The 48,810-nt window shown below is 64.4% G+C and carries 48 protein-coding genes and 1 riboswitch; of the genes, 30 read left to right on the top strand and 18 right to left on the bottom strand.

The window, feature by feature from the left end; genetic code table 11:
- The 3 genes from AWB68_RS48295 to aroQ form a co-directional block, all read left to right on the top strand.
- Window positions 1-365 (top strand): hypothetical protein (locus AWB68_RS48295; protein WP_200828771.1); only part of this gene is annotated, 365 nt, incomplete at its 5' end.
- 775 nt (window positions 366-1,140) lie between these two features.
- Window positions 1,141-2,571, top strand: coding sequence for an MFS transporter (locus AWB68_RS23335; protein ID WP_087646715.1), 1,431 nt, complete (start codon window positions 1,141-1,143; stop codon window positions 2,569-2,571).
- 205 nt (window positions 2,572-2,776) lie between these two features.
- A complete protein-coding gene (gene aroQ, locus AWB68_RS23330) occupies window positions 2,777-3,211 on the top strand; it encodes a type II 3-dehydroquinate dehydratase (protein WP_087646714.1) in 435 nt (144 codons plus the stop codon).
- 71 nt (window positions 3,212-3,282) lie between these two features.
- Here the strand turns inward: aroQ and AWB68_RS46750 are convergent, their stop codons facing one another.
- The 3 genes from AWB68_RS46750 to AWB68_RS23320 all read right to left on the bottom strand — a co-directional run bounded on the left by AWB68_RS46750 (window position 3,283) and on the right by AWB68_RS23320 (window position 4,465).
- Complete coding sequence (locus tag AWB68_RS46750) at window positions 3,283-3,462, bottom strand: hypothetical protein (RefSeq protein WP_125483010.1); 180 nt, start codon at window positions 3,460-3,462, stop codon at window positions 3,283-3,285.
- Window positions 3,463-3,525: 63 nt separating this feature from the next.
- Window positions 3,526-3,858 carry a hypothetical protein gene (locus AWB68_RS23325; RefSeq protein WP_087646713.1) on the bottom strand — a complete coding sequence of 111 codons (333 nt, stop codon included), beginning with the start codon at window positions 3,856-3,858 and terminating at the stop codon, window positions 3,526-3,528.
- A 133-nt stretch (window positions 3,859-3,991) separates the two neighbouring features.
- Window positions 3,992-4,465, bottom strand: coding sequence for an Lrp/AsnC family transcriptional regulator (locus tag AWB68_RS23320; RefSeq protein WP_087646712.1), 474 nt, complete (start codon window positions 4,463-4,465; stop codon window positions 3,992-3,994).
- 322 nt (window positions 4,466-4,787) lie between these two features.
- On the opposite strand from AWB68_RS23320, the gene AWB68_RS23315 reads away from it, so the two are divergent.
- The 3 genes from AWB68_RS23315 (at window position 4,788) to AWB68_RS23305 (ending at window position 7,826) form a co-directional block, all read left to right on the top strand.
- Entirely contained in the window at window positions 4,788-6,197 is a 1,410-nt protein-coding gene (locus tag AWB68_RS23315) for an amino acid permease (RefSeq protein WP_087646711.1), read from the top strand.
- Window positions 6,198-6,310: 113 nt separating this feature from the next.
- Window positions 6,311-7,522 carry an amino acid aminotransferase gene (locus AWB68_RS23310; protein ID WP_087646710.1) on the top strand — a complete coding sequence of 404 codons (1,212 nt, stop codon included), beginning with the start codon at window positions 6,311-6,313 and terminating at the stop codon, window positions 7,520-7,522.
- Window positions 7,523-7,562: 40 nt separating this feature from the next.
- Complete coding sequence (locus AWB68_RS23305) at window positions 7,563-7,826, top strand: hypothetical protein (RefSeq protein WP_087646709.1); 264 nt, start codon at window positions 7,563-7,565, stop codon at window positions 7,824-7,826.
- 70 nt (window positions 7,827-7,896) lie between these two features.
- On the opposite strand, the gene AWB68_RS23300 is transcribed toward AWB68_RS23305, so the two are convergent.
- Window positions 7,897-8,295 carry a hypothetical protein gene (locus AWB68_RS23300; protein ID WP_087646708.1) on the bottom strand — a complete coding sequence of 133 codons (399 nt, stop codon included), beginning with the start codon at window positions 8,293-8,295 and terminating at the stop codon, window positions 7,897-7,899.
- 140 nt (window positions 8,296-8,435) lie between these two features.
- On the opposite strand from AWB68_RS23300, the gene AWB68_RS23295 reads away from it, so the two are divergent.
- The 3 genes from AWB68_RS23295 to AWB68_RS23285 all read left to right on the top strand — a co-directional run bounded on the left by AWB68_RS23295 (window position 8,436) and on the right by AWB68_RS23285 (window position 13,689).
- Entirely contained in the window at window positions 8,436-8,684 is a 249-nt protein-coding gene (locus tag AWB68_RS23295; RefSeq protein ID WP_087646707.1) for a hypothetical protein, read from the top strand.
- 134 nt (window positions 8,685-8,818) lie between these two features.
- Entirely contained in the window at window positions 8,819-9,121 is a 303-nt protein-coding gene (locus AWB68_RS23290) for a hypothetical protein (RefSeq protein WP_087646706.1), read from the top strand.
- A 413-nt stretch (window positions 9,122-9,534) separates the two neighbouring features.
- Window positions 9,535-13,689 carry a CheR family methyltransferase gene (locus AWB68_RS23285; RefSeq protein ID WP_087646705.1) on the top strand — a complete coding sequence of 1,385 codons (4,155 nt, stop codon included), beginning with the start codon at window positions 9,535-9,537 and terminating at the stop codon, window positions 13,687-13,689.
- Window positions 13,690-13,730: 41 nt separating this feature from the next.
- Here the strand turns inward: AWB68_RS23285 and AWB68_RS23280 are convergent, their stop codons facing one another.
- From AWB68_RS23280 to AWB68_RS23270, 3 genes are all read right to left on the bottom strand, one after another.
- Window positions 13,731-14,111 carry a copper resistance CopC family protein gene (locus AWB68_RS23280; protein WP_087646704.1) on the bottom strand — a complete coding sequence of 127 codons (381 nt, stop codon included), beginning with the start codon at window positions 14,109-14,111 and terminating at the stop codon, window positions 13,731-13,733.
- An 11-nt stretch (window positions 14,112-14,122) separates the two neighbouring features.
- Window positions 14,123-15,019 (bottom strand): hypothetical protein, encoded by an 897-nt coding sequence (locus AWB68_RS23275; protein ID WP_200828770.1) that lies wholly within the window; start codon window positions 15,017-15,019, stop codon window positions 14,123-14,125.
- Window positions 15,020-15,122: 103 nt separating this feature from the next.
- Entirely contained in the window at window positions 15,123-15,500 is a 378-nt protein-coding gene (locus AWB68_RS23270) for a DUF2946 domain-containing protein (protein WP_087646703.1), read from the bottom strand.
- A gap of 221 nt (window positions 15,501-15,721) precedes the next feature.
- Window positions 15,722-15,861: riboswitch (cobalamin riboswitch) on the top strand.
- Window positions 15,862-15,899: 38 nt separating this feature from the next.
- Between AWB68_RS23270 and AWB68_RS23265 the strand changes: the two genes are divergently transcribed.
- Window positions 15,900-16,955, top strand: a complete 1,056-nt coding sequence (locus AWB68_RS23265; protein WP_087646702.1) for a HoxN/HupN/NixA family nickel/cobalt transporter — start codon at window positions 15,900-15,902, stop codon at window positions 16,953-16,955.
- 72 nt (window positions 16,956-17,027) lie between these two features.
- Here AWB68_RS23265 and AWB68_RS23260 read toward each other — a convergent pair whose 3' ends face one another.
- The gene (locus AWB68_RS23260; protein ID WP_087646701.1) at window positions 17,028-17,498 is read right to left on the bottom strand and encodes a ribonuclease; all 471 of its coding nucleotides are present in this window, start codon (window positions 17,496-17,498) and stop codon (window positions 17,028-17,030) included.
- A 630-nt stretch (window positions 17,499-18,128) separates the two neighbouring features.
- On the opposite strand from AWB68_RS23260, the gene AWB68_RS23255 reads away from it, so the two are divergent.
- Window positions 18,129-18,857, top strand: coding sequence for a hypothetical protein (locus AWB68_RS23255; protein WP_125483009.1), 729 nt, complete (start codon window positions 18,129-18,131; stop codon window positions 18,855-18,857).
- Between the two features lie 284 nt (window positions 18,858-19,141).
- Here the strand turns inward: AWB68_RS23255 and AWB68_RS23250 are convergent, their stop codons facing one another.
- Entirely contained in the window at window positions 19,142-19,753 is a 612-nt protein-coding gene (locus AWB68_RS23250; RefSeq protein WP_087646699.1) for a histidine phosphatase family protein, read from the bottom strand.
- A 306-nt stretch (window positions 19,754-20,059) separates the two neighbouring features.
- Between AWB68_RS23250 and AWB68_RS23245 the strand changes: the two genes are divergently transcribed.
- Complete coding sequence (locus AWB68_RS23245; protein ID WP_087646718.1) at window positions 20,060-21,955, top strand: PQQ-binding-like beta-propeller repeat protein; 1,896 nt, start codon at window positions 20,060-20,062, stop codon at window positions 21,953-21,955.
- 10 nt (window positions 21,956-21,965) lie between these two features.
- On the opposite strand, the gene AWB68_RS23240 is transcribed toward AWB68_RS23245, so the two are convergent.
- The gene (locus AWB68_RS23240) at window positions 21,966-22,958 is read right to left on the bottom strand and encodes a zinc-dependent alcohol dehydrogenase family protein (protein ID WP_087646698.1); all 993 of its coding nucleotides are present in this window, start codon (window positions 22,956-22,958) and stop codon (window positions 21,966-21,968) included.
- A gap of 111 nt (window positions 22,959-23,069) precedes the next feature.
- Here AWB68_RS23240 and AWB68_RS23235 point away from each other — a divergent pair, with 111 nt between their 5' ends.
- Together AWB68_RS23235 and AWB68_RS23230 are read left to right on the top strand one after the other, a co-directional pair.
- Window positions 23,070-23,939, top strand: coding sequence for a LysR family transcriptional regulator (locus tag AWB68_RS23235; protein WP_087646697.1), 870 nt, complete (start codon window positions 23,070-23,072; stop codon window positions 23,937-23,939).
- 110 nt (window positions 23,940-24,049) lie between these two features.
- Window positions 24,050-24,916, top strand: a complete 867-nt coding sequence (locus tag AWB68_RS23230; protein WP_087646696.1) for an intradiol ring-cleavage dioxygenase — start codon at window positions 24,050-24,052, stop codon at window positions 24,914-24,916.
- A gap of 54 nt (window positions 24,917-24,970) precedes the next feature.
- Here AWB68_RS23230 and AWB68_RS23225 read toward each other — a convergent pair whose 3' ends face one another.
- Window positions 24,971-25,909 (bottom strand): aldose 1-epimerase, encoded by a 939-nt coding sequence (locus tag AWB68_RS23225; protein WP_087646695.1) that lies wholly within the window; start codon window positions 25,907-25,909, stop codon window positions 24,971-24,973.
- Entirely contained in the window at window positions 25,906-26,691 is a 786-nt protein-coding gene (locus AWB68_RS23220) for a phytanoyl-CoA dioxygenase family protein (RefSeq protein WP_087646694.1), read from the bottom strand. Before AWB68_RS23220 ends, AWB68_RS23225 begins: the two co-directional genes overlap by 4 nt.
- A gap of 256 nt (window positions 26,692-26,947) precedes the next feature.
- Here AWB68_RS23220 and AWB68_RS23215 point away from each other — a divergent pair, with 256 nt between their 5' ends.
- The 8 genes from AWB68_RS23215 to AWB68_RS23180 all read left to right on the top strand — a co-directional run bounded on the left by AWB68_RS23215 (window position 26,948) and on the right by AWB68_RS23180 (window position 35,357).
- Entirely contained in the window at window positions 26,948-27,982 is a 1,035-nt protein-coding gene (locus AWB68_RS23215; protein ID WP_087646717.1) for a LacI family DNA-binding transcriptional regulator, read from the top strand.
- Between the two features lie 155 nt (window positions 27,983-28,137).
- The gene (locus AWB68_RS23210; protein ID WP_087646693.1) at window positions 28,138-29,163 is read left to right on the top strand and encodes an ABC transporter substrate-binding protein; all 1,026 of its coding nucleotides are present in this window, start codon (window positions 28,138-28,140) and stop codon (window positions 29,161-29,163) included.
- Between the two features lie 771 nt (window positions 29,164-29,934).
- Window positions 29,935-31,536, top strand: coding sequence for a sugar ABC transporter ATP-binding protein (locus AWB68_RS23205; RefSeq protein ID WP_087646692.1), 1,602 nt, complete (start codon window positions 29,935-29,937; stop codon window positions 31,534-31,536).
- Window positions 31,533-32,516: an ABC transporter permease gene (locus AWB68_RS23200; RefSeq protein WP_087646691.1), complete on the top strand. Its 984-nt coding sequence runs from the start codon at window positions 31,533-31,535 to the stop codon at window positions 32,514-32,516. The genes AWB68_RS23205 and AWB68_RS23200 overlap by 4 nt, the downstream gene beginning before the upstream one ends.
- Window positions 32,517-32,535: 19 nt before the next feature.
- Entirely contained in the window at window positions 32,536-33,492 is a 957-nt protein-coding gene (locus tag AWB68_RS23195) for an ABC transporter permease (protein WP_087646690.1), read from the top strand.
- Between the two features lie 319 nt (window positions 33,493-33,811).
- The gene (locus tag AWB68_RS23190; protein ID WP_087646689.1) at window positions 33,812-34,285 is read left to right on the top strand and encodes a low affinity iron permease family protein; all 474 of its coding nucleotides are present in this window, start codon (window positions 33,812-33,814) and stop codon (window positions 34,283-34,285) included.
- A gap of 30 nt (window positions 34,286-34,315) precedes the next feature.
- Window positions 34,316-34,921 carry a LolA family protein gene (locus tag AWB68_RS23185; protein WP_087646688.1) on the top strand — a complete coding sequence of 202 codons (606 nt, stop codon included), beginning with the start codon at window positions 34,316-34,318 and terminating at the stop codon, window positions 34,919-34,921.
- Window positions 34,922-35,096: 175 nt separating this feature from the next.
- A complete protein-coding gene (locus tag AWB68_RS23180; protein WP_087646687.1) occupies window positions 35,097-35,357 on the top strand; it encodes a hypothetical protein in 261 nt (86 codons plus the stop codon).
- Window positions 35,358-35,373: 16 nt separating this feature from the next.
- Here the strand turns inward: AWB68_RS23180 and AWB68_RS23175 are convergent, their stop codons facing one another.
- Complete coding sequence (locus AWB68_RS23175; protein WP_087646686.1) at window positions 35,374-36,330, bottom strand: LysR family transcriptional regulator; 957 nt, start codon at window positions 36,328-36,330, stop codon at window positions 35,374-35,376.
- A 94-nt stretch (window positions 36,331-36,424) separates the two neighbouring features.
- On the opposite strand from AWB68_RS23175, the gene AWB68_RS23170 reads away from it, so the two are divergent.
- Both AWB68_RS23170 and AWB68_RS23165 read left to right on the top strand, forming a co-directional pair.
- Window positions 36,425-37,477 carry a Gfo/Idh/MocA family protein gene (locus AWB68_RS23170; RefSeq protein WP_087646685.1) on the top strand — a complete coding sequence of 351 codons (1,053 nt, stop codon included), beginning with the start codon at window positions 36,425-36,427 and terminating at the stop codon, window positions 37,475-37,477.
- A gap of 102 nt (window positions 37,478-37,579) precedes the next feature.
- A complete protein-coding gene (locus tag AWB68_RS23165; RefSeq protein WP_087646684.1) occupies window positions 37,580-38,698 on the top strand; it encodes a 3-deoxy-7-phosphoheptulonate synthase in 1,119 nt (372 codons plus the stop codon).
- Between the two features lie 129 nt (window positions 38,699-38,827).
- On the opposite strand, the gene AWB68_RS23155 is transcribed toward AWB68_RS23165, so the two are convergent.
- From AWB68_RS23155 to AWB68_RS48290, 3 genes are all read right to left on the bottom strand, one after another.
- Window positions 38,828-39,118 carry a nucleotidyltransferase family protein gene (locus tag AWB68_RS23155; RefSeq protein WP_087646683.1) on the bottom strand — a complete coding sequence of 97 codons (291 nt, stop codon included), beginning with the start codon at window positions 39,116-39,118 and terminating at the stop codon, window positions 38,828-38,830.
- A gap of 175 nt (window positions 39,119-39,293) precedes the next feature.
- Window positions 39,294-40,748: an NAD-dependent succinate-semialdehyde dehydrogenase gene (locus AWB68_RS23150; RefSeq protein WP_087646682.1), complete on the bottom strand. Its 1,455-nt coding sequence runs from the start codon at window positions 40,746-40,748 to the stop codon at window positions 39,294-39,296.
- A gap of 147 nt (window positions 40,749-40,895) precedes the next feature.
- A complete protein-coding gene (locus tag AWB68_RS48290) occupies window positions 40,896-41,063 on the bottom strand; it encodes a hypothetical protein (RefSeq protein ID WP_160110047.1) in 168 nt (55 codons plus the stop codon).
- A 60-nt stretch (window positions 41,064-41,123) separates the two neighbouring features.
- On the opposite strand from AWB68_RS48290, the gene AWB68_RS23145 reads away from it, so the two are divergent.
- Both AWB68_RS23145 and AWB68_RS23140 read left to right on the top strand, forming a co-directional pair.
- Window positions 41,124-41,507 carry a tautomerase family protein gene (locus tag AWB68_RS23145; RefSeq protein WP_087646681.1) on the top strand — a complete coding sequence of 128 codons (384 nt, stop codon included), beginning with the start codon at window positions 41,124-41,126 and terminating at the stop codon, window positions 41,505-41,507.
- A gap of 17 nt (window positions 41,508-41,524) precedes the next feature.
- Window positions 41,525-42,115 (top strand): TetR/AcrR family transcriptional regulator, encoded by a 591-nt coding sequence (locus tag AWB68_RS23140; protein WP_087646680.1) that lies wholly within the window; start codon window positions 41,525-41,527, stop codon window positions 42,113-42,115.
- A 147-nt stretch (window positions 42,116-42,262) separates the two neighbouring features.
- Here AWB68_RS23140 and AWB68_RS23135 read toward each other — a convergent pair whose 3' ends face one another.
- Entirely contained in the window at window positions 42,263-43,231 is a 969-nt protein-coding gene (locus tag AWB68_RS23135) for a LysR family transcriptional regulator (RefSeq protein WP_235028458.1), read from the bottom strand.
- 263 nt (window positions 43,232-43,494) lie between these two features.
- Here AWB68_RS23135 and AWB68_RS23130 point away from each other — a divergent pair, with 263 nt between their 5' ends.
- The 3 genes from AWB68_RS23130 (at window position 43,495) to AWB68_RS23120 (ending at window position 47,280) form a co-directional block, all read left to right on the top strand.
- Entirely contained in the window at window positions 43,495-44,622 is a 1,128-nt protein-coding gene (locus AWB68_RS23130; protein WP_087646679.1) for an NADH:flavin oxidoreductase/NADH oxidase, read from the top strand.
- Window positions 44,623-44,698: 76 nt separating this feature from the next.
- Window positions 44,699-46,051, top strand: a complete 1,353-nt coding sequence (locus AWB68_RS23125; protein WP_087646678.1) for an MFS transporter — start codon at window positions 44,699-44,701, stop codon at window positions 46,049-46,051.
- 422 nt (window positions 46,052-46,473) lie between these two features.
- Window positions 46,474-47,280 carry an SDR family oxidoreductase gene (locus AWB68_RS23120; RefSeq protein WP_087646677.1) on the top strand — a complete coding sequence of 269 codons (807 nt, stop codon included), beginning with the start codon at window positions 46,474-46,476 and terminating at the stop codon, window positions 47,278-47,280.
- Between the two features lie 262 nt (window positions 47,281-47,542).
- On the opposite strand, the gene AWB68_RS23115 is transcribed toward AWB68_RS23120, so the two are convergent.
- A complete protein-coding gene (locus tag AWB68_RS23115; RefSeq protein ID WP_087646676.1) occupies window positions 47,543-48,436 on the bottom strand; it encodes a LysR family transcriptional regulator in 894 nt (297 codons plus the stop codon).
- 63 nt (window positions 48,437-48,499) lie between these two features.
- Between AWB68_RS23115 and AWB68_RS46745 the strand changes: the two genes are divergently transcribed.
- On the top strand, window positions 48,500-48,724 hold the full coding sequence (locus AWB68_RS46745) for a hypothetical protein (protein WP_125483008.1): 225 nt from the start codon (window positions 48,500-48,502) through the stop codon (window positions 48,722-48,724).
- Window positions 48,725-48,810: the final 86 nt, after the last annotated feature.

The following is a 48,810-nucleotide window of genomic DNA, read 5'->3' as shown; positions in this document are numbered from 1 at the left end:
GTGGCCAAGGCGGCGGTTCCTCCGGTGGTGGATCGAACGGCGGCGGCAGCAACGGTGGCCACGGTGGTGGATCGAACGGCGGCGGCAGCAACGGCGGCCACGGCGGCGGATCGAACGGCGGCGCCAACGGTGGCCAAGGCGGCGGTTCATCCGGTGGCGGAGCGAGCGGCGGCGGCAGCAACGGTGGCCACGGCGGCGGATCGAACGGCGGGGGCGCCAACGGCGGCCAAGGTGGCGGCTCGTCCGGTGGTGGATCGAACGGCGGTGGCAGCAACGGCGGCCACGGCGGCCACGGCGGCCACGGCGGTGGATCGGGCGGTGGATCGGGCGGCGGCAACGGCGGTGGCAACGGCGGTGGTCACTGACGTAGATAGCGCTCTAACGAGCGAGAAGGACACGGCGGCACCTACCGCCGTGTCCTTCCGAACCACCTTGCATTGCAACCCTGCGGACTTTCGCCGACCACGCGCTGGAATGAGCGGCCAGGCGAAAGTCCGCTATACCTCTACCTTGAAAGCTGCCGTCGATGTCATGCCCGGGCGCAGCTCGAAGGCCTCTGATCGACGTCATTGGAACGCTCGGCAACAGACCTCAAGCACCGAATCACATCAAGATTCACGAGCAACCAGGCAAGCGGTTTCCCTCCTCATTTGCCAAGACACCGTTCTGTCTGACACCCCATCCGCACGACGCTCTCTGAGTGACCCCCGCCCCATTGTGCGCTCCACGCGCATTCTGATTTTCCCGTCGGCCGCATTATGTTTGCCGGCTCGCATAGTAATTTACCCACGAGTTGCACCGCACCAAAAAGCCTCGCATCGTCGGCTTGTTCGAGCGGGCCTGAAACGTGCGGCACGCCGCTCCGTATCGAAACAAGACGACCGGACGACCCAAGCTCGCGCTCATCGGGTTTAGCCCCATCGTAAGGTAACGATGCAAGCGAGATGATCGAACGGCGGCGCGTGTTCCGCTCGTTTTCATATCGTTCATTCCACCAACCCGTTTGCCCGGAAGCAATGCAGAATAGGCACGGCATCGAAGCGGACGAGGATCGCCCGCGACGGGTGTCCGATCCAGTGCAGTCAGTGTGTCAAGAAGCGGCCCTAGAAGCTGTTCCAACGATTCAAATCAGGAGACAACATGGAAACGAACCCGCGGTCACACGGCTCGCCCGACTCGCAAGACGACCACCATCGCAATCAGACCAAGAAGGCGACCGCGAGCGGCTGGATCGGCTCGGCGCTGGAGTACTACGACTTCTTCATCTACGCGCAGGCCGCTGCGCTGATCTTCCCGCAACTCTTCTTCCCGTCGGGCAATCCGAAGGTGGCGATCGTCGCGTCGCTGGCGACGTATGGCGTTGGTTACGTGGCGCGTCCGATTGGCGCGTTCGTCCTCGGGCACTGGGGCGACACCCACGGTCGTAAAACCGTGCTGCTGATCTGCATGTTCCTGATGGGCGGCTCGACGATGGCCGTCGGCTTGCTGCCAACGTATCACTCGGTCGGCATGCTCGCCCCGACGCTGCTCGTCTTGCTGCGCCTGGTCCAGGGCTTCGCGGTGGCGGGTGAAATCTCCGGCGCGAGTTCGATGATTCTGGAGCACGCGCCGTTCGGACGTCGCGGCTATTACGCGAGCTTCACGCTGCAAGGCGTGCAGGCCGGCCAGATCCTCGCCGCGGCGATCTTCCTGCCGCTTGCGTACTTCATGCCGGAAGACGCGTTCAACTCCTGGGGCTGGCGCATTCCGTTCCTGCTCTCGGCAGGCGTGCTGTTCGCGGGCTACATCATCCGTCGCGAAGTCGACGAAACCCCGGCCTTCGCACACGAAGCCGACGAAGCCGCCGTGCCGAAGTCGCCGATCAAGGAAGCGTTCAAGCACAGCTTGCCGGACATGATCCGCGTGATCTGCATGGCGCTGATGAACGTGATCCCGGTCGTCGCGACGATTTTCGGTGCGGCCTACGCGGTGCAGGCTTCGTACGGCATCGGCTTTCACAAGAGCGTGTACTTGTGGATTCCGGTCGTCGGGAACATCGTCGCGGTGGTGGTGATTCCGTATGTCGGCGATCTGTCGGACCGCATCGGCCGCAGGATACCGGTGATCGTCGGCGCGATCGGTTCGGGGCTGCTGTCGTACGGTTACCTCTACGCGATCAGCATCCATAGCGTGTCGCTGGCGTTCGTCATGTCGCTCCTGATGTGGGGCATCGTCTATCAGGGCTACAACGGGATTTTTTCGAGCTTCTACCCGGAACTGTTCCCGACGCGCTCACGCGTCTCGGCGATGGCGATTGCGCAGAACATCGGCACGCTCATCACCGCGCTGCTGCCGGCGCTCTTCGCGACCGTGGCACCGCCGGGATCGACCAACATCCCGCTCACCATCGGCTCGATCACGCTGGGCGTGACGATAATCGCGGCAATCGCGGCATGGAGTGCTCGCGAGACCTACCGCATCCCGATGAGCCAGCTCGGCGAACCCGACGCGGTTCCGATGGACAAGGCCGAGTACGACCGGCTGCGCGCGCAGACGGTCGCCGATGAAAAGCTGGTGAAGGCGTCAGCCTGACGATCTGAGCATTCGCGTCCGCGCCTCGCATGTTGCGAGGCGCAGACAACCAGCGAACGGCAATCCGTTCCCGCAACTCGAATGCAATCCCGACGCCGCATTCGACCGCACGCCATTCAGCGCATTAAAATGCGCGCGATCGTCGCCAGGGCTTCCGCCTCAGGCCAATCACCCCATCCCATCCTGTTCAACCGAAGGAACACTCATGAAAAAGATCGTGATGCTGCACGGCATCAACCACAACATGTTCGGCAAGCGTGATCCGAAGCAGTACGGCACGACCACGCTCGACGAAATCGACGGCAAGCTGCAGGCGCTCGGCAAGGAACTTGGCGTGGAGGTGGAGAGCTATCAGACGAACTGCGAAGGCGACATGTGCGATCGCATCCACAAGGCGTACGCGGACAACGCCGACGCCGTGCTGATCAACGCCGGCGCGTGGACGCACTACAGCTACGGCATCCGCGATGCGCTCGCGATCCTGACCGTGCCGGTGGTGGAAATCCACATGTCGAACATCCACGCGCGCGAGGAATTTCGCCACAAGTCGGTGTTCGCGGAGATCGTGAAGGGGCAGATTTGCGGATTCGGCGTCGAGAGCTATTTGCTCGGGCTGCGAGCCGCTCTTTCGGCGATGTGAGGGAGATGGGGCGCGCCGCTTTGTCTTCGACGGGCGGTGTCTGGCGACGCCGCCCTCGCGCCAGATCGATGTCAGTCGGGGCTGGACGAGCGGGCGCGGCCGAGGGCGAACGCGTCGCGGTCGCCGTTTGCTGCCGGCGCTTTCGCGTGGCGGTCGGGCGCCGTTTCACGCACTGTTGCGCCACGGATGAACAATACGACGCAAAACGCGAACATCATCCAGACTGCCAGAAAGATCATCCAATGGTTCATGGCTTTTCCCCGAAACGAAACGTGACTTGATATGAGCGGCCGAGCGCGCTCGATTCGCTGAATTCAGTGCTGGACGGTCGAAGCGGGCATCGTCAGCAACCGGCAGATGAGCGCGTGCGCGAGTGCGCGCTGCTGCTCGATCGATTGCTCGTCCGCGCGGGCGTCGTGCTCGTCGCCCGAGATCGAGCGCAGCTTGCCGGCGAGACGCATGATGCTGGCCGTCGCCTTGTCGAGCGCGCGCAGCAAGTCGGCTTCGGTCATCGGGAGTTCGGGGAAGGACGCCTGCGGGCCGGCGACGGATGCCTGAGTCGTGAGCGCACCGTGCGGCGTGACGCCGTGCACAGCGGCGTGGGCGTGGGTATCGATTTCGGCGAATCCTTCGAAGCTTTGCGACATGTCGGCGTCCCTCTTGAGTGGATGATTCAAGTCTGAGGGATTGGCCCAAAATCCAATCGGCCGAACAACGCGGGTTTTGCGGCTCAATTCTCCGCTATTCCTCTTATGGTCATGCCAGACGCCCGGCAGACGCTCACGCGTCGAGTGGCATCGCGCTCGTGCCCTTTATTTCGTCGAGACAGACGATCGACTGCACGCGGCTCACGCCGGGAATGCGCATCAGCGTGTCGAGCAGGAATTCCGACAGTCCTTTCAGATCCCGCGCGACGACTTTCAGCACGTAATCGATATCGCCGGTCACGGAGAAGCACTCCTGGATCTGCGCGAGCTTCGCGACGAGTTCCTTGAACTTCAGCAAGTCGCGGATATGGCCGCGCTCCATCGTCACCTGGATGAACGCGACGACGCCAAAGCCCAGGCTTTCGGCATCAAGCCGGGTTTCGTAGCGCTTGATGACGCCCATTTCCTCCAGCCGCCGATGACGCCTGAGCGTCTGCGCTGGAGAGAGCTTGATCGACTGCGCGAGTTCGAGGTTGGACATCCTGCCGTGCTCCTGCAGGACGGCGAGAAGGCGAAGGTCGATGCGGTCGAGCGACACGTTATGCACTTTTGTTTCCTTCTGCGGTCGATTGGAGAAATTTAAGTGCACGAATCAGGGTTTGCCAGCGTGCTTTATGAAATCCTATTTTGCTATCTCAAATATACACTGGAGCGGCGAAAGGCGATGTGGGCTGCGCTAAAATCGCGTGCTCCAGGTACCGGCGACCCACGTTGGCGCAGAAATTTAATTTCGCGTCGAGCGGCAGCGATGCGTCGACCAGCACGCCCGCTACGCCACACCGCGGCGCCACGAACGCCAGCGGTTCGCAACTCGCGTCGCATGACGACGCGCGAGCCCGACCAAATCGAAAACACGGAGACAGGCACAGATGGTTTCAGGCAAGCAGGGCAACCCCGGCGACGAACTCAAGCGCGGACTGAAAAACCGCCATATCCAGTTGATCGCGCTTGGCGGCGCGATCGGCACCGGACTTTTCCTCGGCATCGCGCAGACGATCAAGATGGCCGGCCCATCGGTGCTGCTCGGCTACGCGATCGCCGGCGCCATCGCATTCCTGATCATGCGGCAACTGGGCGAGATGGTCGTCGACGAACCCGTCGCCGGCTCGTTCAGCCACTTCGCCAACAAGTATTTCGGCCACTTCGCCGGCTTCATGTCGGGATGGAACTACTGGGTGCTGTATATCCTCGTGAGCATGGCGGAGTTGTCGGCGGTCGGCATCTACGTGCAGTACTGGTGGCCCGGCGTCCCCACCTGGATCTCGGCACTCGTGTTCTTCGCGGTCATCAACGCGATCAACCTGACGAGCGTGAAGTCATACGGCGAGATGGAATTCTGGTTCGCGATCGTCAAGGTGCTCGCGATCGTCGGCATGATCGGGTTCGGCGGCTATCTGCTGTTCTCGGGCACGGCCGGTCCCGAGGCGAGCGTCACCAACCTGTGGCAGCGCGGCGGCTTCTTTCCGAACGGACTCGGCGGGCTCGTCATGGCGATGGCCGTGATCATGTTCTCGTTCGGCGGGCTGGAACTCGTCGGCATCACGGCGGCGGAAGCCGACGATCCGTCAAAGAGCATTCCGCGCGCGACCAACCAGGTGATCTACCGGATCCTGATTTTCTACGTGGGCGCGCTCGGTGTGCTGCTGTCGCTCTATCCGTGGGAAAAGGTCGTGGCCGGCGGCAGCCCGTTCGTGCTGATCTTCCACGCGATGAACAGCAACCTCGTCGCGCACGTGCTCAACCTCGTCGTGCTGACGGCGGCGCTCTCCGTGTACAACAGCGGCGTCTACTGCAACAGCCGGATGCTCTTCGGCCTCGCGAAACAGGGCAATGCGCCGCGCGCACTGCTGAAGGTGAACCGGCGCGGCATTCCGCTCGCGGCGCTCGGCGTATCGGCGTTCGCGACGGGCGCGTGCGTCGTGATCAACTATTTCATGCCCGGCAAGGCGTTCGAACTGCTGATGGGGCTGGTCGTGTCGGCGCTGATCATCAACTGGGCGATGATCAGCATCATCCATCTGAAGTTTCGCAGCGACAAGCGCAAGGCCGGCCAGTCGACGGTGTTCCGCAGCCTCGGCTACCCGTTCACGAACTACCTGTGCCTCGCGTTTCTCGCCGGCATTCTGGTCGTCATGTACGCGACGCCGGACCTGCGGCTCTCCGTGTACCTGATTCCGGTGTGGCTGCTGGTGCTCGGCGTGAGCTACCGGTTCCGTCCGCGTGACGAGGCGATGAGCGGCGTCGCGGCAGGAAAGCCGTTCGTGGCCGATAATCATTGACCTGCGGTTGATCCACGCTTGATCGATACTTCGCGCCGCGCGCGGCGCTTTTTTCGGGCGGCTGTCCCGCATGACGGCCGCTTTCCGCCTCTCCGATTCGGTTGATAAACACCATGTTCGAACATATCGATGCCTATCCCGGTGACCCGATCCTCAGCCTGAACGAGGATTTCCAGAAGGACCCGCGAAGCAATAAGGTCAATCTGAGCATCGGCATTTATTTCGACGACGACGGCCGCCTGCCCGTCATGCGTGCCGTGCATGAAGCGGAGGCCGCGATCCTGAACGAGCCGGGCCCTAAGCCCTACTTGCCGATGGCCGGTTTCGCCCACTATCGCGACGCCGTGCAGGCACTCGTGTTCGGCGAGGCGACGCCGGCGCGCGCCGAAGGGCGCATCGCGACCGTGCAGACGATCGGCGGCTCGGGCGCGCTGAAAGTCGGCGCCGACTTCATCAAGCGCTATTTCCCGCAGTCGCAGGTCTGGGTCAGCGATCCGACCTGGGAAAACCATCGCTTTATCTTCGAGCGCGCGGGTTTCGAGGTGAACACCTATCCGTACTACGACGAAGCCACGGGCGGCCTCAAGTTCGACGCGATGCTCGCCGCGATCGACGCGTTGCCCGCGCGCAGCATCGTCCTGCTGCACGCGTGCTGCCATAACCCCACGGGCGTCGACCTCGACCGCGCGCAGTGGGAGCGGCTGATCGACGTGCTTCAGGCGCGCGACTTGCTGCCATTCGTGGACATGGCGTACCAGGGTTTCGGCGCGGGCCTCGACGACGATGCGTTCGCCGTGCGCGAACTGGCTCGCCGCGGCGTGCCGGCATTGGTCGCCAATTCGTTTTCGAAGAACTTTTCGCTGTATGGCGAGCGTTGCGGCGGTTTGCATGTGATCTGCGAGAGCGCGGCGGCGGCGTCACGCGTCGTCGGCCAGTTGACCGGTTCGGTGCGCTCGAACTACAGCAATCCGCCGACGCATGGTGCGAAGATCGTCACGCGGGTCTTGAATACGCCCGCGCTCCGGGAGTCCTGGCAGCGCGAACTGGCGGCGATGTGCGAGCGCATCGCGAGAATGCGCGTCGCGATTCACGACGGCCTGAAAGACCACGTTCGCGGCGAGGCCCTGTCGCGGTATGTGAAGCAGCGCGGCATGTTCACATACACGGGGCTGTCGGCGGAACAGGTCGACCGGTTGCGCGAGGAGTTCGGCGTGTACATCCTGCGCTCTGGCCGGATGTGCGTGGCCGGACTCAACGAGACGAACGTCGGGCCGGTCGCCGGGGCAATCGCTAAGGTGCTCGCTGGGCAGGAAAACGGTCGTTAAGGGCGTCGTGCGTTGTGCGGCGCCCGCAGGGGAGGCGTCGATGGGCAAGATGATAGTGGTGGGTTTCGTAATGGGCGCGTGCTGCGTCGCCAGCGTGGCCAACGCGGAGTTGAACGACCGCACGAAGAAGCTGCTTCAGGCGCAGGCGTTGAGCCGCCCGCAACAGCAAACCACGTTCGGCGGCGCCAGCGGATCGAGCGCCGCTAACGCGCCGCGCCAGGGGCAGGGCACGACGTCGGGCGGCGCCGGGTCGGCGGCGCCGGCGCGTGGTGCTGGCGGCAATGTGCCGGCGGCCAAGCCCTAGGTGTCGTTGCCAAATGTCGTTGTATCGGGTGTAAATGGCCCCCCGAGCGCCAGCAACTGAAGACCGCGCCTCAGAGCGCCGGACACGACAATACCTGCTGCGAAGGCAGCATCCCCGGCCCGTCCGCGACAGGCGACCCACGCGGCGGCGTTGCGACGAGCCGCACGCTGTTCGTCCCCGCCGTCGCCAGCACATATCGCTCGGGGCTCCCCGCCGGCTGCCAGTAGATCCGATAAACCGCGTCGTCGCGAAACACGTGCAGCGTGCCGTGCACCCGCTTGCCCGCGCTGACCAGATCGACGGCTTCCCCTTCACGCAATGCAAACCCGCCGGACGCCGCGTCCGCCGTGTCCGCCGCGCCAGCGCCAACGAGCGTGCCGCACGCGGGTTCGTCGGCACCGGCTCGCGCGGCGAACAACGCGATGAAAGCAAAAAGAACCCCGGATGCCATCGACAGTCTGCGTTTCATGTCCGCTCGCTCGTGATTGACCAACGCACATGGTATACGCGCCGCGTCCCGACCCACGCACGCCACCACGCTTCGCCCGGCAGCGTCTCGATCCATGTGCTAATTTGAAATGGTCGAGCATTGGAATTGAGGAGGCGCAAATGTCAGTCATCGCACCGGACGAAAAAGCGGACTTCGTCACTATCCTGCATCGTCACCGCCTGTCCGAGGACGACTTCATGCTCCAGGAAACCGACACGACCGATCTCGTCGACGATGTCTATCCGCTGCGAGGTCATCTCACGATCGTTCGCAAGTCGACGCTCAAGGAGAAGGCCTATCCGATCGGACACGACACGCATTGGACGACCGATTTCGAGAAGGATCTGAACAAAGGCGCGTTTGGTTGAGTGCGGTACGCGGATGATTCCGAGGTTCGGCTCCCTGCAAGCGTCCGAGCGAGGCGCCGCAAATTGACGCTCCCCGACAGCGGGTGCATCCTTTAGTGACTCGTTTCCAAGTTTTCAAGAGAGTGGAGCTGCCGATGGCCTCATACGAATTCGCGTCCTTCAGGGCACAACTCGCGATGCTGCTCCGCGACCTGCCGGCCGGCACGACCGCCGACCTGACCGACGTCGCGGTCGCCTACTGGAACGGAACGCGCCTGGTCGGCGCATATTTGCGCGACGGCGGGCGGATCGACGAGGAATTCGATCTCGATGAAAACGCCTGGGGCAACTGGCAGGATGAATTCATCTGCTGGCTCGGCGCGCCAAGCTTCAGTGAACGCAGCGACCTGAAGGCCTCGCTTCAGGGCAAGGCACCGCGTGTCGCGCGTGCGCTGTAAACGTTCCAGCGCGCGCACGAAGGCAACGGATACCAACGAAGCCCGATCGGTTGCGCGGCAGCGCAGCACTGCCGGCGATGGCACCGGGCGAGCATCCCTGCGGCATTCGCACGCGACGTGACGAAGGCCGCTTCTCCGGCGCGAACCCATCCCTCGTAACGGCTCGAATCTTGCGCGACCCTATCCGTAGCCTGCGGGCATCACAGGGCGCGGAACGCCCGTTGCTATCAACTTTGTAAGCGGCGCGTGAAATTGCCCACGCGGCCGCCGCAGGCGCAGCGGGCTGGCGCGCCTTCCGCCGGGAAACCCAGGAACGACGCACGCCACGAGTTTTCAGCTTCCCGCACGAATCGACCGCAAGAATTGACGCGAGTGCAGCCAAAGCACGCGAACCCGGATCACCGGATCCAATCATGAACACCGAGAAGCTGGAGACTGCCGGAACGGATCAAGCGGGAAGCCCGCCGGGGAAGCCGGGCTCTGGCCTCAACTTTCCGGTCATCGGCATTGGCGCGTCGGCCGGCGGCATCCCGGCGCTGCTGCGCTTTTTCGAGCATATGCCGGGCGACAGCGGCATGGCATTCGTGATTGTCCTGCACCTTTCTCCGAAGTACGAGAGCCGCGCCGACCAGATCCTGCAGCGCATAACGAACATGCCCGTGCTTCAGGTGGTCAAGCCCACGCCGATCGAGGCAAACACCGTCTATCTGATCTCGCCGTCGAACGAGCTTTCGATGATCGACGGTTTTCTCAACGTTACGAAGGCGAACCGGCCGCGCGGCCGGCCGGTCGCGATCGACCTGTTCTTTCGCAGCCTCGCCGACCACCACCGGGAACGCGCGATCAGCATCGTCATGTCGGGCTCGGGCAGCGACGGCGCGCTCGGCATCGGCAGGATCAAGGAGCAGGCGGGCGTCACGATCGTCCAGTCCCCCGACGACGCCGAATACGACGAAATGCCGAAGAGCGCGATCGCGACGGGACAGGCCGACCTCGTGCTCCCGGTCGCGGCCATGCCGCAAAAGCTGATCGAGTTGTGGAACAACGCGCGCTTCATCCGTCTGCCCGACCTCGCCGACGCGAGCCCTGTGCTCCCCACCGCGAGCGGCGCCGCCCAAGACCCCGAGCAATTGCTGCGCGCCATCCTCGCCACGCTGCGCGCCCGCACCGGCCACGACTTCCATCACTACAAGCGCGCGACGGTGCTGCGGCGCATCGAGCGGCGCATGCAGGTCAACTCACTCGCGGACCTGAGCGGATACCGGCACTTCATCGACGAACACGCCGAGGAAACGACGCATCTGCTGTGCGACATGCTGATCGGCGTGACGAATTTCTTTCGCGACCGAGACGCGTTCGAAGCGGTCCGGCGCGACGTCGTGCCGTCGATCCTCGCAGGCAAGCAGCATGACGAGCAGGTTCGCGTATGGGTGCCCGGCTGCTCGACGGGCGAAGAGGCGTATTCGCACGCGATGCTCTTCGCCGAAGCGCTCGGCGGCCCCGACGCGTTGCCGGTGCTGCAAATCTTCGCCACCGACATCGACGAGCGCGCGATCAACCTCGCGCGCGCGGCCGCCTATCCCGAGTCGATCGTGGCCGACGTGCCGCTCGCGCGTTTGCGCCGCTTCTTCACGAAGACGGAAGGCCGCTACGTGCTCGACAAGCCATTGCGCGAAAAGGTGCTGTTCGCGACGCACAACATCCTGCGCGATCCGCCGTTTTCGCGGCTCGACATGGTGTCGTGCCGCAACCTGCTCATCTACATGGACCGCGCGATCCAGCGGCAGGTGCTGCAGACGTTTCACTTCGCGCTCCAGCCCGACGGCTATCTCTTCCTCGGCGGTTCGGAATCGGCGGAGGTCGCCGAAGAACTCTTCACGCCGGTCGACAAGAAAAACCGCATCTATCGGGCGCGGAGCGCATTGACGCATGGGCGCACCGCACCCATGCCGCCTGTAACGGTGCAGCGCGCCGTGAGCGCGCAACCGGCAGCGGCGGCCGAACGCGGGCGCCATCCGGGCAGCCTGTCGCTTGCCGCGCTGCATCAGCGCGCGCTCGAACATCATTCACCGCCGAGCGTCATCATCGACGGCGCAGGCGAGATCCTGCACACGACCGACGACGTGGGGCGCTTCCTGCGCTATGTGGGCGGCGAGCCGTCGCACAACCTGCTCAAGCTCGTGCATCCGGACCTGCGGCTCGAACTGCGCGCGGCGCTCGCCAAGGCGGCGCTCACGAGCGGCAATGCCGACGCCCGACGCGTGCATTTCAAGCGCGGCGACACCGCGTATCTCGTCGACATTTCCGTGTGCCCGTTTCGCGACAAGTCATCGGGCACCGATGTCGTGCTCGTCTTGTTCGACGAAACGGAGGACGACACGCCGCCGGGCGCGGTGCGAGGCGAAAGCGCATCCGGCGCCGAGCGCGATGCGATGCTCGTCCAGCTCGAAGAGGAACTGCATCGCACGAAGGACCAGTTGCGCACGACGGTCGAGCAGTCGAACGTATCGAACGAGGAACTGAAGGCGTCGAACGAGGAATTGCAGTCGATCAACGAGGAACTGCGTTCCGCGACCGAGGAACTCGAGACCGGCAAGGAAGAGCTTCAGTCGGTCAACGAGGAACTGATCGCGGTCAACAGCGAGCTTCAGGACAAGGTCGAGGAAACCGACAAGGCCAACGACGACTTGCGCAACCTGATCGCGTCCACCGGCATCGCGACCGTGTTCGTCGATCGCGCGATGCGCATCAAGCGATACACGAACGCGGCGGTGGGCCTCTTCAACATCATCGCCTCGGATGTCGGCCGGCCGCTCCTCGACCTCACGCATCGCCTGAATTATCCGGAGCTGGAACAGGACGTCACCGCCGCGTTCGAAGACCTGAAGCCGACGCTGCGCGAAGTGAGCAGCGTCGACGGCGACTGGTTCGTGTCGCGCGTCCAGCCCTACCGCACCGGCGACGACCGCATCGAGGGCGCCGTGCTGACGCTCGTCGACATCAGCGCGCGGCGCGCAGCCGAACAGGCCGCGCACGAGAGCGAGGAGCGGCTCAAGCTCGCGGCGCAAAGCACGAACGACTACGCGATCGTCGTGCAGAACCTCGACGGTGTGGTCGTCAGCTGGAACAAAGGCGCCGAGCGCGTGTTCGGTTATCGCGAGGGCGAAGTGATCGGCAAGCCCGCCGATGTGATCTTCACGGCGGAAGACCGGGCCGAAGGCGTGCCCGCTGCCGAACGGCGCCGCGCGAGCGACGCGGGCCGCTCCGAGGACGAGCGCTGGCACGCGCGCCGCGACGGCCGCAGAATCTATTGCAGCGGCGTGACGACCTTCATCGAAAGCGACGGCTTCAAGGGCTATGCCAAGATCGCCCGCGACCTGACCGACAAGAAGAGCGCCGAGGGCATGCAGCAGGCGCAACTCACCTTCGAGCGCTCGGTGCGCGCGCAGGCGGAAGCCGCGAACCGGCTCAAGGACGAATTCTTCGCGGTGCTCTCGCACGAGCTGAAAAATCCGCTGAACCTGATCCACGTGAAGGCCGAACTGCTGATGCGCGCCTACGAGTGCCGCGGCATCCCGATCGTGCAGAGCGCCGCCGAGGCGATCCGCCGCTCGGTGATCGGACAGTCGAAGATCATCGACGACCTGCTCGACCTGTCGCGGGTGCGCACCGGCAAGCTCGCGCTCAAGCTCGCACCGGTCGATGTCGCGGACGTGCTGCATACGGTGGTCGAGGCGAGCGCGATCGACGCGCGTGCCAACGACATCACGCTCGCCGTGTCGGGCGCGGATGCTCCCGTCATCATCGAGGCCGATGCGATCCGCGTCGAGCAGATCCTCTGGAACCTCGTGCGCAACGCGATCAAGTTCAGCTACCGGGGCGGCAAGGTGAGCGTCGCGCTGACGGGCGACGGGCGCTTCGCGTGCGTCGACGTGATCGACCAGGGGCAGGGCATCGCAGCCGACTTCCTGCCGAAGATCTTCGACATGTTCAGCCAGGCCGAGGGCGCGGGCCGGCGCGACCAGGGCGGACTGGGGATCGGGCTGTCGCTCGTCAAGCAACTGACGGAGATGCACGGCGGACGGATCGAGGCGCATTCCGACGGCGTCGGGCACGGTGCGCATTTCCGGCTGTGCATGCCGGAGCGGGCGTCGATGGCACACGCGCCGGCCGCTGCTGCCGTCTCCGATCCGGCGATTTTGAGCGACTTGAGGGTGCTGCTCGTCGACGATTCGCCGGATGCGCTCGATGCGTTCCGGACGTTGCTGGAACTGGAAGGCGCGAAGGTCTGCGCGGTGACGCGGGCGCGGGCGGCGCTGGCGGCGTCACTGGAACAAGAGTTCGATTTGGTGCTCTCCGACATTGGGATGCCGGAGATGAGCGGCTATGAATTGATCGAGGCGCTGCGCCAGACGCCGCGCACGGCGCGGATTCCTGCGATCGCGTTGACGGGGTTCGGGCGGTCGCAGGACGTGGCGCAGGCGCTGAGGGCGGGGTTTAGCGCGCATCTGGCGAAACCGGTGTCGCTTGATGCGCTGATCGCGGCGGTGAGGAGGGTGATGGGGTGAGGCGGGACGCTCCACTGAGCGGATCAACCGCCTGCTGCAGGCTATTTCACATCGAAAGCGTAGTCGCCATGCGTGCGATGCCCGTCGGACGCCACGGCAACCCAATGCACGGTGTAGTGTCCGGCTGAAAGAGCGGGTAACGGAACGGTCATGACCGCAGGGTCATGTGCATCGACCGCTGCCTTCGCCGTGTTCATCTGCTTGCCGGCCGCATCGGTGACCGTGAGCGAACTGAACGCGGGTTCGAGCGGCCCGTCGAACGTGATCTTCACGGCGGCGGGCGAGGCCACCGTCGCGCCTGCACCGGGCTCCTGCTTTTGCGGAAATACGTGCGCAACAGCAGCGCCAGCGAAAACGAGGCCCGCGAGCAAAAGCGTTGCGCTCGCCTTTGCCTGCCGCCGGATCAATGATTGCCAGTTCATGGTCGACTCCTTTACTGGAACAGAGGCTTGCCGATCGTCGTCGGTGCGACATCGTCGAAGAAAATGTGGGCCTGAACCAGAATCCCCACATGCGAACCGCTGGCCCGGTTGATCGGGATTTGCGCCTCGATGCCGAACTGCCCATAGCGGTTGATCCAGATGAAGCCGGGGTTGACGGTCCCCGTGGTCTGCCCCTGGCTTCTCGACAGCGGAATTTCGACAAGCGGGATCACGTTCGCGAGCGGCTGCGGTAACCCGATGTCGTGGACGTGCTGCTGAAGATAAGGGAGGCTGTACTGCACGGTGAAGCCGTAGTTGAACGCGTTGGGCTGTCCGGCGCCGGTCGTCAACGCGGGGCCCGCCTCGCCGGTGATCGCGATCGGACGCAGGTACGCGAGCGAATCGGGCAAGTCGCCGAATCCCTTGCCGGCGAAGAGGGTCGGCGAGATCGTGGAGTGACTGTCAGCAATCGCCCGGCTTCCGGTTCCGCCGAGTTCCGCATCGATGCCGACAGACGTCATGAATTCATGCGCCTCGTTGACGTACAACAGGTACTTCACGCCGACTTCGAAGTTATCGAAGCCGTGGGCCGTCGGGTTGTTCTGCATCGCATAAGTGCCGCCGACCGAAACAGCCAGCCGCGACGTGATCAGCTTGTCGTATTCGAAGTCGAAGGTATTGATGCTCTGGTCGCCGTTGTCTCCGGGAACGCGAACATGCCCGAACTGGAGATTTGCCTCATCGCCCACGCCGGGATCGTCCACTGCCATCGTGGAGGGAAAGACACGGTCGCCGGCGATTGCATGAGCGCTGGCGAGCGATGGCGTCAAGAGAGAAACAGTGTAGAGGGCCGAAACGATCGTGCTTGAGAGCAGAGCGATTCTTCGGCGCGTTGAAATAACGTGCATGGCTTGTCCTGTGAACGGATCGTGAAGAGTCCGCGCGCGTCCTTGGGGCGGACGTGCGCCGGCCGCGCGATACAGTCATTGAATCGCGCAGGCGGTATTCGAATCAGGACAGGACGGGAGGGGCGCGGGGCTGGGCGAAGGTAAGCGGTTCAACGCGGCGAACGCTCTCGAAGCGCGTGGCGACGCGATGCTGGATGACCCCGACCGTGATCGCGAACAGCGCCGGCACGCTGGGCACCGTGGGCATATGCGCAAGCAAACCACAATAGCCGCAATCCTGGCCGTCGGACATCAACGGATGCTGCGCGGCCTTCTCGCCCTGCGGCTCGCCTTGCATCGAGGGCATGTCGCAATGCCCCGGCGACATCGCGGTACGCTCGAGACTCGCGGCAAGCGTGTGAGAAATTGTCGGGGCGAGCGTAGCCATCAGGATCGCGAGCAATCCCAGCAGACTGCCGATCTTCCGGTAGAAGCGCCCCAAGGTGGCCCGTCGATCTGGTGAGAGTAACGCTGCGGATTATGCCACGCGATGCAGCATGATTTGTCGGGCTCCTGCGTGCCGCCGCACCGCGTTTGACGCCTGGCGGCTACGCTGATTTATCGGTGCAAGCACGGCGGTGTCCTTGTTCTTCGGGCTGGGTACGTTCAAGCGCCGCGTACCTGAGCGTGATGAAAAAACGATCGTCGACATGATTTTATCGACGGTGTATAAGCCCGATTGGTCACGCAACGCCACGACGATGAGGGAAGCCGGTAAAACTCCGGCGCGGTCGCGCCACTTTATCTGGTACGCAAGTTCAAGCTTGATGAGCCAGGAGTCAGACCTCTCTTCGTTGTTCTTCGAACTCGACCGGGACGCGCGATCCCAAGGAACTGTCCAATGATTTTCCGACTTGCCCAGATTTTCAGTGATTCCAACACACAGGTGCGCGGCAAGCTGTTTGGCATCTATGGCTTGCTGATCGGCATGAACGTGCTGGCGTGGCTCTGGGCGTTGACGGCATTTCGTCAGCACCCGGTGTTACTCGGCACGGCCCTGCTGGCATACGGCTTCGGGCTTCGTCACGCCGTGGACGCCGACCACATTGCCGCGATCGACAATGCCACCCGCAAACTGATGCACGAGAAAAAGCGTCCGGTCAGCGTCGGCTTTTTCTTTTCCCTCGGTCATTCGACCGTCGTCGTGCTGGCCTCGGTCGGCGTCGCGGTCGCTACGTCGGCCATGCAAAGACGCTTTGACTACTTCAGGGAAGTCGGTGGAGTAATCGGGACGTGCGTGTCGGCGCTGTTTCTGTTGGCCATCGCGCTCATGAACCTCATTATCTTGAGGTCGATTTACAAGGCGTGGCGTAACGTGAAGGATGGCGGAGTCTATGTCGACGACGACTTCGACCTGTTGCTGGCGGATCGTGGTTTCTTCGCCCGTCTGTTCCGGCCGCTGTTCCGCCTGATCACGCGTAGCTGGCACATGTTCCCGCTAGGTTTCCTGTTTGGTCTCGGCTTCGATACGGCAACGGAAATTGCGTTGCTCGGGATCGCCGCGACCCAGGCGTCGCAGGGTTTGTCTCCCTGGTCCATCATGGTGTTTCCGGTCCTGTTCAGTGCCGGCATGTCTCTGGTCGATACGCTCGACGGTCATTTGATGCTGGGCGCCTATGGATGGGCCTACCTCAAGCCCATTCGCAAGATCTACTACAACATGACGATTACGCTCGTGTCGGTTCTTGTCGCGATTGTCATTGGCGCCATCGAGGCGCTCGGTCTTCTGTCAGACCAGTTGAAATTGCAGGGGCCCGTGTGGGATGCCATTGGTACCTTGAACGATAACTTCGGCGTGCTCGGGTACGTCATCATCGGGATCTTCGTGCTGAGCTGGGCCGCTTCGGTGATGATCTATCGCGCAAAGGGGTTCGACGCGTTGGAAGTTCGGCGCTAGAACGCTTCCTTGCTGCGCTTCGTTGGCGATCGCATCTTGAGGAAAACCCGGGGCGCTTTTAATTGGCCCAAGTCAGTCTGCAATGCGTTTGAAACTGACGTAGTAATCGTCGGTGTAGTAGCAATCGCGGGTCAGCTTGCGCGGTCCACCACATACGATGCGGCGCTGCCCGCGATCCGCCGCGCCAGGCGTGCGAACCGTGTATGCGTGGTAGTAGCCGCGCGGATGCTGCGGCAGCAAACCCGCGCTGTTGCGGAACAAGACTCCATCCTCGCCAAAAGGGAAAGGGCCGCCCGCTTTGATCAGACGCAGTGTTTCGGCTGCTTCCCCTGGCAACTGCGCCTTGGTGACGGTGGCCGGTGCGCTCTGCTCCTGCGCGCCCGATGCGGCGAGTGCGGCGCTCGCGGCCTGCCCAGGCTGCACCGGCGCCTGACTCGCGGATGCACCCGCCTCCGGAGTAGCGTTTTGCGTTCCCTCCTTGCCGCATCCGCCGAGGATCGCGTTCAAGGCCAGGATGCAAGAGAAAGCCCACGCTCGTTTCACGAAACGGTTGTCTCCGGGTTGACCAGCATTCGACGGCCATGAACGATTTGAGGGTATCGCTAATGGCAGACTGAATCAATGTGCGGCGGGAGATAGTTTTCTTTTTGCTCGTCAAGCGGGCCGATCCACGGTTCGCGGCGTTCGAAAAGCAGGCGAATCAGGCAGATTGCAGCGAGGCTCGGTTTATCGTCGAGTTGCTTCGAGAAACGTATGCGATGAAGCCTCAAGATCCATTGCCCCCTTGGCCGCGCCTGGAGGAGCAATCACCCGTTGCAGCCGGTCGGCCAACGCCGGCGACAGTCCGTCCCGTGTCTTGAAGGAGACGTTTCGCGTCCAATAGACCGCTTGGCGCTCGAATCGTTTATTGACCATATATCATTCAGAAACCTGACGATGCCGCCGATAGCGGTGATCCTACGTGGGCATGGTGAGCCGGCCACAATCGTCCGTTATATGTTGGCGACCGAACAGATTGCGGGCGCGCCAGCGATGTAATGCCTCGAATCCGCAGTCGAAGATGAGTATGCCTGCGGACGTCGCTTGCCGCTTACGTCGGCGAAAAGGAGGCGAATTGTGCAAACAGGCAGTCGCAGCGCAGACGCGCCCCTGCAATCGGTCTCGCGAGAAGATGTGGATGAACTCAGCTCGGCTATGAACGGCAACGGCGTAGGCGTCCTTCGCGACGTGATTTCCGACTCGATGCTTGAACAGGCCAGAAGCTACGTGAAGCAGCAACTCGAGAAACACAATGGCCGGTATTTCAGCCTTCGTGGACTCGAATGGATAGCGGAAAGTCCGCTCGATGCGGTGTTCCGCTCGGAAGGGTTTCATGCGGTAATGGAGGGACTCTATGAAATGGCGATGGGCGGACCACCGCCGAGCGATCGCATCACGCCTGTCATCAGGGTACTGTCGGGCACGCTGGGTCTCAGGCATTCGAATCTCTTCCACTACGACTCTTACGTCGTGACCGCGCTCATCCCTATCCTGATTCCAACGCGGCCGGACGAACCGGCTGGTCACCTCGTGATGTTTCCGAACCTGCGAAACGTGCGAAGCCGCGCGGTAGTCAACATCATCGAAAAGGCGCTGGTCGAGAGCGGCGCCGGCCGTCGCCTGTGGCGCTCGCACTGGGTGCAGCGTGTGCTGGGGGCGCGGGTCGTATCGCTCGAACCGGGCAACATCTACTTTTTCTGGGGCATGCGATCGCTGCATGCCAACCAGCCGTGTTTGCCGGAGAGCGTACGCAGCACTGCGCTGTTTCACTTCGGCGATCCTCACGAAAAATCGATCTTCAAGCAGTTCAGTCGACGCCGGGCTGAGGCGGCCGAGCGACGAATCGAGGCCCGGACCCGGTGAACCGCGCGGACGTTTATGGGTGGACGGCAAACCGCGCATCCCCAGCTTCGTTGCCTAAAGACGCCAATCCGATTTCGCGATTCCGAAATGCGAACCCGCTGCTGCGGGCCAGACACGAGGTGCAGTGATGGGCAGCGCTGCGCCACGCACCCTGGAATTCTCACTCGGGCGCCGCGTCCCGACTTGTCAGGTCAAGGTCGGAAATTCGTGGTTAAGCGGCGGCCAACTAAACCTGCACTGCCACGCTCTCTTCATGGCCGAAGGACTCACGTCGAACGCGCGCCTCACGCGACATCCGGATGCCTCACGTTCCACTGCCGTATCGCCCTATTCTCGCGCTCGAAGCCGAGAATACTGACAGTCGCCGTATCAAGCAGCAGATGCGCCCCCAGCGCCGCCGAGTCGCCGATCCAGCAACCTGCGAAGACGCGCAAAAAGTGCGCATGTGAAAACAGCGCGGTGCGCCCCGGCAACGCAGCGAGCCGCTGAACCAGGTTGCGCGCACGCGCCTCGATCTCGCCGATACTCTCGCCTTCCGGCATCGGCGAATCCCACACCGACCAGCCGGGCGCGCTTTCGCGGATTTCGTCCGTCGTGCGGCCCTCGTAGATGCCGTAGTCCCATTCGCGCAGTTCCGGCTCCTCCTCTGCATGATCGCCAAGCCCGGCGAGCCGGCACGTTTCGATCGCCCGCGACATCGGGCTCGTCAGCACGCGGTCGAAGTGCTCCTGCGCGAGGATCGGCGCCAGCATGCGGGCCTGTTCGCGGCCGCGCTCGGTCAGCGGGACATCGGTGCGGCCGGTGTGCTGGCGAGACAGGCTCCACGGCGTTTCGCCGTGGCGGATCAGCCAGAGTTCGGCGTGGCCGTTGGGTTCGTCGGAGGCGGTGGCGTTCATCGGCGGGTCTCTGAAAGGCAAGCGTAGGAAGAGTCGGGCGATTCGGCTTCGGGGCGTTGAATCCAGTCGATCGAAGCATTCGATTCTACGACTGCATCCGCAGCGGCGCCGGGAAGCGCCTGCGGTTTGACGGCGGCGCATGGACCGTCGATTCGGCATGCGGACCGATCGGCCGTCTTCTCACGCTTTTACGCCAAAACGAGCGTACGAAAAGGACCATGCGGCATTGTATTTGCTGCGACCGTACGATAATCGACGTAGCGCGCGGGAATCGACTGCAACACCGGGTCGGGAGGGGAAATGCTCATGAACTGCTTGACGCTCTCGGGTCGCCTTTCGGTGCTGCTGCTCGCGGCAGCGTTCGCAGCTTGCAGCGGCGGAAGCAGTTCGAGCCCGGCCACGACCACCACGGGTGCCAGCAGCCCGGCAAGCGGCGCCGGCGCGGCGTCAGGCACAACTCCGGCGACGGGTGGCGGCACCAATACAGGCAGTACCGGCAGCGGCACAAGCACGGGCGCCGGCACGAGCAGCGGTTCGGGCACGGGCTCCGGTACCGGCAGCATGGGATCGAACACGGGCACGGGCACTGGCACTGGCACGGGCACCGGCACTGGCACTGGCACTGGCAACGGCACAAACACCAACACAGGCACAAACACCGCCACCGGCCCGGCCAGCAGCACCGCAGTCGCCAACTCGCCCGACGTCGCGACCTATCACAACGACATCGGACGCACCGGCCAGCACCTGAACGAAACCGCGCTGACCCCCGCGACCGTCAACGCGACGAACTTCGGCAAACTCGCCGTGTTCCCGGTCGATGGCGCCGTCGATGCCGAGCCGCTCTACCTCGCCGCCGTGAACATCGCGGGCGGCACGCACAACGTGCTGTACGTCGCGACCGAGAACGCGAGCGTCTACGCGCTCGACGCCAACACCGGCGCGACCCTCTGGCAGACCACGACGCTCGGCGCCGGCGAAACGCCGAGCGACGACCACGGCTGCCCGCAGATCACGCCGAAGATCGGCATTACCGCGACGCCCGTCATCGACCGCACGCGCGGGCCGCATGGCGCGATGTATGTCGTCGGAATGTCGAAGGATGGCTCGGGCGGTTATCACCAGCGGATTCACGCGCTCGACGTCACGACCGGTGCCGAACTGTTCGGCGGCCCGACCGAGATCGCCGCGTCCTATCCGGGCAGCGGCGCGAACAGTTCGAACGGCAACGTCATATTCGACCCGGCGCAATACGCCGAGCGCCAGTCGTTGCTGCTGTTGAACGGCGTGATCTACACCGGCTGGACTTCGCACTGCGACATCCAGCCCTATACCGGCTGGGTGATCGCCTACAGCGCCGACACGCTCAAGCAGGCTGGCGTGCTGAACCTCACGCCGAACGGCTCGGGCGGCGCGATCTGGATGAGCGGCGCGGGCATGGCGTCGGACGGCGCGTCGATCTATTTCCTCGACGCAAACGGCACCTTCGATCCCACGCTCAACGCCGCCGACCAACCCGTGCTCGGCGACTACGGCAATGGTTTCCTGAAACTCAGCCCGGCGCCGGCGCTCGCGGTGGCCGATTATTTCGAGGCCTCGAATACCGTGGGGGAATCGAACGCGGACGAGGACCTCGGCTCGGGCGGCGCGCTCGTCCTGCCCGACCTCGCCGATGCCGGCGGCGCGATCCACCATCTGGCGCTCGGCGCCGGCAAGGACTCGATCATCTACGTGGTGAACCGCGATTCGATGGGCAACTTCGATTCGAACGCCGACCACATCTACCAGGAGTTGAGCGGCCAGATCACCGGCCCGGAATTCGGCATGCCCGCCTACTTCAACAACACGGTGTACTTCGGCTCGATCGGCGATCACATCAAGGCGTTCGGCATCAGCAACGCGCGCCTGTCGGCGACGCCCACCAGCCAGACGCCGACCTCGTTCGGCTCGCCGGGCGCCACGCCGAGCGTGTCGGCGAACGGCAGCACGAACGGCATCGTGTGGGCGGCCGAGAACGGCGTGATCGCGGTGCTGCATGCCTATGACGCGACCAACCTCGCGAACGAGCTCTACAACAGCAACCAGTCCGGCTCGCGCGACCAGTTCGGGCCGGGCAACAAGTTCATCACGCCGATGATCGCCAACGGCAAGGTGTATGTGGGCACGTCGGTCAGCGTGGCGGTGTTCGGGCTGCTGAAATAGCCAGCGCGTCTCACGCCACGTCGACGACGATCTTGCCGCGCGCGCTGCCGTCGGACAACGCCTCGTAGGCGAGTTCGGCCGACGCCAGATCGAAGCGGCGCGGATCGACGCGCGGCGCAAGGTGGCCGGCCTCGGCGAGACGGGTCGCCGCGCTCAGCATCTCGCCGTGATGCGAGCGATAGAGGCCCGTCAGCAGCGGATACAGCGTGAACACGCCCGAGTAGGTCGCTTCCCGGAACGACAGCGGCGCGAGCGCATGCGTGCCCCAGCCGAGCGCGCTCACCACGTGGCCGAAGTGCTTCACCGCGGCGAACGAGGCGTCGAGCGTCGCGCCGCCCACGGTATCCACGACCAGATCGAACCCCGCGCCCCGCGTGTGCGACTCGACGTACTGTTCGACCGTTTGCGCGCGGTAGTCGATCGGCGTGGCGCCGAGCCGCGCGACGGTATCGAGATCGCGCGTGCTCGCCGTGGCCGAGACCGTCGCGCCGAGCGCGAGCGCCAGTTGCACGGCGACGTATCCCACGCCGCCCGCGCCGCCCTGCACGAGCACCGTCTGTCCCGCTTGCAGACGGGCGCGATCGACGATCCCCGAATACGCCGTGACGAACGCGAGCGGCAGCGCGGCCGCCTCGCGCATCGAGAGATTCGCGGGCTTCCTGGCGAGGAGGCTCGCGTCGACCGCCGCGTACTGCGCGAGCGATCCCTGGATGCCGCCGACGCCGCCCGTCATTCCATAGACTTCGTCGCCAACCTTGAACGCGGTGACGCCCGCGCCGACCGCTTCGACGACACCCGCCATGTCGATGCCCAGCACGAGCGGCAACGGATGCTTCGCATGCTCGGCGCTGCCGGCGCGAATCTTGGCGTCGAGCGGATTGAGACCGCTTGCCGCGATGCGAACCAGCACCTGCCCGGCCGAAGGCGCGGGGCGCGAGAGATCGGTGAGTTCGAGCGGGCCGTTGTAGCGGTTGAGAACGAGGGCTTGCATGGACGTGGACATGACGAGTTCCTTTTGGGATCGATTGGAGCGCTAAGAACGATTCGATGGGTTCATAATCGTCCATGCGAAACGGCATGTAAATCGACGTTCGTGCACGGCATCCAAACGAAAATGAACGACATGAATCTGGACTGGAGCGACGTCCGCGTATTCCTCGCGATCGCGCGAGCGGGCACGCTGGGCGCTGCGGCAAAGCTCGTCGGACAGACCCAGCCGACCATGGGACGGCGCCTGCGGGCGCTCGAGGAAGCGGTCGGCCAGACGCTCTTCCAGCGCACCAACGATGGTTTCGTCCTGACCGACGAAGGCACGGCCGTGCTCGGCTTCGCGGAGCGCATGGAGGAGGAAGCGCTCGGCTTCACGCGCTCGCTCGCCGGCCGCGAAGAGCAGTTGACGGGCTTGCTGCGGGTGTCGTCGTCGGACTGGTTCGGCGAGCATGTGCTGACGCCCGTATTCGCGCGCTTCCTGGCGCGGCAGCGGGGCGTGTCGGTGGAACTCGTCACCGATTCGCGGCGCTACAACCTCGCGCGGCGCGAGGCCGACCTCGTGTTTCGCATCACGCCTTTCGACGAACCCGACGTCATCCAGCGCAAGCTGATGCACATGGACTATGCGCTCTACGGACGCATCGACCTCGTCGCACCGGTCGCGGGCGCGGGCGACGGCCACGCGCTCATCAGTATGGACAGCGCGTTCGGCGCGCTGCCCGATGTCGAGTGGGTGAAGCGGATGTTGCCGCAGGCGCGCATCGCGTTCACGAGCAACAACCGCGGCGCACAGGCGCGCATGTGCGCGCAAGGCGGCGGCTTCGCCGTGCTGCCGTGTCCGCTCGGCGACGCGACGCCGGGCCTGCGCCGGATCGATCTCGGGCAAGCGCCGCCGGGCCGCGACGTATGGCTCGGTTATCACCGCGACCTGCGGCGTCTCGCGCGGCTGCGGGCGCTGCTCGACGTGGTGCTGGAAACGCTCGCGGCCGCCTGATTTTTCCTTCCAGCGGAAAAGTCATTTCCCGGCGAGGCATTCCCTTTCGCGAGTCGAGCGATTACCGTAGCGACAAACGCGCTTTTGACGCGCTACAGGAGACAGACACGATGCGCAATATCAACGAAGACACCATCACCCAGGCGGTTCTCGCCTCGATGTCCCAATGCGCAGACGAACGGCTGCGCACGATCATGACGTCACTCGTGCAGCACCTGCACTCGTTCGCGCGGGAGGTGAAGCTCACCGAAGACGAGTGGTTCAAGGCGATCCAGTTCCTGACCGACGTCGGGCACATCACCGACGACAAGCGCCAGGAGTTCATCCTTCTATCCGATACGCTCGGGCTGTCGATGCTGGTCACGTCGCAGAACAACCGGAAGCCCGCGGCTTGCACGGAGTCGACGGTTTTCGGGCCGTTTTTCGTGGAGGACGCGCCGGAGTACGACTGCGGCGACGACATCGCGAACGGCGCCAAAGGCGAATCGTGCTTCGTGCGGGGCCGGGTGGTGGGGATCGACGGCGAGCCTGTCGCGGGTGCGTTGCTGGACGTGTGGCAGTCGGACGAGGACGGCTTCTACGACGTGCAGCAAAAGGGCGGCGGTGGGCATGAGCATCGCGCGCGGGGCAAGCTGCGCACCGGGGCGGACGGGAGCTTTCATTTCCGCTCGATCCTGGCGGAAGCGTATCCGATTCCGCACGACGGGCCGGTCGGCAAGATGCTCGCGGCGACGGGGCGGCATCCCTGGCGGCCTGCGCATCTGCATTTCATGATTCAGGCGCCGGGGTATGAGACGCTGATCACGCACGTCTTTCGCAATGGCGACCAGTATCTCGATTCGGACGTCGTGTTTGGCGTGCGCTCGACGCTGATCGGCGACTGGATTGAACATGCGCCGGGCGTTGCGCCGGATGGTTCCTGGATGGAGCGGCCGTTTTATACGCTCGATTATGATTTCGTGCTCAATCGGGAGTGATCGCTGGCGCGTGGAGTTGGGGGCTGTTTGCGCCAAGCAAGCACCTGGCGATCATCAGCGCAAAGGCATCCACGCAAACGACGCACGGATCGATTCCCCCGGCCCCAGCACGCAGCCGCCCCCGCCCCCACCATCGAGATTGATCCAGTCGACGGTATTGGTCACCGGTTCGACGCATAGCAAAGAAGGCTCGTCCGCCGGCGCATAAAGCACCATATGGTCGAACGGCGCCTCGGCGCACAGCGTGACCGAACGCTGCTCATCGGGCCACGCGATCGTCGCCCTCCGTGACCAGCCGGCGAAGTTATTGTCCAGATCAAACGCATCGGCGAGCATCCCCTCCGACGAAGCCAGTTGCCCGATGCAAACATGCGGCCCGAGATGAGTCGGCAGGAGGTCGGGCGTCGAATGCCACATCGCCGCCACCCGCGTGTGAATGCGCGTCGTGCGCGTGCGCGGATAGTACGGATGATGCCCCATGCCAAACGGCATCCGCCGGTCCGACAAATTGCGCGCCGACATCGTCACCGTCAGGGCCGCGCTGCTCAGTTCGATGCGCTGCGTCGCCTCGTAGCGGAACGGCCAATGATGCGCGGGCGCCGCCGACGGGACGTGGCTGAAATGCAGTTCCACGCTCGACCGCGTCGTTGCACCGACGCGCCACGGCCGCCGCCACGCATGGCCGTGCAACGCGTGATCGAAGGCGTTACCGTCGCCGGCGAGATCGACCGTCTCGTCGTCGAACACGAAGCGCGCATCGCGGATGCGGTTGCAGTAAGGCAGCAGCGGAAAGCTCGCCATGCCGAGCGGATCGCACGCGGCAAGCGCTTCGCGCGACGCCGGCCGTAGCCAGTGGACGTCGCCGCGCTCGCCTGCGTCGAAGAACGCCGCGATTGCACCGCCCACGTGCGGTGCAATCAGCACGCGCCGCGCGCCGTGCCGAAGCTCGATGAGCGAGCCGTCGTCGGCGGGCCGGGGAAGAGCGGCGCTCAATATGCGAACTGCCGGTAGCTTTCGTCAAAGGTGCGCGGCGTCGTGTCCACCTGCGGGTTGTAGCGCAAGAGCCGTTGCGCGCGGGCGGGCAGTGCGGCGAACACGCGCCGCGGCACGTCGATCCGCACTTCCGGCCGGAAATACCACGCGCGGCTATAGCCAATCACGACCATCGGCCGCGGCGTGCCGATGTAGTTCGGCGTGCCGCGATGCAGGCCGCGCACGTCGCGGATCATCGCGTCGCCGAGACGCATCGGCACGCGTTCAGGCGCAAACCTCCCGTCCTGCAAACCCGCGAGCGCCTCTTCCCGCGAGACGCGATGCGTGTCGCGGGTGGTCTCCAGCGAACCGTTCTCCTCGTCGACATCGACGAGCGGAAAATTCACCGCCAACTGGAACGAAGGCGTCTCGGGGATTCCCTCGAAGAGCGGCGGCGTGTCGCGGTGCCAGTCCTGGAAACCGGAGCCGCGCACTGGCGTGTCGGTCGCGAGCTGGCACATCACCGGGTCCGGGCCGGCCACTCGCTCGACGATGCCGAGCACGTCGTCGTCGCAGAAGATCGATGGATCGGCGAATTCGCCTTCGAACGGCAGCGTCACGTAATAGCGCCCCGGTCCGCGATTGCCGTCGGTGGCGTGCAAGTGAGGTTCGAGCAGCGGTTCGAACGCCGAGCGCCAGGCGTCCATCGTCGCGCGCGGGAAGTGTCCGGGAAGCATGACAAAGCCGTCGCGTTCGAACGCGGCGGCAAGCGCGTCGCGGGCGCTGTCGTCGTATCGGGCCATATGCGTCTCCTCTCTTTTCCTTCGCGGGCAGAATCGCACGTCCGGCATCGCGGCGTCAATATTATTAGTAATAGCACGCAGCCGAACGGGCCACCCAAGATGGAGTTTCCGAGCGTTGTCGATGCATATTATTAGTGGTAATGTCCTCACGCCGGCGATGCGAGACAGAACTGAAAAGCCACATCGCCCCATGCATCGACGACGCCGCCCGCGAGCGGCCAGCACAATGAAAAAATCCACGCAACGCCGCCCGACGATGACCGACATCGCGAAGCTCACCGGCGTCTCGCAATCGACGGTGTCGCTGGTGCTGAACAACGCAAGCGGCGCGAAATTTTCCGACGCGACCCGCGACAAGGTGCTCAAGGCGGCGCAGGACCTCGGCTATCGCATGTCGCAGCGCGAGCCGCTCGCGCTCGACGCGTCCGACGAACGCAACCTGATCGTCTATCTCGCCGACGAAATCTCGACGAGCCCGCATCCGGTCGTGACCATCGACGGCGCGCGCGATGCCGCGTTCGCGCACGGCCGCATGCTCGCCGTGTACTCGACGCACGGCAACGCGGAGATCGAGCAGCAGGTGCTCGACGCGACGCTCAGCAACCCGAACGTGCTCGGCGTGATCTATGCGACGGTCTACACGCGCCGCGTCAGCCCGCCGTTGGCGCTCTCGAAAGTGCCGACCGTGCTGCTCAACTGCTATGCGAGCGACGTGAACCTGTCGTCGGTGGTGCCCGCCGAGGTCGCGGGCGGACATACCGCCACCGATCACCTGCTGAACGCGGGGCATCGGCGGATCGGCTATATCAACGGCGAGCCTTGGCAGGACGCGGCGCGCGACCGCCTGAAGGGCTACCGCACGGCGCTCGCGACCGCCGACCTGCCGTTCGCGCCCGAACTCGTGCGAGACGGCGACTGGAGTTCGGGCACGGGCTTCGAGCAGACGCTCTCGCTGATGCGCGAGCCGAACCCGCCGACCGCGATCTTCTGCGCCAACGACCTGATGGCGCTCGGCGCGATCGAGGCGCTGAAGCAACTCGGCCTGAGGGTGCCGGAAGACGTCTCCGTGCTCGGCTACGACGACCAGGAGATCGCGCGCCACACGCATCCACCGCTGTCGACGGTGGTGCTGCCGAACTACGAGTTGGGCCGCTGGGCGGTCGAGACGCTGCTCCAGGAGGAGCACAACCGCGCGGCCGGCGCACCGGTGCGGCATCGGACGGTGAAGCTCGACGGGCCGCTCGTCGAACGCGGCTCGGTCAGGGTAATTACCGAAACAAAACAACCATGAACTAATAATATTAGCGATTGACCATTAATAAAGCGCGGTGGAATAATCGACGCATTTCGAGACACGCCAATAACGAGAGTCAATCCAGCCGCAACACGAAGCACCCGAGGCATCAGCAGCACAGAACAAACAAACCATCCCTATCGGAGGAAGACATGCTGTCGCTTAGAAACCCCTCGCGCCGGTGCGCCACCGGCATTCGCCCGCTTGCCGCATCGCTCGTCGCGCTTTCGCTCGTGGCGGGCCTGGGCGCGGCCAACATCGCCAGCGCCGCCGACGATGCCCTGCCCAAGATCCCGAACAAGAAACCGCTGCGCGTCGGCTTCGCGCAAACCGAGAGCAACAATCCGTGGCGCCTGGCTGAGACCAAGAGCTTCAAGGACATTGCGTCGAAGTGCGGCTGGCAGATGGTCATGACCGACGCCAACAGTTCGCCCGCCAAGCAGGTCGCGGACATCCAGAGCATGATCGCGCAGCACGTCGACCTGCTGGTGTTCCCGCCGCGCGAGGAAAAGCCGCTCGCGCCGGTCGTATTGCAGGCGAAGAAGGCCGGCATTCCGGTGATCCTCGTCGACCGCAACGTCGATCAGTCGATGGCGAAGGCCGGCCGCGACTACATTACGTTCATCGGCTCGGACTTCATCGACCAGGGCCACCGCGCCGCTGACTGGCTCGTCAAGGCGACCAACGGCAAGGCGACGATCATCGAACTGGAGGGTTCGACGGGCGCCTCCGCCGCGAACGACCGCAAGAAGGGCTTCGACGAAGTCATCGCGAAGAATCCGGGCATGAAGATCGTCGCGTCGCAAAGCGGCGATTTCGCCCGCGACAAGGGCCGTCAGGTGATGGAGACGTTGTTGCAGGCGCATCCCGACGTGACCGCCGTCTACGCGCACAATGACGAGATGGCGCTCGGCGCGATTGCCGCGATCAAGGCGGCCGGCAAGCAGCCGGGCAAGGACATCGTGCTCGTGACGATCGATGGCACGAAGGGCGGACTCGATGCCATCGCGGCCGGCGAACTTGGGGCGAGCGTGCAGTCGAGCCCGTTCTTTGGGCCACTCGCGTGTGATGTCGCGCAGAAGTACGCGAAGGGTGAGGCGGTGCCGGCGTGGGTCAAGGTCTCTGACCGGTTCTATGACAAGAGCAACGTCAAGGAAAGCATGCAATACGGGTATTGAGGGCGCTGGCGCTTGGGGGTGGGGTGGGGGTTGGGTTGTTTACACCGTTTGATGTTTTTGCGCTCCTATGGAACTTGCTTTGTTTTTGGTTTATTAGCTCTGCCCCTGTCCGGGGCGGGACTCACTTTCTTTGCTGCTGCAAAGAAAGTAAGCAAAGAAAGCAGCTTCCCACCGCCAATGCTTGCCATGCGCCGCTAGCCCGTTATGTCGGAGTGGTCCAACCGGGGGAGTGTCGTTAGCGGAGTTTCATCGTTGTTGGCATGTAGAAAAGGCGCGCACGTCGCACCGCGACAAGGAGTGGAACAGCCGTCATACATCCGTCCTGGCGCTGCGTGCCCGACGCCAGGTCTGCTAACGGTGGTGAATTGAAGCGTCAGCAAGCACAAAGTAGCGAGGTAGCGATGGGTTTTAGCTTTACCTGACGGGTGAGCGCGTAGCGCGAAGCTGGATGAATGACTGCTGGTCCACTTCGTATCGCGGTGCGACGCGCGCGCCTCTTCTACATGCCAACAACGGGGAAACCCCGCTAACGACACTCCCCCGGTTGGACCACTCCGACATAACGGGCTAGCGGGGCATGGCAAGGATTGGCGTTGTGAAGCTGCTTTCTTTGCTTACTTTCTTTGCAGCAGCAAAGAAAGTGAGTCCCGCCCCGGACAGGGGCAGAGCGAATAAACCAAAAACAAAGCAAGTTCCATAGAAGCCCAAGCGCATCAAACGGTGTAAACAACAACACCAACACCAAACCCTTGCCGACAGGAGACACAGCAAATGGAGCCCCCGGCACTGAGCGCCGACAAAAGCGACCCAAGCAGTCGCCCCCTGCTCACCATGCACGACATCGACATCACCTTCGGCGGCGTCGCGGCATTGCGCCATGCGCGGCTGTCGGTGGCCGCCGGCGAGGTCCACGCCCTCATCGGCCAGAACGGCGCCGGCAAATCGACGCTCATCAAGATCCTCACCGGCGCCTACCGGCGCACCGCCGGCACGATCCACTTCGATGGACGCGAAGTCGATTTCCGCACGCCGAAGGAAGCGCGCGCAGCCGGTATCAGCACGATCTATCAGGAGATCAACCTCGTGCCGTTCCGCTCGGTCGCGGAGAATATCTTTCTCGGCCGCGAGCCGCGCCGCTTCGGCATGATCGACTGGAAAAGCGTGCGCGCCAAGGCACGCGAGCTCCTCGATTCGTTCGGCTTGCAGATCGACGTCGAGAAGCCGGTGCGCGACCATTCGACCGCCATCCAGCAAATGGTCGCGCTGGCCCGCGCGGTGTCGTCGGATGCAAAGATGGTCATCATGGACGAATCGACGTCCTCGCTCGACGAACGCGAAGTGGAGTTGCTGTTCAACGTCGTGCGGCGTCTGCGCGACGACGGCCGCGCGGTCATCTTCGTGTCGCATCGGCTCGACGAACTCTATGCGCTCTGCGACCGCGTGACCGTGATGCGGGACGGCCAGACCGTCGCCGAAAGCGCGCTGGCCGACATGGACAAGCTGCAACTCGTCACGACGATGCTCGGCCGCTCGCTCGCCGCCGTCGTGCACGAGGACAGCGCGGTGAAGGAGGCGAATCTCGCGAAGCGCGGCGGCGTCGCGCTGGCCGCAAAGGCGCTCGCGAGCGGCACGAAAGTCACCGGCGTCTCGCTCGACGTGCACGCGGGCGAAGCCGTCGGCCTCGCGGGCCTGCTCGGCTCGGGCCGCACGGAGACGATGCGCCTCATCTTCGGCGCGGATCGCCCCGAGCGCGGCTCGCTCACGATCGGCGGCCAGCCGGTCACGCTGAAGTCGCCGCAGGACGCGATCGCGCGCGGCGTCGCCTATCTGACCGAGGACCGCAAGGCCGAAGGCATCGTGCCGGAGCTTTCCGTGCGCGACAACCTCACGCTCGTGTGCCTGCGCACGCTCACGAAGCATGGCGTGGTCGACGTGGCGAAACAGCGCGAGATCGTGGAGCGCTTCATCGAATCGCTCGGCATCAAGCTGCGCTCGCCCGACCAGCCGATCCGCGAACTCTCCGGCGGCAACCAGCAGAAGGTCCTGCTCGCGCGCTGGCTCGCGACCAATCCGAAACTCCTGCTCCTCGACGAACCGACGCGCGGCATCGACGTCGGCGCGAAAGCCGATGTCGCGAAGATCGTGCGCGAGTTGCGCGACTCCGGTCTCGCGGTGCTGCTGTCGGCATCGGAACTCGAAGAGCTGACGGCGGTGGCCGATCGCGCGGTCGTGATCCGCGACGGCGAGACCGTTGCCGAACTCGACGGCGCGCGCATGACCGAGGCGTCAATCATGGACGCGATCGCCTACGGCTCCGGCGAACAATCGACGCTTGCGCAGGCCGTCTCCGAAAGCGAGGGAACCCAGGGATGACGGACAAGACGCAACCCGCCGCCGTGGCGCTCTCGCAGTCGACCCCGAAGAAAAGGCATCGTCTGACGATCCAGCGCGAGATCGCCGTGCTCGTCGCGATGATCGTGTTCAACCTGCTCTTCACCGATCACTTCTGGTCGTTGCAGACCTTCAACGTCAATCTGACGCAGGTCGTGACGATCGTGATCGTCGGGATCGGCATGACGCTGGTCGTCGCGACGGGCGGCATCGACTTGTCGGTGGGCGCGTCGATGGCGATTTCCGGTGCGCTCGCGCCGATGCTGTTCATGAACATCGCCGGGCCGCTCGGCATCGTGCTCGCGTTCACGCTGCCGATTCTCGCGGCGGCCCTGTGCGGCGTGTTCAACGGCTTTCTCGTGACGCGGCTCGCGGTGCAGCCGATCGTGGCCACGCTGGTGCTCTTCATCGCCGGACGCGGCATCGCGCAGGTCGTCACCGATGGCAGCCTCCAGGCGTTCAACAATCCCGCGTTCCAGTGGATCGCGCTCGGCAAGGTGGCGGGCGTGCCGTTCCAGATCCTCCTGATGTTCGCGCTCGTCGCGCTGTTCGCGTGGATCGTGAGGAAGACGCTGTTCGGCAAGTACCTGCTCGTGACGGGCGGCAACGAACAGGCCGCGTACCTGAGCGGCATCCCGACCGCGCGCGTCAAGATGATCGCGTACACCGTGTGCGCCGCGCTCGCCGGGCTGGCCGGCCTGATCTCGATCTCGGTGAATTCGTCGTCGGATGCGAACGTGATCGGGCTCGGCTCCGAACTCGACGCGATCGCGGCGGTCGCGGTCGGCGGCACGGCGCTGACGGGCGGCAAGGCGTATATCGCCGGCACGCTGATCGGCGCGCTCATCATCCAGTTGCTGCGCTATACGCTGCTCGCGCACGGCATCCCCGACGCGGCGGCGCTCGTGTTGAAGGCGGGCATCATCATCGCGGCAGTCTACGTGCAGCGGCGCCGGCACTGACCGCGCCAGGATCATCGACATGAAAAAGAACCTCCCGATACTGATCGCGCTCGCGGCCCTGCTCGTGCTCGGCGTCACGCGCTACGAGCACTTTGCGTCGGCGTACAACATCACGTCGTTCTGGCGCTACAACTCGATGTTCGCGCTGATCTCGGTGGGCATGGCGTTCGTGATCATCACGGGCGGTATCGATCTTTCGGTGGGCGCGGTGGCGGCGCTCGGCAGCGTCGTGGCGGCGCTCGCGAGTCCGCACGGCGGCGTCGCGGCGGTGCTCGCCGGATCGTGCGCGGGGCTTATGGTGGGCGTGCTGAACGGGCTCGTCATCACGCACATGCGGATCTTGCCGTTCATCGTCACCCTCGCGACGAGTCTCGGCGCGCACGGCCTCGCGCTGCTGCTCGGCCATAACGATGCCGTCGCGATTTCCGCCGAATCGAACTTCGCCAACTTCGGCCAGGGCGACCTGTTCGGCTTGCCGATTCCCGGACTTGTCGCGGCAGCCGCCGCGGTGCTCGGCTGGATCGCCTTGCGCAGCAGCCGCTTCGGGCGGCACGCGCTCGCGATCGGCGGCAGCGAAGAGGCGTCGCGGCTGATGGGGCTGAACGTCGATCGCACGCTCGTTTGCGTGTATGCCGTGAGCGGGCTGCTCGCCGGCATCGCGGGCGCGATCCTCGCCGCGCAGTTCGGCGCGGGGCAGCCGAACGAAGGCGTTGGCTGGGAGCTGTTCGCGATCTCGGCGGTGGTGCTCGGGGGCACGCGCCTGACCGGCGGCGAGGGTTCCATCGCGATGACGATTGCCGGTGTCGTGCTGCTTGGGCTCGTGTTCAATCTGCTCAACTTCGAGAACGGGCTGGGGTACATCAGCTTGTCGGCGTACTGGCAATCGGTGATTCGCGGGTTATTTCTCCTGCTCGTGATCGTGTTGCAGGCGCGGGTGCTGAGGCGGCGAAGGGGTTCTTTGAAGGTGGCGCGTTAGGTATAAGCGCCATAACCCAAGCGCCAGCGACCTATGGCTTCACGCCGAAGCCGTCACGCCCCTGCGTGCGGTGGCTGTCGTCCGCGACGGCTACTCACGCAACCGGGTACTCCCCGGCGACAACGCCATGTTCATCTGCTTCTTGTCGCTCGCGTCGACCTCTGATTTGCCTCGCGTGATGGACTTGCCCTGCGCATCGATGACGGCGATTGAACTGAACGGTTTCCGACGCCCTTCAAATCGCTGTCCAGCGAATGTCGATGTAAGGTACGCGCCTTGCTCGTCTCAAGCGCAGCGACCACCAAGGAGCAAGTCAACCATGCGCAAGCAAGCAACAACGTCGACCGACGAACTCGACACGGTCCCTGACACCTCGAGTCCTGCCTACGCATCGGGCCACCCGATCACCCGCGCCTTCGATGCATTCGCGAGCGCCGTTACGCGCTGGGCCGGTTCGCCCGTGGCGTTTGCATTCGCCGTGACCTCGGTGGTCGTATGGGCACTGACCGGACCGTTCTTCCACTACTCGGAGAACTGGCAACTCGTGATCAACACCGGCACGACGATCATCACATTCGTGATGGTGTTCCTGATCCAGCAAAGCCAGAACAAGGACAGTGTCGCGCTGCATCTGAAGCTGAATGAACTGATCGCGTCGCACCGCGCGGCGAGCGACAAGCTGATCGGCATCGAGGACGCGAGCGAAGACGAACTCCGACGGCTCGCGGCCGCGTACCTGCGCATGGCGAACGAAGAGAGCGCGCCCCACAACCCGGAAAAGCTGGCGAGTTGAACGAGCCCGCCCCATGCACGCCAACCAACGATGCCATCCCGCGACCCCCGCGATTCCGACCCCGCACCGGCCGCTTTGCTCGCGGCCGCCGAAGCCGCATTCACCGCGCTCACGACCTATACCCTGACCTTGCACTCGCACCCGGAGAACGGCGAGCCGGTCGCGCTTCGCTACAGCTTCCGCAAGCCGGGTTTCATCCGCATGGACTTCATCCGGCCGCATGCCGGCGCGACACTCATCTTCGATCCTCGGACACGCACGGCGCGCGTCTGGCCGTTCGGCTTTCCGCGCTTTCCGTCGCTCGCGCTCGATCCCGGCAATCCGATGATCCGCGGCCCGCAGGGGCATCGCATCGACCAGTCCGATCTCGGCACGCTCGTGCGCAACCTTCGCGCGCTCCGCGAAGGCGGCGCCGCATCGGTCGCGAACGTGGGCGATCCGGGGTGTCTCGTGGTCGAAGGTGCGTCGGGCCGGACAGTGGCGGGCGTGCATCGCTATCGGGTCTGGTTCGACGCGGCGGGTTCGCTGCCCAATCGCGTGATCAGCGAGGACAATCGCGGCGAGCGGATCGAATCGGTGACGATGGACGATCTGCGCATCGATGCGGGTTTACCGGAAGATTTTTTCGGCGCCTAGTTTGAACTCAGTCAAAACTTCATGCAAAACGCATCTTTTTCGGCGGAATAAACGTTTTCCTAGGGCAAACCCCGAATGCTTCGACCATTATGTTTATCGACAATGGCTAAACATAACCGATGCCCCGGGAAGCCTGACCGGAGGCGTACTGGGCCATGAACCTGGAGAGCCGACAATGCGAGATAACGAGGTTGCCTATAAGAGCGTTGTGCTGGTTCCGCTCGCTGCGTACGACGAAGGCTTGTACGCGGCCATGCTGATCGTGAGGGAGCTGGACGGATTGCAGCGCGCGAGCGGCGTGCTGGGCCACTTCCCGAGTGCCGTCGACGCCCGCAACTTCGCTTTGGCCTACGGCATGGCCGAGATCGACGACCGGCCTGTCACCGCGCGTGAACCGGACGACAGTAAGCTCGCCGCCTTGCGCAAAGCCGCCTGACGCGCGAACGGGGCGCTCAAACTCCGCCGACGCCGCGCGTGACCAGCGCGAACGGCCCGCTCGTCAGTTGCTCCCTGAGAAAATCGATGCATACGCGGATCTTCGCCGACGACGATGCGCGCGTCGACGTCACGGCCAGAACATCCGCCTGCTGGCAGTAGTTCGGCAGCACGCGCACGAGCGCGCCCGCTGCGAGACTCTCGGCGACATCCCAGATCGACGCCATGAGCACGCCATGTCCTTCGTGGGCCCACTGAAGCACGATATCGGTATGGTTCGACGCCATCGGCCCGGTCACCTTCACGCTTTCCTCGCCGTGCGGTCCGCTTAGACGCCAGACGCCGAAACGGTCGTCGCGCCCGCGAAACAGCAGGCAATCGTGTTGCGCCAGCTCCGTCAGATGCTTCGGCGTGCCCCTGCGCGCAAGATAGTCCGGCGCCGCGCAGAGAATCCGCACGCTCTCCGTGATGCGATGCGCGATCAGATGCGGCTCCTGCACCTCGCCGACGCGAATGTCGATGTCGAAGTTCTCGCCGACCAGGTCGATGCGCCGGTCCAGCAGTTCCAGCCATAGCTCCAGTTCGGGATGACGCTTTCGCAGCAGCGAGAGGATCGGCGAGACATGGTTGCGTCCGAGCCGGAAGCTCGTCGCGATACGCAGCAGTCCGCGCGGACCGCTCGCGCGGCTCGCGAACGCATCGGCCATGCCCTGCACGTCTTCGAGAATCTTCTGCGCCCATTGGAACGCCGCTTCGCCGTCGCTCGTCACGCTGACGCGGCGCGTCGTGCGCGAAAAGAGCTTCACGCCGAGGCTCGCCTCCAGCATCGCGATCCGCTTGCTGACGTGCGAGGGCGAGATGCCCATTTCCGTCGATGCGGTGATGAAGCTCGCCCGTCGCGCGACCGTGCAGAACAACTGGAGGTCGCGCAGGAACGCGTCATTGTTCGCCAGGAGCGCACTGTGATTTTCCATATGGCCGCATTGTGTTGGGGTGGATGCATATTAATCTAGCTGTAACCCGAGGCGTCGCGCAATCGGGACCGACCGTCAAACAGGAGACATTGCAATGACCAGGACTCGCATCGCCGTGGCAGGCGCAGGCTATATCGGACAGGCGCACATAAGTGTGGCCGCGGCGAGCCCGAACTGCATGCTGTCGGCGATCGTCGATCCGTCGCCGGCCGCCGTCGAGATTGCGGCCAGGGCCGGCGTGCCGCTCTACAAGTCGCTCGACGAACTGTTCGAGAACGACCGCCCCGACGGCGTCGTGCTCGCGACGCCCAATCAGTTGCACGTCGAGCACGCGTTGCAGTGCATCGCGGCGGGCGTGCCGATGCTGCTCGAAAAGCCGGTTGCGCCGACCGTCGCGGAAGCCGAGACGTTGGTGAAGGAAGCCGAACGCACCGGCGCGAGGATCCTGATCGGCCATCACCGCGCGCACAGCCCGATCATGGCGCGCGCGAAGCAACTGATCGACGAAGGGCGGCTCGGCAAGCTCGTCGCGGTGATGGGCAGCGCCGTGTTCTTCAAGCCCGAGCGCTATTACGCCGAGGCCCCGTGGCGCAAGGAAGCGGGCGGCGGCCCGATCCTGCTCAACATGATCCACGAGGTGCACAACCTGCGCATGCTGTGCGGCGACATCGTCGCGGTGCAGGCGTTCGCCTCGCACGCCACGCGCGGCTTTCCCGTCGAGGACACGGTCGCGATCAACCTGCGTTTCGCGAGCGGCGCGCTCGGCACGTTCATGCTGTCGGATACGGCGGCGAGCGCGCGCAGCTGGGAGCAGACCTCGCAGGAAAACAAGGCGTACTCGACCTATCCCGACGAAGACTGCTACGTGATCGCCGGCACGTTCGGCTCGCTCTCGATTCCGACCATGCGCATGAAGACCTACGGCCGAGCCGAAGACCGCTCGTGGTGGAAGCCGTTCGACGTGAGCGTCGCCGAGATGACGCGCGACGATCCGCTCAAGCATCAGATCGAGCACTTCGGCCGAGTCGTGCGCGGGGACGCCGAGCCGATCGTCAGCGTCCGCGACGGGTTGCAGAACCTGCGCATCACCGAGGCGATCGTCAAGGCGGCGGAGACCGGTTCGATCGTCGATACGACGCCGGCCTGAAGCACGGCTGAGGATTGCCGAAACGCGCCGCGCAAAATCCCGATCCCGCCGGAGCGAATGCGATAATCGTCATTTGCCCACTGCAAGCCCGGGAGAACCACCTTGAGCCGCATCGACAATCCCCTTATGGACCACGAAGTCGGCGTCGCCGATTCCACCGAGGACTCGACCCGCATCGACGACGTCCGCATCGGCGCGGTGCGCCCGCTGATCTCTCCCGCGCTGCTGCAGGACGAACTGCCGGTTCCGTCCGACGTGCTGACGCTCGTCGAGAAAAGCCGCGTGGCCATCGCCGATATCCTGCATGGCCGCGACGACCGCCTCGTCGCCGTCGTGGGTCCGTGCTCGATCCACGATCACGATCAGGCGCTCGAGTACGCGCACCGCCTGAAAGCCGCCGCCGATGCGCTCGCCGGCGAGTTGCTGATCGTGATGCGCGTCTACTTCGAGAAGCCGCGCACGACGGTCGGCTGGAAGGGCTACATCAACGATCCGCGGCTCGACGGCAGTTATCGCATCAACGAAGGGCTGCGGCGCGCGCGGCAGTTGCTGCTCGATGTCAGCGGCATCGGCCTGCCGACCGCCACCGAATTCCTCGACCTGCTGAGCCCGCAATACATCGCGGACCTGATCGCGTGGGGCGCGATCGGCGCGCGCACGACCGAGAGCCAGAGCCATCGGCAGCTCGCGTCGGGTTTGAGCTGTCCGATCGGCTTCAAGAACGGCACCGACGGCGGCGTGCAGATCGCGGCGGACGCAATCGTCGCGGCGGGCGCGAGCCACGCGTTCATGGGCATGACGAAGATGGGCATGGCGGCGATCTTCGAGACGCGCGGCAACGACGACGCGCACGTGATCCTGCGCGGCGGCAAGAAGGGTCCGAATTACGACCGGGAATCCGTCGAGGCATGCTGCGCCGCGCTCAAGGCGGTCGGGTTGCGCGAACAGGTGATGGTCGATTGCTCGCACGCGAATTCGGGCAAGTCGCACCTGCGCCAGATGGATGTCGCGGCGGACGTCGCCGGACAGTTGTCGGCGGGGGACACGCGCATCATCGGCGTGATGATCGAGAGCAATCTCGAGGAAGGGCGGCAGGATTTGAAGCCGGGCGTGCCGCTCAAGCGCGGCGTGTCGATCACGGATGCGTGTCTGGGCTGGGCGCAGACGGAGCCAGTGCTCGAAGCGCTCGCGCGAGCGGTGCGCGAGCGGCGGGGGGGCTGAGCGGGGCGTCGGGTCTACAACCCGAAGCCCAGTTGAGGGCGTCTCAGGAAACGAGCCCCTCCACGAAACCGCACGCATCCGTCGCGGCCTGCTGTATGTGGTCGAGGTATTCCGACAAACGGCTCTCGCTCATACGGGCGTCGCCTCCGCGAGCACCTTGGCCCGGACTTTCGGCGGCAGGTCAGCCGGGGTCAGGACGTCGACGTGGAGGCCAAGCAGCGTCTCCAGCTCATCTTGCAAGCCGCCCAGGTCGAACAGCGTCGTGCCGGGTAGCGCATCGACCAGCAGATCGAGGTCGCTGCCGTCCCGGTCGGTGCCGTGCAGCACCGAGCCAAAGACGCGCGGGTTCGCCACGGGGAAGCGGCTCGTCGTTTCGAGCACCGCGCTTCGCTTCAGGTCCAGCATTTCGGACGGTCGCATGGCTATCCTTTTATCGAAACTCGTTGAGGTGGAATGCAATCGAGCATACCGCTTAACCAACTATATTCGAGAATTGCGACATCCTGATTTCTGTACCGTTCCCGGATCGGTCGGCCTGTCGCAACGCCCGGCCGCCGTCGCTCGACAAAGCATGAAACGCGAATGAACGCGGCGTTCAGCCCACATTCCCGAAGCACACGTACTTCGTATCGAGATATTCCTCGACGCCATAATGCGAGCCTTCCCTGCCGAGGCCCGATTCCTTGACGCCGCCGAACGGCGCGACTTCGTTGAAGACGAGGCTTTCGTTCACCCCGACCACGCCGCATTCCAGCGCTTCCAGCACGCGAAACGAGCGGTTCAGGTCGGAGGTGTAGAAGTACGCGGCCAGTCCCGAGCGGCCCTGGTTCGCGAGCGTCAGCGCTTCGGCTTCCTCCTTGAAGCGGATGACGCTCGCGACGGGCCCCAGGATCTCGTCGCCGCAGATGTCCATGCCGGGATCGACCTCGGTCAGCACGGTCGGCTGATAGAAATTCGGGCCGGCCGCATGGCGCTGCCCGCCCGCGACCACCCGCGCGCCGCCTGCAACGGCCTGGGCAACCAGCGCTTCGATCCGCTCGACCGCCGCGTGATCGATGAGCGGGCCGACTTGCGAGTCGTCGCGCATGCCGTCGCCGGTCTTGAGCGCCTTCACCTTGTCGACGAGGCGGCGCACGAACTCGTCGTGCACGCGGTCCTGGATCAGGAAGCGATTCGCGCACATCGCAGCCTGTCCGGTATGACGAAACCGGGCCGCCAGCGCGCCGGTCACGGCGATGTCGAGATCGGCGTCGTCGAAGACAATGAAAGGCGAACTCGCGCCGAGTTCCAGCGAGACTTTCTTGACCGTGCCCGCGCATCGCGCCATCAATTGCTTGCCGGCGTCGATGCTGCCGGTGAACGAAACTTTCCTCACCACCGGGCTGTCCAGCAACGCCGGGATCAGCGTGTCGTCGTCGCCTGTCAGCACCGACAGGACGCCGCGCGGCATTCCGGCGTTCTCGGCGAGCACGCAGAGCGCGAGCGCGGAAAACGGCGCCTGCGACGCGGGCTTGAGCACGACCGTGCAGCCCGCAGCCAGCGCGGCGCCGATCTTGCGCGCCACCATCGACGAAGGAAACATCCACGAGGTGATCGCGGCGCACACGCCGACGGGCTGCCTGATCACATGAATGCGCTGGCTGCGGCGCGCGGCGGGCATGTTGTCGCCGTAGATGCGCCGTGCTTCCTCTGAAAACCATTCGATATAGTTGCCGGCCTGCGCGATCTCGGCTCGCGCCTCGTGGATCGGCTTGCCCTGTTCGGAACTGAGGATGATCGCGAGATCGTCGCGATGCACCTTGACCAGTTGCGCCCATTCGCGCAAGACGCACGCGCGTTCGCGGCCGCTCCACTCGCGCCATTCGGCGAACGCTGACGCGGCGTGAGCGATCGCCTCGCCGGCCTGCGCCGCCGTCAGCCGGGGAACGTGACCGACCGCCTCGCCGTTCGCCGGATTGGTGATCGTGACATGCGGCTGGGAGGTTGCTTCTATCCAGCTTCCGCCGACATACGCGGACTGTTCGAACAGGTTGGGGCACTTGAGTTGCATGGGGGTGGCTCCGGTCGGATGGTTGCGGGATCGCTCGCCCGTCCCGCGTGCTTGAATCACTTTAACGGAGTTCGGATTGCGATGACAAAAAGAACGTTTGCGCGCGGCGCAATCGTCCCCCAAGACTGACACCGGACGCGGCCGGCATCATGCCGAAATGGGTCGCTTCACTTGCACCTTGACGACAAGCGCTTCGCCATGCCCGCATTCAGACGATGAATCGTCCGGCAATATTAACGAATGCGCCCGGATCGGTCCCTTGATAACGCCAAATAAATGATGGTCGTCATCTATTGAATAAAGTTCGTTCATCATCTATTCTTGAGTCTCCTCTCTTGGCGCGCACTGCGTCAACCATCGAAAAAGGAAATCGACATGCCTCTCGTACGCATCGATCTGGCGGAAGGCCAGTCTGCCGAATACCGCACCGCGCTCGCCGACGAAGTCTACAAGGCGATGACAACAACCCTGAACGTGCCCGCCAACGATCGCTTCATGGTCGTGAGCGAGCACAAGTCCAGCGATTTCATCGCCGACCCGAGCTACCTCGGCATCGAGCGGTCGCCGCAATGCGTGATCGTGCAGGTCACATTGAATACGGGGCGCGATGTCGGCATGAAGCGCGCCTTCTACAAGGCGCTCGTGGACGGATTGCACGAGCGCGTCGGCTTGCGACGAGAGGACCTGTTCATCAGTCTCGTCGAAGTGGTGAAGGAGAACTGGTCGTTCGGTAACGGCGAAGCGCAGTACGCCACATAACCCGTCGAGTCCTCACCATGCCGCGCGTCTCTCGCGAACAAACCGACAAGAACCGCCTGCTCATCGAAGCGGCGTCCGCGCGTCTTTTCAAGGAGCATGGCTTCGACGGCGTCTCGGTCGCCGACATCATGGCGTCGGCGGGCCTCACGCATGGCGGCTTCTACGGACATTTCGAATCGAAGGACGAACTCGCCGCGCTCGCATGTGCGAAGGCGTTTGAAGAGTCGGCGGCGCGCTGGAGGTCGATCGGGAAGGACGGCGCGGACGAACCCGCGCTCCTCGATGCCTTGGCGAAGCACTATCTCAGCGCGAAGCAGCGGGATCAACCCGGCCTCGGATGTCCCGCCAATTCGCTCGCGGCCGACGTGGGCCGAGAGGACGCGTCGAAGCCCGTTCGGAGCGTCTATACGCGCGGACTGAAGACGCTCATCGATATCCTGATGTCGTTCTCGAAGGCGCGTCAAACGAAGAAGTCACGCAGGCGCGCACTCGCGCGCATGTCGATGCTGATCGGCGCGGTGACGCTGGCGCGCGCGGTGCGCGACGATCCGCTTTCCGACGAGATTCTCGAAGCGGCGCGCGAACATCTACGTCTCGATTGTGAGTAGCCTGTCAGTAGCTGCCCGCCATTGGCAGCAGCAGGTAGGGCAGCAGTCTTTCGAAAGTGGCGCGCTTTGCTGGTGAGCGTGCGCCGCGGTTCGCCGACGGAACGCAGGTTAGGCTTCGGGAATGAGGACGGCGCCGCGTCTCCGCGCTCAAGCTTCGGGCGGATCGGCAAGGCCGTACGGTGCCGATAGCGGCGCTCCAGCCTCTTTCCGTTGTTCGAGGTGATCGGCCAGCATGCGTGCCGGCAAGGGCAGCGTGGCGAAATTGCGCGCGATGATCAGCAAGGGCCGCAGCGACCAGGGCTCGTCGATCTCGACGACGGACAAGGGCGCCGCATGCGCATACGGCACGACGCTGCCCTCGGGCAGCACGCCCACGCCGAGACCCGCGCCAACCATGTTGCGCACGCCCTCGAAGCTCGTCACCTCGATGCGCACGCGCAGTCGCCTGCCGTGACGCTCGGCGGCCTCGCGACAGAGCTTCGAGATCGACGTGCCGTGCGGCATGCTGACGAAGTCGTCGTCGAGCGCTTCCTCGAACTTCACGCGGGCGCGCGCGGCCAGCCGATGATCGGGCGGCACGATCAGCACGAGCTTGTCGACCCTGTACGGATGCCACTCCAGGCCGCTCAGCGCGTCCTCGGTGACGGACCCGATGCCGAGATCGGCGACGCCGCTTGCAATCGCCTGCACGACCTCATCGCTCGATTTCTCGACCATGTCGATCCGCACTTGCGGATTCGCGCGCAGGAACGAGTGCAGCGCACCGGGCAGGTACTGGACCATCGCGGTGAAGTTCACGTAGATCCGCGTGTGGCCGCGCAAGCCTTCCGAATACTCGGACAATTCGTCCGATATCTGCTGCAGGTGCTCGATCAGGCGCTTCGCGTGGTGATAGAGCGCCTCGCCCGCGGGCGTCGGCTGCACGCCGCGGCTGTGGCGATAGAGGAGCGGCGTGCCGGCGTCGCCTTCGAGGTCGGACACCCGCTTGCTGACCGCCGATGCCACGAGGTGCGTGCGTCCCGACGCCGCTGCGATGCTGCCTTCCTCGATGACGGCCACGAACACGCGCAGCGACTCCATGTCGAAGCGCACCGGCCGGTCTGCTGCAACGCGCATGTGCTCTCCTCTGCCCGGGTTTTCCCGCATCTGCGGATTCGCATCCATCGCGTTTGACGATGCCTGCATTGAACATTGAGAAGTTTTCAAAAGCCTCGTCAGTCCGCATCCTAGGGACGTTACAGGAGCGATCGCCTGAGCAGCGGCGATTCGATGGCGGCGCCGAAGCATCGTGCATCGCGATTCTAAGTCGACCCAGCGGCTTTGTCCTCGCCGCGTTCTCCGTGCAGTCAGTCACCTTTGTCAGCCAAGGAAATGAACCCATGAGCGAATCCCTGAACGCAACGCTTTTCTCTCCCTTCGAACTCGGTTCGCTCAAGCTGCGAAACCGCATCATCATCAGCCCGATGTGCCAGTACAGCGCAGTCGACGGATCGGCGAGCGCCTGGCACCGCACGCATATCGGCAACCTCTCGCTGAGCGGCGCGAGCCTGATGCTGCTCGAAGCGACCGCGGTGGAAGCGGCGGGCCGCATCACGCCGTATTGCCTCGGCCTCTATTCCGACGCGAACGAACAGGCGCTCGCCAACGTGCTCGACGAAGTGCGCCAGTTCAGCGACATGCCGATCGGCATCCAGTTGTGCCACGCGGGGCGCAAGGCGTCGAGCGAGGCGCCCTGGCGCGGCGGCGCGCAGATCGCACCGGAAGACGGCGGCTGGCAGGCATCCGGCCCGTCGGCGCTCGCCCAGAAAGACGGTGAACTGGCGCCGCTCGAACTCGACCGCGCCGGCATGGAACGCATCCGCGATGCGTTCGTCGCGAGTGCGCAGCGTGCCGAGCGGCTGGGTCTGGCCGCTATCGAACTGCACTTCGCTCACGGCTATCTGCTGCACCAGTTTCTCTCGCCGGTGGCGAACCGGCGCACCGACGAATACGGCGGCTCGCTTGAAAACCGCATGCGTTTCCCGCTTGAAATCTACGATGCCGTGCGCGCCGTCTGGCCCGCGGGCAAGCCGCTTGGCGTGCGCGTTTCAGCGACCGACTGGGTCGAGAGCGGCTGGACCGTCGAGCAGACGATCGAGCTTGCGAAGCGTCTGCACGAGCGCGGCTGCGACTGGATCGATGTATCGACGGGCGGGGTTTCGCCGGACCAGAAAATTCCGCTTGGGCCGCATTACCAGATTCCGTTTGCCCGCGCGGTGCGCGAGGCGACTGGCATGAAGACGATCGGCGTCGGCCTGATCACCGAGCCGGCGGATGCCGACAAGGTGATTCGCGACGGCGATGCCGATTTGATCGCGCTGGCGCGCGCGGTGCTGTGGGACCCGCGTTGGCCGTGGCACGCGGCGGCCGCGCTGGGTGCGAAGGTCTCGGCTCCGCCGCAATATTGGCGCTGCGAACCGCGCGGCGCGGGGCGGGTGTTCGATGGCGCGGCGTTCGGCCAGCGCTAGGTTTGCGCTCATGGGCAAGCGGGCATCCGCCCGGCACACCGAAACACTCAGACGAATACATTGAAGGAGACAAACGATGAACCAGGGACACCTCGCCGTAGGCGCAAGAACCCGCTGGTACGAAGGCCTCACGCCCATGCACTGGCGCGTACTCAAGGCGAGCTTTCTCGGCTGGATCTTCGACGGGTACGAGGCGCTGGCGCTCGTCGTCGTTCTCGGCCCGATGCTGCATTCCGTGCTGACACCCGCGCAAGCCACATCGCCGACCTTCTACGCCGGCCTCGTGATCGGCATCACGCTCCTCGGCTGGGGCGTGGGCGGCATGGTCGGCGGCATTCTCGCGGACTACGTCGGCCGCAAGCGCATGATGCTGTGGTCGGTGTTCCTCTACGCGCTCTTTTCCGGCATGACGGCGTTCTCGCAAACTTTCTGGACGCTGTGCGCGCTGCGCTTCCTGACCGGTCTCGCGATGGGCAGCGAATGGAGCACGGGCATCGCGTTGCTGTCGGAAACCTGGCCTGAACAGGCCCGCGCTAAAGGCGCCGGCTTCCTGCAATCGGGCTTCGGCTGGGGCACGCTGACGGCGGCAGTCGTGTGGTACGCGCTTTCGTCGACGCATCCGCTGGGCGCCGAAACGTGGCGCCTGATGTTCGTGCTCGGCGCGCTGCCCGCGCTCTTCGTCCTGTATATCCGGCGCGGCGTGAACGAGTCGGAGAAATGGCAGCGCGCGGTGCGCGAGAAGCGCTGGAACGCGACCAACGCCGAGGCGAACGAGAACGACGCGCCGCAATCGAACAAGCGCCCGTTCACGCTGACGCAGCTTTTCAGCGAACGCGAGGCGCTGCGCCGCACGGTGATCCTGACGGTGCTGTCGATCGTGACGACGGTCGGCTGGTGGGCCATCTCAAGCTGGCTGCCGACCTACACCATCGCGATCGCCAAGGCCGAGGGCATTCCGGATGCGTTGTCGTGGGGCTCGAAGGTATCGATCGCCTATACGCTCGGCGCGACCGTGGCCTATCTCGTCGCCGGGTTCGTCGTGGATGCGATCGGGCGGCGCGCGTTCCTTTCGCTGACTTTCGTCGGCGCACTCGTGACCACGCTCATCACCTACAAGCTGACGACGAGCGTCGAAGCGATGATGGTGGCCGCGCCGATCAACGGCTTCTTCACGCTGGGCTGCGCGTATGTGTGGATGGCGATCTATCCGGTTGAACTCTTCACCTGCACGGTTCGATCGACGGCGATCAGCTTCGTGTTCAACGCGGCGCGCCTGATCGCGTGGGTGTTCCCGATCATCGCGGGAAGCATGATCACGTCGTTCGGCGGCGTGTCGCAGGCGGCGCTCGCGCTCGGCTCGGTGTATGTGATCGGCATCGTGCTGCCCTGGTTCCTGCCGGAGACGCGCGGTGCAGGGATGCCGGATTGAGGGCGGCGCCGACTCGATCGAAAGTGGAGCGGCTCCGCATTTGTCCCTGGCCCATGTAGATTGACTGCCGCCCTCGCGCGGCAGAGACTTCCCTTCGACGTGCGTTCATAGGTCGCACAGTTCGTACGGGAACCGCAGCGTGCCGGCGGCGAAGGCGCGCGCGGGCATCGAGCAGGACATCACCGAGGCCGCGGAAGATTTGCAGAATCGGTTGGAGAGCCGGGACGCGGCGAGGGTTGAGTTGTAAAAAACAACAACAGCAACTATGTTGCATGGGACCGGAGTAAGCGCATGGGACCAGAGTAAGGCGCATGGGACCAGAGTAAGGCGCATGGGACCAGAGTAAGGCGCATGGGACCAGAGTAAGGCGCTAAGGCGCCAACTCTGATCGACAGCGCCAAGTCTGGCCGACAGGAGACAGCATGACGGTCCTACAAATGTTGAAACCGCACGCCGGCCTGCGCGTGCTCGTGACGGGCGGCGCATCGGGCATCGGCCTCGTGATCGCGCGTGCGTTCGTCGATGCCGGCTCGCGCGTGCACGTCTGCGATGCGAGCCAGCAGGCCATCGACGCGCTGCTCGAAGCCGAAAGCCACACGGAGTGCAACGCGATCACCGCGACACTCGCGGACGTATCGGATCAGGCCGCCGTCGAGCGTGTCTTCGCCGATGTCGACGCGCAACTCGGCGGCCTCGACGTGCTGATCAACAACGCGGGCATCGCGGGCCCGACAGGCGGCATCGACGAACTCGATGCGAGCGCGTGGGAACAGACCGTCGACGTGAACCTGAACGCGCAGTTCTACTTCGCGCGCCGCGCGGTGCCGCTCTTGCGCCAGTCGAAAGAGGGCGGAACGATCATCGCGCTCTCGTCGGTGGCGGGCCGCCTCGGCTACGCATACCGCACCCCTTACGCCGCGGCCAAGTGGGCCATCGTCGGGCTCACCAAGAGTCTCGCGATCGAGCTCGGGCCGTCCAACATTCGCGTGAACGCGATTCAGCCGGGCATCGTCAAGGGTCCGCGCATGGAGCGCGTGATCGCGGCGCGCGCAGAGCAACTCGGCCTCACGTACGAGCAGATGGAGAAGGAGTATCTCGCGAAGATTTCGCTGCGCCGCATGACGACGCCTGAGGAAGTCGCGGCCACCGCGCTCTTTCTGTGCTCGCCGGGCGGCAGCGGCATCTCGGGCCAGGCCATCTCGGTCTGCGGCAACGTCGAAGCGCTTTGAACGCCGTGCTCTGAACGCAAACCAACGACGAATCGACGGAATCGACGGAATCGACGGAATCGACGTTTGCGGTCGCGGAAACCGTCGAGGCGAAGCGCGCGCTTCACCGAGGCTGATGGCGTTGCTCGCGCATCGCCGCGCGCTCGCGAAGCAGGACGAGCAAAGCTGAAACGCCGATCAATCAAACCGACAGCGGTCTAAACGCGCCTGCTGATCGATGCCGATGCGGGCATGCCGGACCACCCGCATTGCATAAACGAAGCTACTTCCTCCACACATCGCCGACGTTTTCTTCCATCACGGCGGCGAGCGAGCGCTTCGCCGCGCTGTCGAGGCGCGTGAACCCAAGCCCGATGCACGCCCGGTGATCGGGAAGATCGAGTGGCCGCGCGACGACTTTCGGCGGCAGGGCGGTGGCCGCTTCGGCCGGAATCACACCGATGCCGAGGCCGGCGGAGACCAGCGCCAGCATGGTGGCGAATTCCCCCAGTTCCTGAGCGATTTCGAGATCCGCGCCGTGACGCTTCAACGCGACGAGCATGTCGTCATGAAAGCCCGGTGCGTAGCGCCGCGCCAGCACGAAAGCGGGATGCCCGCGCAGCTCGGCCGGGTGGATCAGCGATTTTGCGGCGAGGGGATGGTCGTCCGGCAGGGCGAGGACGAATGGCTCTTCGAGCACGACGCGCGTCTCCAGTCCCGCCCCGTGGACGGGCAGCCGCATCAGGCCGAAGTCGAGCTTGTTGTCGTGGAGGGCGGCGATCTGCTCTGGCGTCGACATGTCCTTCAGTTCGAGCGTGATGAGCGGATAGCGCGCGTGCATGCTGCGGATGAGGGTCGGCAGCAATTTCGGCAGCACCGATGACACGAACGCGATGCGCAGCGTGCCGATTTCGCCGCGAGAGGATAAGCGGGCGGTCTGTTCCGCACGCATCGCCTGATGAAGCGTGGCGCGGGCTTCGGGAAGGAAGAGGCGCCCGGTTTCGGTCAGCGCGACCTTGTGGCGATCGCGTTCCAGCAGGCGCACTTCCAGTTCCTCTTCGAGTGCCTTGATCTGCATGCTGAGCGCGGGTTGCACGATGCAAAGCCGCTGCGCGGCGCGGCCGAAATGCAGTTCTTCGGCGAGCGCGACAAATGCGCGGAGGTGCTTCAGTTCCATTGAGGTCTCCGGTCGCGCGTGGGCGGCTCTCTCTGCGTAATCACGAATCATGATAACAGCGTCATGAAAGACTATTGGCGTGATTACCGCACATGCGGTGAACTGTCGCTGGCGCTTGGGGTGGGGTGTTTACGCCGTTTGATTTTGTTGCGCTTCTGTGGAACTTGTATTGGTTTTGGTTTATTTGCTCTGCCCCTGTCCGGGGCGGGACTCACTTTCTTTGCTGCTGCAAAGAAAGTAAGCAAAGAAAGCAGCTTTCCAACGCCAATCCTTGCCATGCGCCGCTAGCCCGGTCCCTCGGAGTGGTCCAACCGGGGGAGTGTCGTTAGCGGGGTTTTGGCGTTGTTGGCATGTAGAAAAGGCGCGCACGTCGC

It is taken from the genome of Caballeronia choica, assembly GCF_001544535.1.
GTDB lineage: Bacteria > Pseudomonadota > Gammaproteobacteria > Burkholderiales > Burkholderiaceae > Caballeronia > Caballeronia choica.
This window is presented reverse-complemented; position numbering and strand designations above follow the sequence as displayed.

Bases quoted from the DNA above. Each gene is read 5' to 3' on its own strand.
- AWB68_RS23190 (WP_087646689.1), top strand. From the start codon at position 33,812: ATGCGCAAGCAAGCAACAACGTCGACCGACGAACTCGACACGGTCCCT.
- AWB68_RS23250 (WP_087646699.1), bottom strand. From the start codon at position 19,753: ATGAACGCCACCGCCTCCGACGAACCCAACGGCCACGCCGAACTCTGG.
- AWB68_RS23135 (WP_235028458.1), bottom strand. From the start codon at position 43,231: ATGCGCGTTGCAGCAGACCGGCCGGTGCGCTTCGACATGGAGTCGCTG.
- AWB68_RS23185 (WP_087646688.1), top strand. From the start codon at position 34,316: ATGCCATCCCGCGACCCCCGCGATTCCGACCCCGCACCGGCCGCTTTG.
- AWB68_RS23115 (WP_087646676.1), bottom strand. From the start codon at position 48,436: ATGGAACTGAAGCACCTCCGCGCATTTGTCGCGCTCGCCGAAGAACTG.
- AWB68_RS23220 (WP_087646694.1), bottom strand. From the start codon at position 26,691: ATGGCCCGATACGACGACAGCGCCCGCGACGCGCTTGCCGCCGCGTTC.
- AWB68_RS23210 (WP_087646693.1), top strand. From the start codon at position 28,138: ATGCTGTCGCTTAGAAACCCCTCGCGCCGGTGCGCCACCGGCATTCGC.
- AWB68_RS23265 (WP_087646702.1), top strand. From the start codon at position 15,900: ATGATTTTCCGACTTGCCCAGATTTTCAGTGATTCCAACACACAGGTG.
- AWB68_RS23155 (WP_087646683.1), bottom strand. From the start codon at position 39,118: ATGCGACCGTCCGAAATGCTGGACCTGAAGCGAAGCGCGGTGCTCGAA.
- AWB68_RS23205 (WP_087646692.1), top strand. From the start codon at position 29,935: ATGGAGCCCCCGGCACTGAGCGCCGACAAAAGCGACCCAAGCAGTCGC.
- AWB68_RS23200 (WP_087646691.1), top strand. From the start codon at position 31,533: ATGACGGACAAGACGCAACCCGCCGCCGTGGCGCTCTCGCAGTCGACC.
- AWB68_RS23280 (WP_087646704.1), bottom strand. From the start codon at position 14,111: ATGAACTGGCAATCATTGATCCGGCGGCAGGCAAAGGCGAGCGCAACG.
- AWB68_RS23130 (WP_087646679.1), top strand. From the start codon at position 43,495: ATGAGCGAATCCCTGAACGCAACGCTTTTCTCTCCCTTCGAACTCGGT.
- AWB68_RS23125 (WP_087646678.1), top strand. From the start codon at position 44,699: ATGAACCAGGGACACCTCGCCGTAGGCGCAAGAACCCGCTGGTACGAA.
- AWB68_RS48290 (WP_160110047.1), bottom strand. From the start codon at position 41,063: ATGATGAACGAACTTTATTCAATAGATGACGACCATCATTTATTTGGC.
- AWB68_RS23315 (WP_087646711.1), top strand. From the start codon at position 4,788: ATGGTTTCAGGCAAGCAGGGCAACCCCGGCGACGAACTCAAGCGCGGA.
- AWB68_RS23240 (WP_087646698.1), bottom strand. From the start codon at position 22,958: ATGTCCACGTCCATGCAAGCCCTCGTTCTCAACCGCTACAACGGCCCG.
- AWB68_RS46750 (WP_125483010.1), bottom strand. From the start codon at position 3,462: ATGAACCATTGGATGATCTTTCTGGCAGTCTGGATGATGTTCGCGTTT.
- AWB68_RS23245 (WP_087646718.1), top strand. From the start codon at position 20,060: ATGAACTGCTTGACGCTCTCGGGTCGCCTTTCGGTGCTGCTGCTCGCG.
- AWB68_RS23285 (WP_087646705.1), top strand. From the start codon at position 9,535: ATGAACACCGAGAAGCTGGAGACTGCCGGAACGGATCAAGCGGGAAGC.
- AWB68_RS23300 (WP_087646708.1), bottom strand. From the start codon at position 8,295: ATGAAACGCAGACTGTCGATGGCATCCGGGGTTCTTTTTGCTTTCATC.
- AWB68_RS23140 (WP_087646680.1), top strand. From the start codon at position 41,525: ATGCCGCGCGTCTCTCGCGAACAAACCGACAAGAACCGCCTGCTCATC.
- AWB68_RS23230 (WP_087646696.1), top strand. From the start codon at position 24,050: ATGCGCAATATCAACGAAGACACCATCACCCAGGCGGTTCTCGCCTCG.
- AWB68_RS23215 (WP_087646717.1), top strand. From the start codon at position 26,948: ATGACCGACATCGCGAAGCTCACCGGCGTCTCGCAATCGACGGTGTCG.
- AWB68_RS23235 (WP_087646697.1), top strand. From the start codon at position 23,070: ATGAACGACATGAATCTGGACTGGAGCGACGTCCGCGTATTCCTCGCG.
- AWB68_RS46745 (WP_125483008.1), top strand. From the start codon at position 48,500: ATGAAAGACTATTGGCGTGATTACCGCACATGCGGTGAACTGTCGCTG.
- AWB68_RS23175 (WP_087646686.1), bottom strand. From the start codon at position 36,330: ATGGAAAATCACAGTGCGCTCCTGGCGAACAATGACGCGTTCCTGCGC.
- AWB68_RS23145 (WP_087646681.1), top strand. From the start codon at position 41,124: ATGCCTCTCGTACGCATCGATCTGGCGGAAGGCCAGTCTGCCGAATAC.
- AWB68_RS23195 (WP_087646690.1), top strand. From the start codon at position 32,536: ATGAAAAAGAACCTCCCGATACTGATCGCGCTCGCGGCCCTGCTCGTG.
- AWB68_RS23120 (WP_087646677.1), top strand. From the start codon at position 46,474: ATGACGGTCCTACAAATGTTGAAACCGCACGCCGGCCTGCGCGTGCTC.
- AWB68_RS23325 (WP_087646713.1), bottom strand. From the start codon at position 3,858: ATGTCGCAAAGCTTCGAAGGATTCGCCGAAATCGATACCCACGCCCAC.
- AWB68_RS23310 (WP_087646710.1), top strand. From the start codon at position 6,311: ATGTTCGAACATATCGATGCCTATCCCGGTGACCCGATCCTCAGCCTG.
- AWB68_RS23305 (WP_087646709.1), top strand. From the start codon at position 7,563: ATGGGCAAGATGATAGTGGTGGGTTTCGTAATGGGCGCGTGCTGCGTC.
- aroQ (WP_087646714.1), top strand. From the start codon at position 2,777: ATGAAAAAGATCGTGATGCTGCACGGCATCAACCACAACATGTTCGGC.
- AWB68_RS23180 (WP_087646687.1), top strand. From the start codon at position 35,097: ATGCGAGATAACGAGGTTGCCTATAAGAGCGTTGTGCTGGTTCCGCTC.
- AWB68_RS23275 (WP_200828770.1), bottom strand. From the start codon at position 15,019: ATGCACGTTATTTCAACGCGCCGAAGAATCGCTCTGCTCTCAAGCACG.
- AWB68_RS23150 (WP_087646682.1), bottom strand. From the start codon at position 40,748: ATGCAACTCAAGTGCCCCAACCTGTTCGAACAGTCCGCGTATGTCGGC.
- AWB68_RS23295 (WP_087646707.1), top strand. From the start codon at position 8,436: ATGTCAGTCATCGCACCGGACGAAAAAGCGGACTTCGTCACTATCCTG.
- AWB68_RS23170 (WP_087646685.1), top strand. From the start codon at position 36,425: ATGACCAGGACTCGCATCGCCGTGGCAGGCGCAGGCTATATCGGACAG.
- AWB68_RS23290 (WP_087646706.1), top strand. From the start codon at position 8,819: ATGGCCTCATACGAATTCGCGTCCTTCAGGGCACAACTCGCGATGCTG.
- AWB68_RS23335 (WP_087646715.1), top strand. From the start codon at position 1,141: ATGGAAACGAACCCGCGGTCACACGGCTCGCCCGACTCGCAAGACGAC.